The sequence below is a fragment of the Nocardia sp. CA-119907 genome, from assembly GCF_050955995.1.
Taxonomy (GTDB): domain Bacteria; phylum Actinomycetota; class Actinomycetes; order Mycobacteriales; family Mycobacteriaceae; genus Nocardia.
The window spans coordinates 6090289-6147959 of sequence record NZ_CP192091.1 but is presented as its reverse complement, the minus strand read 5'-3'; the positions used below and the strand labels follow the sequence as shown (position 1 = coordinate 6147959).

General features: G+C 63.9%; 49 protein-coding genes (1 of these 49 running past the window's edge). 10 read left to right on the top strand and 39 right to left on the bottom strand.

The window, feature by feature from the left end; genetic code table 11:
• Positions 1-115 precede the first annotated feature (115 nt).
• The 12 genes from ACQP2D_RS27130 to ACQP2D_RS27075 all read right to left on the bottom strand — a co-directional run bounded on the left by ACQP2D_RS27130 (position 116) and on the right by ACQP2D_RS27075 (position 12837).
• Positions 116-1363, bottom strand: coding sequence for a hypothetical protein (locus ACQP2D_RS27130; RefSeq protein WP_433678742.1), 1248 nt, complete (start codon positions 1361-1363; stop codon positions 116-118).
• A gap of 228 nt (positions 1364-1591) precedes the next feature.
• On the bottom strand, positions 1592-2236 hold the full coding sequence (locus tag ACQP2D_RS27125) for a hypothetical protein (protein WP_433678741.1): 645 nt from the start codon (positions 2234-2236) through the stop codon (positions 1592-1594).
• 664 nt (positions 2237-2900) lie between these two features.
• A complete protein-coding gene (locus ACQP2D_RS27120; RefSeq protein WP_433678740.1) occupies positions 2901-3521 on the bottom strand; it encodes a hypothetical protein in 621 nt (206 codons plus the stop codon).
• Positions 3522-4665: 1144 nt separating this feature from the next.
• Positions 4666-4875: a hypothetical protein gene (locus ACQP2D_RS27115; RefSeq protein WP_433678739.1), complete on the bottom strand. Its 210-nt coding sequence runs from the start codon at positions 4873-4875 to the stop codon at positions 4666-4668.
• Entirely contained in the window at positions 4859-5578 is a 720-nt protein-coding gene (locus tag ACQP2D_RS27110) for a hypothetical protein (RefSeq protein ID WP_433678738.1), read from the bottom strand. Before ACQP2D_RS27110 ends, ACQP2D_RS27115 begins: the two co-directional genes overlap by 17 nt.
• A gap of 631 nt (positions 5579-6209) precedes the next feature.
• Entirely contained in the window at positions 6210-7283 is a 1074-nt protein-coding gene (locus ACQP2D_RS27105) for a DUF6744 family protein (RefSeq protein WP_433678737.1), read from the bottom strand.
• Between the two features lie 41 nt (positions 7284-7324).
• Entirely contained in the window at positions 7325-8941 is a 1617-nt protein-coding gene (locus ACQP2D_RS27100) for a hypothetical protein (protein ID WP_433678736.1), read from the bottom strand.
• The gene (locus tag ACQP2D_RS27095; protein ID WP_433678735.1) at positions 8938-10164 is read right to left on the bottom strand and encodes an AAA family ATPase; all 1227 of its coding nucleotides are present in this window, start codon (positions 10162-10164) and stop codon (positions 8938-8940) included. Before ACQP2D_RS27095 ends, ACQP2D_RS27100 begins: the two co-directional genes overlap by 4 nt.
• Before the next feature lie 498 nt (positions 10165-10662).
• Positions 10663-11010 carry a hypothetical protein gene (locus ACQP2D_RS27090; protein WP_433678734.1) on the bottom strand — a complete coding sequence of 116 codons (348 nt, stop codon included), beginning with the start codon at positions 11008-11010 and terminating at the stop codon, positions 10663-10665.
• The gene (locus ACQP2D_RS27085; RefSeq protein WP_433678733.1) at positions 10985-11914 is read right to left on the bottom strand and encodes a hypothetical protein; all 930 of its coding nucleotides are present in this window, start codon (positions 11912-11914) and stop codon (positions 10985-10987) included. The genes ACQP2D_RS27090 and ACQP2D_RS27085 overlap by 26 nt, the downstream gene beginning before the upstream one ends.
• Before the next feature lie 23 nt (positions 11915-11937).
• Positions 11938-12543 (bottom strand): DUF7178 family protein, encoded by a 606-nt coding sequence (locus tag ACQP2D_RS27080; RefSeq protein ID WP_433685776.1) that lies wholly within the window; start codon positions 12541-12543, stop codon positions 11938-11940.
• Positions 12544-12630: 87 nt separating this feature from the next.
• On the bottom strand, positions 12631-12837 hold the full coding sequence (locus tag ACQP2D_RS27075; RefSeq protein ID WP_433678732.1) for a hypothetical protein: 207 nt from the start codon (positions 12835-12837) through the stop codon (positions 12631-12633).
• Here ACQP2D_RS27075 and ACQP2D_RS27070 point away from each other — a divergent pair.
• Positions 12836-12973, top strand: coding sequence for a hypothetical protein (locus ACQP2D_RS27070; protein ID WP_433678731.1), 138 nt, complete (start codon positions 12836-12838; stop codon positions 12971-12973). The two genes, ACQP2D_RS27075 and ACQP2D_RS27070, sit on opposite strands and share 2 nt — an antisense overlap.
• Positions 12974-13220: 247 nt before the next feature.
• Positions 13221-14663, top strand: coding sequence for a serine/threonine-protein kinase (locus tag ACQP2D_RS27065; protein ID WP_433678730.1), 1443 nt, complete (start codon positions 13221-13223; stop codon positions 14661-14663).
• Positions 14664-15022: 359 nt separating this feature from the next.
• On the opposite strand, the gene ACQP2D_RS27060 is transcribed toward ACQP2D_RS27065, so the two are convergent.
• From ACQP2D_RS27060 to ACQP2D_RS27020, 9 genes are all read right to left on the bottom strand, one after another.
• Entirely contained in the window at positions 15023-15262 is a 240-nt protein-coding gene (locus ACQP2D_RS27060) for a hypothetical protein (RefSeq protein WP_433678729.1), read from the bottom strand.
• Positions 15263-15266: 4 nt separating this feature from the next.
• Positions 15267-16178, bottom strand: coding sequence for a hypothetical protein (locus ACQP2D_RS27055; protein WP_433678728.1), 912 nt, complete (start codon positions 16176-16178; stop codon positions 15267-15269).
• A gap of 164 nt (positions 16179-16342) precedes the next feature.
• Entirely contained in the window at positions 16343-16969 is a 627-nt protein-coding gene (locus ACQP2D_RS27050; protein ID WP_433678727.1) for a hypothetical protein, read from the bottom strand.
• A gap of 20 nt (positions 16970-16989) precedes the next feature.
• Positions 16990-17616 carry a hypothetical protein gene (locus ACQP2D_RS27045; protein ID WP_433678726.1) on the bottom strand — a complete coding sequence of 209 codons (627 nt, stop codon included), beginning with the start codon at positions 17614-17616 and terminating at the stop codon, positions 16990-16992.
• Between the two features lie 185 nt (positions 17617-17801).
• Positions 17802-18356: a hypothetical protein gene (locus ACQP2D_RS27040; RefSeq protein WP_433678725.1), complete on the bottom strand. Its 555-nt coding sequence runs from the start codon at positions 18354-18356 to the stop codon at positions 17802-17804.
• A 115-nt stretch (positions 18357-18471) separates the two neighbouring features.
• Positions 18472-18891 (bottom strand): hypothetical protein, encoded by a 420-nt coding sequence (locus ACQP2D_RS27035; RefSeq protein WP_433678724.1) that lies wholly within the window; start codon positions 18889-18891, stop codon positions 18472-18474.
• Positions 18892-19423: 532 nt separating this feature from the next.
• Positions 19424-19954: a hypothetical protein gene (locus ACQP2D_RS27030; protein WP_433678723.1), complete on the bottom strand. Its 531-nt coding sequence runs from the start codon at positions 19952-19954 to the stop codon at positions 19424-19426.
• Positions 19955-20194: 240 nt separating this feature from the next.
• Positions 20195-21085 (bottom strand): hypothetical protein, encoded by an 891-nt coding sequence (locus ACQP2D_RS27025; RefSeq protein ID WP_433678722.1) that lies wholly within the window; start codon positions 21083-21085, stop codon positions 20195-20197.
• Between the two features lie 382 nt (positions 21086-21467).
• A complete protein-coding gene (locus ACQP2D_RS27020; RefSeq protein WP_433678721.1) occupies positions 21468-22976 on the bottom strand; it encodes a YifB family Mg chelatase-like AAA ATPase in 1509 nt (502 codons plus the stop codon).
• Between the two features lie 340 nt (positions 22977-23316).
• Between ACQP2D_RS27020 and ACQP2D_RS27015 the strand changes: the two genes are divergently transcribed.
• Positions 23317-23532, top strand: coding sequence for a hypothetical protein (locus ACQP2D_RS27015; protein WP_433678720.1), 216 nt, complete (start codon positions 23317-23319; stop codon positions 23530-23532).
• Positions 23533-24942: 1410 nt separating this feature from the next.
• On the opposite strand, the gene ACQP2D_RS27010 is transcribed toward ACQP2D_RS27015, so the two are convergent.
• The 5 genes from ACQP2D_RS27010 to ACQP2D_RS26990 form a co-directional block, all read right to left on the bottom strand.
• A complete protein-coding gene (locus tag ACQP2D_RS27010) occupies positions 24943-25131 on the bottom strand; it encodes a hypothetical protein (protein ID WP_433678719.1) in 189 nt (62 codons plus the stop codon).
• A 467-nt stretch (positions 25132-25598) separates the two neighbouring features.
• On the bottom strand, positions 25599-26183 hold the full coding sequence (locus tag ACQP2D_RS27005; protein ID WP_433678718.1) for a hypothetical protein: 585 nt from the start codon (positions 26181-26183) through the stop codon (positions 25599-25601).
• A gap of 1 nt (position 26184) precedes the next feature.
• The gene (locus ACQP2D_RS27000) at positions 26185-26355 is read right to left on the bottom strand and encodes a hypothetical protein (protein WP_433678717.1); all 171 of its coding nucleotides are present in this window, start codon (positions 26353-26355) and stop codon (positions 26185-26187) included.
• On the bottom strand, positions 26355-27212 hold the full coding sequence (gene dprA / locus ACQP2D_RS26995) for a DNA-processing protein DprA (RefSeq protein WP_433678716.1): 858 nt from the start codon (positions 27210-27212) through the stop codon (positions 26355-26357). The genes ACQP2D_RS27000 and dprA overlap by 1 nt, the downstream gene beginning before the upstream one ends.
• Positions 27213-27989: 777 nt before the next feature.
• A complete protein-coding gene (locus ACQP2D_RS26990; protein WP_433678715.1) occupies positions 27990-28718 on the bottom strand; it encodes a hypothetical protein in 729 nt (242 codons plus the stop codon).
• Between the two features lie 1243 nt (positions 28719-29961).
• On the opposite strand from ACQP2D_RS26990, the gene ACQP2D_RS26985 reads away from it, so the two are divergent.
• Positions 29962-30138 carry a hypothetical protein gene (locus tag ACQP2D_RS26985; RefSeq protein ID WP_433678714.1) on the top strand — a complete coding sequence of 59 codons (177 nt, stop codon included), beginning with the start codon at positions 29962-29964 and terminating at the stop codon, positions 30136-30138.
• Positions 30139-30793: 655 nt separating this feature from the next.
• Here ACQP2D_RS26985 and ACQP2D_RS26980 read toward each other — a convergent pair.
• Complete coding sequence (locus tag ACQP2D_RS26980) at positions 30794-32584, bottom strand: hypothetical protein (protein ID WP_433678713.1); 1791 nt, start codon at positions 32582-32584, stop codon at positions 30794-30796.
• A 32-nt stretch (positions 32585-32616) separates the two neighbouring features.
• Positions 32617-32850 carry a hypothetical protein gene (locus tag ACQP2D_RS26975; RefSeq protein ID WP_433678712.1) on the bottom strand — a complete coding sequence of 78 codons (234 nt, stop codon included), beginning with the start codon at positions 32848-32850 and terminating at the stop codon, positions 32617-32619.
• A gap of 1205 nt (positions 32851-34055) precedes the next feature.
• Between ACQP2D_RS26975 and ACQP2D_RS26970 the strand changes: the two genes are divergently transcribed.
• A complete protein-coding gene (locus ACQP2D_RS26970; RefSeq protein WP_433678711.1) occupies positions 34056-34379 on the top strand; it encodes a hypothetical protein in 324 nt (107 codons plus the stop codon).
• Between the two features lie 795 nt (positions 34380-35174).
• Here the strand turns inward: ACQP2D_RS26970 and ACQP2D_RS26965 are convergent.
• From ACQP2D_RS26965 to ACQP2D_RS26920, 10 genes are all read right to left on the bottom strand, one after another.
• Positions 35175-38444, bottom strand: coding sequence for a protein kinase domain-containing protein (locus ACQP2D_RS26965; protein WP_433678710.1), 3270 nt, complete (start codon positions 38442-38444; stop codon positions 35175-35177).
• Between the two features lie 586 nt (positions 38445-39030).
• Positions 39031-40158 carry a diguanylate cyclase domain-containing protein gene (locus tag ACQP2D_RS26960; RefSeq protein WP_433678709.1) on the bottom strand — a complete coding sequence of 376 codons (1128 nt, stop codon included), beginning with the start codon at positions 40156-40158 and terminating at the stop codon, positions 39031-39033.
• A 258-nt stretch (positions 40159-40416) separates the two neighbouring features.
• On the bottom strand, positions 40417-40749 hold the full coding sequence (locus ACQP2D_RS26955) for an alpha/beta hydrolase (protein WP_433678708.1): 333 nt from the start codon (positions 40747-40749) through the stop codon (positions 40417-40419).
• Positions 40715-41269 (bottom strand): alpha/beta hydrolase fold domain-containing protein, encoded by a 555-nt coding sequence (locus tag ACQP2D_RS26950; protein WP_433678707.1) that lies wholly within the window; start codon positions 41267-41269, stop codon positions 40715-40717. Before ACQP2D_RS26950 ends, ACQP2D_RS26955 begins: the two co-directional genes overlap by 35 nt.
• A gap of 541 nt (positions 41270-41810) precedes the next feature.
• The gene (locus ACQP2D_RS26945) at positions 41811-42656 is read right to left on the bottom strand and encodes a 3-hydroxybutyryl-CoA dehydrogenase (protein ID WP_433685775.1); all 846 of its coding nucleotides are present in this window, start codon (positions 42654-42656) and stop codon (positions 41811-41813) included.
• Between the two features lie 61 nt (positions 42657-42717).
• The gene (locus ACQP2D_RS26940) at positions 42718-42948 is read right to left on the bottom strand and encodes a hypothetical protein (RefSeq protein ID WP_433678706.1); all 231 of its coding nucleotides are present in this window, start codon (positions 42946-42948) and stop codon (positions 42718-42720) included.
• 122 nt (positions 42949-43070) lie between these two features.
• Complete coding sequence (locus ACQP2D_RS26935; protein ID WP_433678705.1) at positions 43071-43757, bottom strand: MspA family porin; 687 nt, start codon at positions 43755-43757, stop codon at positions 43071-43073.
• A 55-nt stretch (positions 43758-43812) separates the two neighbouring features.
• The gene (locus ACQP2D_RS26930; protein ID WP_433678704.1) at positions 43813-44478 is read right to left on the bottom strand and encodes an MspA family porin; all 666 of its coding nucleotides are present in this window, start codon (positions 44476-44478) and stop codon (positions 43813-43815) included.
• Between the two features lie 508 nt (positions 44479-44986).
• Complete coding sequence (locus tag ACQP2D_RS26925) at positions 44987-46525, bottom strand: serine hydrolase domain-containing protein (RefSeq protein ID WP_433678703.1); 1539 nt, start codon at positions 46523-46525, stop codon at positions 44987-44989.
• A 624-nt stretch (positions 46526-47149) separates the two neighbouring features.
• Entirely contained in the window at positions 47150-47875 is a 726-nt protein-coding gene (locus tag ACQP2D_RS26920; protein WP_433678702.1) for a GntR family transcriptional regulator, read from the bottom strand.
• 61 nt (positions 47876-47936) lie between these two features.
• Between ACQP2D_RS26920 and ACQP2D_RS26915 the strand changes: the two genes are divergently transcribed.
• Complete coding sequence (locus ACQP2D_RS26915) at positions 47937-50777, top strand: FAD-binding and (Fe-S)-binding domain-containing protein (protein ID WP_433678701.1); 2841 nt, start codon at positions 47937-47939, stop codon at positions 50775-50777.
• Between the two features lie 103 nt (positions 50778-50880).
• Here the strand turns inward: ACQP2D_RS26915 and ACQP2D_RS26910 are convergent, their stop codons facing one another.
• The gene (locus tag ACQP2D_RS26910; protein WP_433678700.1) at positions 50881-51813 is read right to left on the bottom strand and encodes a LysR family transcriptional regulator; all 933 of its coding nucleotides are present in this window, start codon (positions 51811-51813) and stop codon (positions 50881-50883) included.
• Positions 51814-51994: 181 nt separating this feature from the next.
• Here ACQP2D_RS26910 and hglS point away from each other — a divergent pair, with 181 nt between their 5' ends.
• The 4 genes in view from hglS to ACQP2D_RS26890 are tightly spaced (at most 39 nt apart) and all read left to right on the top strand, a layout consistent with a single transcriptional unit that may run on beyond the window.
• Positions 51995-53446 (top strand): 2-oxoadipate dioxygenase/decarboxylase, encoded by a 1452-nt coding sequence (hglS, locus tag ACQP2D_RS26905; RefSeq protein ID WP_433678699.1) that lies wholly within the window; start codon positions 51995-51997, stop codon positions 53444-53446.
• Positions 53443-55005, top strand: coding sequence for an L-piperidine-6-carboxylate dehydrogenase (gene amaB, locus ACQP2D_RS26900; RefSeq protein WP_433678698.1), 1563 nt, complete (start codon positions 53443-53445; stop codon positions 55003-55005). The genes hglS and amaB overlap by 4 nt, the downstream gene beginning before the upstream one ends.
• 39 nt (positions 55006-55044) lie before the next feature.
• Positions 55045-56187, top strand: a complete 1143-nt coding sequence (locus tag ACQP2D_RS26895) for a Glu/Leu/Phe/Val family dehydrogenase (RefSeq protein WP_433678697.1) — start codon at positions 55045-55047, stop codon at positions 56185-56187.
• A gap of 21 nt (positions 56188-56208) precedes the next feature.
• A protein-coding gene (locus tag ACQP2D_RS26890; protein WP_433678696.1) for an FUSC family protein crosses the window boundary here: on the top strand, positions 56209-57671 show its 5' portion. Its footprint extends 952 nt past the window's final position; the window shows 1463 of its 2415 coding nt (coding positions 1-1463); it begins with the start codon at positions 56209-56211; its stop codon lies beyond the right edge, outside the window.

The window sequence follows — 57671 nt, the reverse complement described above, 5'->3', positions numbered from 1 at the left end:
CTTGCGTCCTCGCGCGTCATGCTCGCGTGCTATTGAAACCAGGACTTCTATGCAGCACATGTTCACAATGAATGGCTGGCTGCTGCAACATCTCCGATGTTCTGCTGAGGCACGGTCAGCGTGGCCAAGTGGCGACATTGTTCCGCCGTGTGGGCGGGCACTGCGACCAAAGGTGGAAGTACCTACGGCTATTTCCACATCGGCAATATCCGAAGTTGTCGATATGCGGGTATTTTTTCGACTGCGGTGGTCGTCGGGCCAGCCATAGCCGGGTGTGGTGGCGGCGGTCAGTGATGGTCGGGAGTTCGAGGGCTGTGGAGAGGCGGTCGCGTATCTGCTGGGTGTATTCGGGGGTGCCTCGGAGTGCGACCTCGACAGATCGGTCGGCATTGGCGGGGGCGAAGTAGACTCGCCGCAGCCGATACAGGGCCCATGGGGTCTGAAGGATCTCGCGTTCGGCTAGGTCGAGGATCGTGTGCGCGCCCGCAGCGCGTAGTCGCTCGGTCAAGGTTTCGTCCGGACCGAAGAGTCCAGATTTTTCGTTCAGCGCGACGGTGCAGAATTCGTCGACCAGATGCGGGTAGGATTCTTCGGGGGCGGCGAGGAATCGTGAAAGCTGTTCGGGCCATTCGCTTTTCGATACGTACGGGCATTGGCGGCACAGCGATTTGGGCCACCACACACCGAAGAGATCGTAGAGATATTGACGGCACTGTTGCCGAGTCCAGCGTGCAGCGTGGATCGGGTAGATCATCTGCCGGTGCCCGCCCATTTTCAGCACGGGTTCTCGGGCTATCCGGTTTTCTTCCTCCGCGCTGTAGCCGATCGCGTGGAGATACGGGCGGGTTCCGAGTTCGAGGTCGCGCCACGTATCCATGGTCCAGCCCTTGAATTTCAACGTGCATTTCCTTTGTCCGCTGCGTTGCGGAAGGACACCGTTTGCGCGGTGCTCGTCGCTGAGAGCACGGAAACCGTGTTCCTTGGCGTCGAAATGCATGCGATAGGGCTCGCGGGTGTCTTGTAGGACGACGATTCCGTCCTCGTTGAACGAGCTGGCGCGAGCAACCTCGACCAGGCGAATATTGTGGGCGCGCAGCAGAGGAAGGATGTGGCGTTCGACCAGTACCGCGAGCGAGGAGAATTCATCGCCTGTCTGTGCCGTCACGAGAATGAGGTTCGAAAGATCCGGCAGCAAGCACGGGTGCCGAAATCCCGGCTCCAGTATCGTCCGTACGATCGCGGCGGTCGATTCAGCGCCCATGCCATAGGACCAGACCAGAGGCATCGGTCCGTCAAAGTCATCGAGGCGAATATTGGGTTGGGCCAGTGCCGCAAGATCGAACAGTCCGCCGGATTCAGTCATATTCGAGTCCCGGATGGGTGTGGGCAAAAACGGGGGGACCCGGCAAGGCAGCAGGCGATCATCGGGTGGACCAGACCTCGTCGGCGACAGGCCACGATTCGCTGACGACTCCGGTCCGGGAGCGTGGCCGGGACTATCGTTAGCGCACAACGGCATTGCTGGTTCGGGAGAGTGCTGTGGGTGGCCGCCCGCGGATCTGTGTCTTTCGGCGGGCGGTTCCGTGAGCGGTTATTCCGCTATTGCTACGACCATCTGTCCGGTGATCTGCTGAGCGAACAGGTCCGGGTCGACGTGGCCGTCGGCGCGGTGGCGTGCGCCGTGGTCGCCAAGTTCGATGTTGACGCCATGACGGTCGATGACGCTGTCGTCGTCGACGATGGACATCAGTGACCTGCCGATAAGGATTGATTCATGGCTTGGTGGTCGTTGCGTGCCGGGTGGGAAGTAGCGGAACAGTACGGTTTCGGAGATCGTGGCCGGCCTGGTGTCGGCGTCGATGTCGCGGCGGACGTGCATGACCACGACGTATTCGGTGTCGCGCCAGGGGCGTGAGAGCCGGTAGGCCCAGACGGGTCTCCGGTCAGTATCGGTTGCGGGAAACTGGAATCGCAGCGCACAGCCGTCGGGTGGGGGCGGTGGAAGTGGTGTCTGGGCGGCAGGTTCACGCAGTAGTTCGGCGATGTCGATCGTGATGATTCCGGCGCGCTCGAGGCGTGTCTGCAGGGGTTCGAGGGGGCCGTGGAAGCGCGATCCGGGGCAGACGATGGCGCTAGTGTCGGCAGAGTAGTCGTATGCGTCGAGGTTGCGGTCACAGTCTTCGCATCCGCAGTAGTTCAGCCGCATCATCAGCAGCGTCTTTCGGATCGGTAGCATGTGCCAGTCATCGTGGCAGTTCTGGCACGTCTCAGGGGCGGTGGTGACAGGGCCCGCTTTGACTTGCTGCTCGATCAGGGCGTCGATCTCATCGACGAGGACGCGGTCGGGGGTTGGATTATGTGGGACATTAGTGAATTCCGGGTTCTTCTCGTTCGTCCTCGAGCATGTCAGCTACTTCGTCGGGGTCAGCGTGAATACCAGCGAGTGGCGAGGGCATCCAGCCGGTAGACAGGGGCGGCGACCATCGCGCGGTTTGACCCCCGGGCGGGCAGGAACTCGATGTCGCGGGCATAGATCTGTATGAGTTCTTGCTCGTAGTCCGCGCGGATGGCAATACGCGGGCGTGGTCACGGAAGTATTCAGCCGGCGCGCACAATGCGTTGCGCGCGTCATCCCCCAGGATGCTCGCAGAATCGAGCAGCCGCCGCCCGTCAGCGAACAAGCGTGCGGTACGTGCGACATGGATGCCTGCGCCCCAGTTCGCCAGTGGTGTGCCCTGCTGGCGTATGCCGTTGCGAGGGTGCGGGATTCGCTGTCGAAGAATGCCGTCTGTGTGTCGAAAGACTCGGTCATCATGGGAGCCTTGCGAGTAAGTGATCGCAGGTTCGGACCGGCGGGCACCGCTACCACCGCGGAGGCGAACCGGGCGGGACTGGTGGGGTTAGTTCGGCATGGATGCCAGAACGTGCGGGCGGTAGCCGGCGAGGATCATCTGCTGGAGCAGATATGCGGCTTGCGCCGTGGTCGCGGGCTGTTGCTGCTTGACCCATCGCGGGGACACGAGGCGGGTATGTCCGTCGGCGCTGAGGGCACGGTAGCGACGCCACGGGCTGTGGCCGTGCTCGCGCAGGATCGCGACGGCCTCCTCGTGCTGGTGGTCCCACACGAAATAGACGGGCTGGCTCGGCGGGGCGGGTTGGTTGGGTGCGGTATAGGAGTACCGGAGCCCGGCTCGTGCGCTGTCCTCGGAGGCTGCGTCCCAGCCGCGTCGGTATTGCGCGGTGATCTCGGCGACGCGGTCGGGTTCGGACATGTTTGCGGAGATGGCCGCAGCGACAGTGGGATTGGCCAGCGGTGACGGGTGTTCCAGTCCGGCGTTGAATCCGTCGCGGCCGAGTTGGACCCAGTCGTGGTCCTCGCTGTGGGGCTGCGGCGCGGTGAGACCAGCTAGAACAGCGGCGACCTGGACGGCGTGGGCGGCGGGGACGTCGACGACGAACCGGAAGATGTCGCGACGGACGTCGACATGGATCGTGTCGATTCCTGCCGATCGCGGTCGCACCGAGATGTCTTGGTCGCCAGGGGTGTAGACGGTTGAGAGCGCCGATGCTACGGCTTGTTAGCCGACATTGAAAATGCCGACGTCGCGGGCAGCTTCGGGCGTTGACGGTGCTCACGAACAATCGGTCCGAATCGGACACATTGGCGGCGGCACCGTGCCGACTGCTGGGCCGCGGTCTTTCCGTGCGCGGTGGTGCAAGGGACTTGACTGCCGACCACCCGCGCTGGTGAAGCAGTCCAACCAGCTGGCGTGGTGCAGCGTGCGACGAACGCCGTGCCGTGAAGCGGGGCCGCTGGGTGCGACACTTTGCCGACAGCGGAGACACCGTGCCGACGAAAGCCGTTGGCTGGATGCCGATTCTGATCGGAATCGGCAACGCCTTTTGTTGGCATCTTCGGTGTCGCCCAACATACGGCTTCGGCGTGGCTGGTTGTACCCATGACAGGCCGGTGGCTGGAAGAGGGTGAGTTGGCGGCATTCATACGGCGCTCCTGACCGAGGTCGGTTCGGGGCGATCCCACGAAGACCAGCGGGATTCATGGCAGTGGGGACAGTGGAAAGCGGTGGCATGGTTGGTCGCTCGACAACCGGAGTCGGGTGGGACGCATCTGGGTCGCTCAGGCAACCGACATCGATGAGAAACCATCCACTTCGACGGATGCTGGGGACGTGGACGACTGTGCCGCTCGTTCGGCTCAGCACGGTGTTTGGCCCGCGTCGGGGCCCTGTTGCGGCGGTGGTGGACAGTCCTGGTCCGAAGGGACTTCCTCGATCGAAGAGTGTGGATCCGGACCTGGCCGTTGTCCATCGTCTTCACGGCCAGTGCGGGGAAGTCGTCTTCGGCCGGAAGAGCGCTGAGATGTAGTCCAGCCGTAGCGGCCCGTAGAACGAGCGCTTGGTCTGGTGTTGTGAGAACGGCCGTGTCCAGGGCGCACAGGCGTCGGTTTGCTGCTGGTCATGGCAGCGCTAACTCCTCGGCAGAAGGGAGACAAGGCAGCACATGCGAGTACCGGCGCACAGAACGCACCTTCGACGCAGCGGCATGTCGAGCGTGTTCGACAACGTTGAACACGTCTGCAAGCACTCCGGTTTCGGTGCTTCCGCACCTCGCGCGCGGTCGATGTCCGAGAATTGTCGGGTTGGTTTATCCCAGCTCGCAGCGGCCTCCGTCGTGTCCGGTGCGGTGGGAGTCGAGCCAGTCGGCGGCTGATTCAGGCATGTGCGCTTCGAGTGCGATATCGGCGAACAGTTGCGCGGTCTGGCAATCCATGTCGGCGGCCACCGTCCAGTTCGCTTGGCTGTCGGCGAGGAATGAGGTGAGCCCGTCCCAGCACTGCTCACTCAGTTCGGCCATCGTGTCCGGTCGCTTTCGTTTGGGATCCGGGGTGGATCGTGGTGGATGTGTAGGTTTCGAGTTGGGTCGCCGATCCGATGTGGGATCGGATGACCGCGAGGGCGTCGGCTTTGCCGATGGCCACCGAGTCGACTGGTTCGTTGTGGCAGATGGGTTCGCGTCGGCCGAAGATGCTGAGCCGGATGACGCTGTCGATGCCGACGTCGATGACCGCGGAGAAGTCGAACGGGCCTTCGTAGTGGTGGACCTCGGCAGCGTCGATGCCCGGGTCGGGCCCAAGTCGACGCCACAAGAGCGCACGCCCGTTGTGGGCGCCGATCTCAAGGGAGATCATGCCTTCCACCGCCAGCTTGGACTCGTCGAGGACCGGGGAGAGCAGATCATCGGTGAGCGGACCGGGCCCGCCGCCGGGACTGTGGATGGTGCCGCGGTGGTGGCCGTTGCTGTCGGTGGTGAGGACACCGTGGTAGTCCTCGGGGCCGGTGTAGACGCATCGGGTGGTGGCGTCGTCGCCGGATGTGACTGTGTGCCATCGAGTTTCATCCGGGGCGAGGCGATGGATGGTGGTGTTCGCGTCAGGGTTCGAGGGCTCGGCGATGACATCGACAGCAGTGGCCGGGTGGGTTTGTCGTGCGGTGCGGGGGACAGTGTCCTGCGCCCGCGAGGGCGGCGGGAGCGCTGCGGTGGTCGTGGGATCGAGCATGGTAGGGACCTTGGGATAGGTGGTGGGTGGGTGAAGTTGAACGATCACCGGCCCGATGGGGGGCTGTGACTATGAAGGTTGGTGGGCGACCAGCTTGCAGCCAGCCCGTGACCAGGTCCTGGAGTGGAGCGATTGTCACGACCGAAATCCCTTGCCTGATATGAGGTTTCGGTGTTGTGCTGGATCAAGGCGGGGCGTGCTCAGCAAGTGAAGCGGTCGGATCCGGGCTCGAAGTAGGGCAGTACCTCGGGATCGGTGTCGGCTGCAGGTGAAAAATGGATTAGCGTGCCGTTGACAGTCGGCGGCGCTGAATGCCGCCGCAGCTCGGCAAGCCCTTCATCGAAATGGTGACCCATCTACCGCCCCGATGAAGCCCATGATCTAATCCGGCGCGGATTCGGGTATGTGGCGATTGTGAGGCGGAGCCAGACTCCTGCCGCTGCCGGCGTAGGTGAAGGTGGTGCTCAGAGCGGCGTGAACGCCCTCTCCCAGCGTGTCAGACCGAGAACCTGGCGTACTGCTGGCCGAGTTGGGTGGGTGCTCCTACGTTCCATCGCGTACTGATCGGCTCGCCGCCACTGTCGGGCTTGGAGGTCGGCGGTTGGGCCCGAGCGGAGTAGCTGGTGGAGGTTCAGCGCGCAATTAGGTCGCTGAGTTGGCGCTGGGCCAGTTCGAGGTCCGCTTCGGTTGTGGTGAGGCTGGTTTCGAGGCGTTGTGAGTATCGGGCGGTGCGGGTTTGGACCGCGAGGTAGCGCTGGTGCAGAGCGGTGAGCTGGTTGGGATTGATGCCGTCGCGGCGGGCGTTGGCGATATCGATCGAGAGTTTGCGTAGTTCGTCGCTGGCGGAGGTGACGAACGATTGGATCGCCAGTTGCCGGTTCTGGGCTTGGTCGGGCAGCGGGACGTGGATGAGCATGCTGCCGCCGCCGACACGGTCCACGAATTCGCCCAGTCTGGTGAGAACGCTGGTGTGGTCGGCGGTGACGAAATACACTCCGCCGGTCGGGCGCACGGCGATGGCGTCGAGGGTGCGGATGTATTTGAGCAGCATGGCGCGGACCCGGTCGGAGCCGAGGTAGGTGCATTGCCAGCGGTAGCGTTCCCAGATCTTGTCGGCCATCGCGTGTACCCGCGCCTGCTCGGCATCGGGCAGATTCGCGATCGCGGCATCGTCGAGAGTGACCGTGAGCGTGCCGTCACCGTCGCGGCCGAAGGCGCGATGGAACTCGACCTCCCCGAGGTAGGGGTCGTAGGCCAGTTCAGCGGCGGTCTCGTCACAGAGCTCGCGCACGATGTGTCGGATGATCTTGGTGGTGGTGCGGCTGACGTGGCGGATCATGAGATTTGCCGACCGGACAGCTGCTGCTGGTGTCGGAGCCGGCGAGGTGGCGGGGAGCGGGTCGGGGGTGTCGAGGTCGGCGAGTTTGTAGGTGTCGTGGACGCCGTCGCTGCCGGTGACACGTTCGAACGCGTTGTCGGGCCGCAGTTTTCCCGGCAGCATCGCTTGGTCGAGGCGAAGTTCGCGGAACCAGGTGGTCGCGGTTTCATGGGTGACTTCTCCACCGAACACGCTGTACATGACGATGTATCCCAGAATCGGACCCTCGCTGATGGTGGCGTCGTAATCGGTGAGTAGTTTCCGCGCGCCGGTCGAGGAGGTCGGCGCTGCCAGGGTGGGTTGCGGGGATGTGGTGATGGAAGTCATCTCTGGTGGGTGCTTTCGGTTAGAGGACGCCGATGGGGGTATCAGATGGTGTGAAACAGGTCGGCGGCGGCGGTGGGTGTGAGTTCGTCGACAACGCGAAGGTTGTCGCACAGGGTTTTGAGGGTGTGGCTGGGTTGGGTCTTGATGCAGATCCCGAACACCCGGAATCCGAGGGCTGATTTGCGGGCACTCCAGTCCGAGAGCCACTGGTCGTCGACTCTGTCCTCGCCATCAGTGATGAGTACGATGTCGCCGCGTGGGGTGTGACGGGTGTTGTACTGCTCGGCGATGATGTCGGCGGCGGCGCTGAGTGGGGGCTTGAAGTCGGTGCCGTTGTCGTGGAAGCAGTCAGCCATGTCCAGGACCCGGTCGAGCGGGGCAGATTCTGCGCCAGGGAACCGGAACACATCCAGGTCACCGGCACTCGAGAACAGGACGGCGACGAAATCGCGGTCGTGGCGGCGGGCCTGGTCGAGTAGCGCCAGTGCGCACGCCTTGGCCCACGCCTCCCGTGACACCGGTTTCCCGCCCGGGCCGGGATGGGTCCAACTCATCGAGTGCGAGCAGTCGATGACCGCGATGATCGCACCGAGTCCTTGCGGTGCGTCACCGACGATCTCGTAGAGGTTCAGCGCGGCGTCGGCGTAGCGGGCGGCGAACTGTGCCCTCAACGCGGGCACCGCGAGCGCGGTCAGCTCGCCGGGAACGAGCCGGGACAGGTCGTCGCCGCGGGTGACACCAGCCAGCTCGTCGTGGCCGTGGTCCGAGCGCGACGCATCCTGGGCGTCGGCGACCATCCGGAAACGGCCGATCAACTCGGCGTAGTCGCCTATCCGCCCCGACCGTAGCCGCTGCGCGAGCTGTGTGCGTTCGTCGAAGGACATGCGTTGCAACCGATCCGGTGAAATCTGCCAGGCATCCATCAACGTTCGTTCTGCCTGGGCGCCGGTGGCGGCCTCGGCCGCAGCCGCGCGCAGCGGGGCACGCAGGGCGGCAGCCATCGCCGCGGCCGCCACCGTCGCGTCGGCGCGGGCTTCTTCGGCGGCGCGGTGCGCGGCCTCGGCGGCATCAACTGCACTCTCCACTGCGGTGGACAGATCGGCAGGCACCACGTCGTCGATGCTGGCGGCCGAAGCCTGGGCGAACGCGTCGGCTACGGCTGTCGCGGCCGCGGCAGCAGCCTGCTGTTGCTGGTCGGCGGTATCGGCGGCGGTGATCGCGTCGGCGCTGTGGTTGTCGAGCATCTCGCGGATGACCGGCGCCTGCGCGAGCACCGCCATCGCCGAGGCGTACCGGTCACCGACGGTGTAGCGGTGCAACTGGGCGAACTCCGGTGTCCGTGCGATCGCGTCGATGATCGCGTGGTGCGGCACCCGCGAGGCCTCGACGTCATCGCAATCACGCAGGGTCGCAGAGTGTTTGATCGCCAGCACGAACAAGTCGCGCAGCAGATCAGCGGCGTGGGGAAGCTGCGCTGTGAGTTCGGACTCGAGATCGGTGAGGGCGGTGGCCTCGGCGCGGGTCTTGGTCCAGGCGTCGTCGTCGAAACGGTCGCCCACCACGACATGGTCGTGCCGCGGTGGTGGGTCGGTGAGTCCGAGCCACTGCCCGGCCCTGCGGGTCAGTTCAGTGATTGTGCGGGACAGGCGAGTACTCACTGTGCTGCCCCCGTCCGGGGCGTCCTTATTTTCAAGACGTCGACCATGATCTGGCGGTTGAAAGCTGCGTGCTGGGCCATGACCTCGTCGATGGTGTCGGTGGCCCGACCGGCGCTCTGCGCGGCGGTTTTCAGCACTGTCAGGCGGTCCTCGATTTCACGCAGCTTCGGGAGCGCCTCGTTGATAGCCCAGTTGTTGAGATCGCTGGCGTCACCGCCCTGCTTGGTGTTGAACTGCGCTATCTGCTCGTTCAGGGCTTCCTGCTCATCCAGTGCCGCGGCCGCGTCAGGGTTGATCATCGTCACCACCGCGGCGTTGACGGTTTCACGCTGGGCCAGGGTTGACCACAGCACATGGGTCAGGATCGCCAGGTCGTTGTCGGTGACCTGATCACGGGCATCGAGCCAGGCCGAGGCCTGCAGCAGTCGCACACTCTGGCGCCATCGCCGGTCGGAGACCACAATCCCGGCCTCGGCCAGCTGCCTGCGCAACGCGCTGACGGTGTCGATGATTCCGACGGGAACGGTCACCGCGGGAACCTCTACCGTGACGGCATGCTGCAGCTCTGACAGCTCGATAGTGGTCGGCGCGACGGTCGCCGCCGGGGGCGCGACGGCAGAGCGCAGCAGGGTGTCGAAGCTGACAGGCTGGGTGAGATAGTCCACGACGAGGCGGACCGTGAGCCGGTCCCAGATGGCGGCGGCTTCCTCACCGGCAGGCAGCTCGTTGCTGGCGGTGACAGCGCTGATCAGCGGGCACACGACGGGGTCGCCACCGGATTCGGGGATGTAGAGGCGTTCGTTGAGGAACGACAACATCTCGTTGAGAGCGCCGAGGTTGCATTTGAAGATTTCGTCGATGAACGCGATGTGAGCGGTGGTGGCGCGGCCGTCGAGGATCTGCCGGTATTCACCTTGGGTGAGCGCGGCGACGTCGATGGGACCGAACATTTTGGTGGGTGAGGTGAACTTCGACATCTGGAACTCCCACCGACGGGCACCGGAGATCCGCGCGGTCAACGCCCGCGACAGCTCCGATTTCGCGGTGCCGGGTGGTCCCAGCAGAAATGAGTGCTGTCCGGCGAGCATCGCGATCACGATGGCGCGTACCACGGCGTCGCGTTCGAGAAACTCTGCCGACAACTCCGTGACGACGGTCTGCAATCGCGCAGCCATCGACAGTGCTGCGACCGGTGTGTGTGGCTGAAGATCTGTACTGGTCATAGTTCTGTTCTCCGAGAAAGAGGTGAGGGGCTTGAGGTGGAAGATGGGGGCCGCGAGGCGCTGTGATGCGGGAAGAGGGTGGCCGTGGGGAGGCAGACGAGACGGGCGATCCGCTGCGCCGCTTTGGTCTTGGTGGCAAGTGATCGCGAACGTGTGACCCGGTATGTACCGAAAGGAGTGTTCGGCGACTACGAGCGCCTTCCCTTTGTCCCGGCGCGGGCCGTGGTCACCGGCGGTGGTGTAGACGCGCTCGGGGGTCATCGCCGGACAGCGATATTTGCCGGGATCAGATAGTCGCGGTCGAGGTGTCCTCGAGATGAGTAGCGATATCGGTTGTCAGCGCGCCGAATTCGGCGGATTCGAATATCGCTTGCCCTTCTGTCTGGGCTGCGGACAGGCATGCGGCGGCCAACGTGATGGCCTGATTACTGTTGTCGTATACCGGAACTCCCGTTCGCGCTGAGCGAAAAGGTTTGGAGCATCACTGCGGTAGGCCGTCTACTGATCGACGTTTGGAGCGTCGTCGTCGACGGGTGTAGCGCCGAGGGCGAAGTGCACCACCAGAGGAGTTCGCTCGGTACTGCCGGTGTGGAAGTTGGAGTTGGGATCCTCCCTGGAATCCAGGAACTCGCCCAGTCGCTCGACCACGTCGTCCTCGACGATTTCGGCGACCGGCTTTCCGAGCGCGGCGGCCAGGTCGTGGAGGTCTTTGCCGGTGAGGTTGGCGCAGTACTCGTCGGTGCGGCGCCACTGAATGACGACGAGGTCGCAGGGGAGATGGGAATAGTCACTGATGGCAGCACGCCAGGCCGAGTTCTCATCAGGGAGCTCGGCGAGCAGTTCCACGCGAGCAACCTCTGGCTGCTCCCCGAAGGGGTAATCGCTGTAAAAGATGGCGAGTGCGTCCATCGGGCCGTCGGCCTCGCGGTTGACGTGGTTGCCGTCGACGGTCGTGATGCGGTACTGGCTCACTGCTGTCCTCTCGTTTGGTTCGCGGCGGCGGGTCGGGGCGTGGCCGCCATCCCTTCGCCTGCCACACCTGCTCGGAATCGTCACGATGCAGCACAAGCCAGGAGTTATCCGGGCGACCGCTGCGGACCTGGACGTATAGGCCAGGCCGACGCAGGATGAGCTCGGCGAGCTTGTCGCCGATCGGCACCGACGACGGCATGATCGGTTTGCAGGAGTCGCCGAAACCTGTGACCGGCTCCCACCGCTCATCGCCGCGGCTAACTATGCGCAGGACATCGTCCTCGATGAAGACTTCGGGGGCGTCGATCTCCGGTTCCACGCACACCTCGCTGGCGAGCCCTACACGGATCAAATGGTCGACACCCATGAACGCGTCCAGCTTGTGCGGGGTCATCGGGCGCATATCCTCACCGGACGGTGAGAGCTGCACTGGGCGAAACAGCAGCGGAAGATCGTGGCCATGCACCATCAACCGCTCCATCAGCTCGAACCCGCCGCCGTCGTAGAAGGCCTCGGCGGACTGCTCGTCCGGCGAGGATCTCGGTGCGAAAGCCCTTACCGCGCCACGAAATTCGATACTGGACACGTCGATGTGATCGGTGACCCGACCCGCATAGTCCGGCAGATCGATAGCTCCGAGCTCGGTGCGTAGCTTTCGGCGCGCGGCGTTGAGATCCTTGGCGCGCACCTTCACAGTGGCGAGGAAATAGATGTCGAGGGTGTATTCGGAATCTGCTGTGTCGATAGCGGATGCCGCACGTTGACCGTTGTCGGACATATCTGTCTTCAACCTGCTTAAAGTTATACGTATTCAACGACTTTCGTCTGCGGACGCTTGGTAGCGCGGACGATGATCCATGTCGTTGCCTGCATGACTGCGGGCGAGACGCCACGGTGGGCTGCTGCGCGTGTGTATGCGTGTGCCACTGCCTCGTACACTCCGGCGCGGGCCAGCTCGATCTCGGTGATTCCAGCTATGCGCGAGGCCCACATGTCTACGGTCACCGCGGACTCGTCGCCGAGGATGTTCTTCGTGAAGTTGAGGATCTTGCGGCTGTGCGGGGTGAAGATCGACCATGGATCGGCAGCGGTCATCGCCAGGTTCGCGCGGGCAACATTGGCGGGCAACGTCGCGGGCACGGGCTCGCCGTTGGCGATTGCGAGTGCTGCCACGACGTTTCGCTCCCACGTCGTGCGCGGGCTCAGCGCGGCAATGACGCAAGCGGCACGTTCGAGGCTGATATCGGCGATCTCGGACACCTTGGTTGCCAGGACGAATGCATCTCGATACCAGGTGTGTCCGGCCGAGATCTGTTCGCCTGTAGCGTGGCCCCAGACTTTGAGAATCGAATTGATAGCTTTGCGTTCGGTGGTGGCTGTCTTGTTGAACGCGGTAGGACGGGCTATCTCAGGCCTCCTCGTGAGTGAAACCGCCGAGGTGCAGTCATGCGTCGAAGAACGGTGCTGCTTCGGCTGGAAGTGGTGCCTGTAGCGCTACGGCTGAGCGTCGACGCGGTCGATATCGCCTCCGGCGCTGCGCCAGAATCCGCCATGGGTGGTGTGGTGACCGAACAGCGCGACAGCGAACTTTCGGAAGCTGTGCCGCCGCAACCACATACGAGTGGCAAACCGGGTGATGACCGGGATGGAGTGGATGCCAAGCAGCACAGCGGCGCGATACTTCGGCGGAACGTCGCCCATGGCCGAAGTCGGTCAGCAGTTTGGCGGTGAGCAGCTGCGTGCCCAGATATCGGGCCGTCGCCTCGATGAGGTTGATGGCCGAAGCGATGGCACCGCGCTCGATCCTGTCATCGCGCTTGTCAACGAGCTGGTATGAGCCGTCCAAACTCTCTCAGGCGCGACCATAATGGTGATGATCTGGAAACCGAGCTAGGGTCTGTGCCGAAGTGAGTTGAGGGCGGCACCGCTGCGCGGTGCCACCCTCAACTCGTTGGTGAAAGCTGTTGTCCGCGTTGCCTGTAGCTGTTCCCGGCCTCCTTGTCGGTGCCGTTGTGTACGGTGCAGGGCCGGATACCTCACCGAGGTACGGATGGCCTGCCCTGATTAGTGCGAAAGCGAGTCACGTGAAAACCGTCGAGGACACCAATGGTGTTGTCTGGCAATACGATGAACACTCTGTCGTGGGCAGGGGTGGCGCGGGGATTGTTTATCGTGGGCACGCGAGCGACGGTTTGTCTGTCGCGGTGAAGGTCGTTGAGATCGGATCTGGATCTCTGGCGGAACGAATCCACAGTCGCGAAATCGAAATCGGCAGGAAGCTCAGTGCTGCGACGAGCCGAGATCATTTGGTGCTCCACCACGGGTTCGCCGTGGCCGACGAGACGATCTGGATCGTTATGCCGCTGGCATCTGAGAGCCTCAGAGAGAGGATCAAGAACTCGGCCGGGTCTATGCCACTCGCTGAGAAAATCGATATTCTCTGCCAGATCGCTTCAGGACTACAGCAGTTAGCCGAGGTAGCAGTTGTTCATCGAGATCTGACGCCGGGCAATGTACTGCTGGTCGACGGCCGGTGGTGCCTGACCGACTTCGGCATCTCGCGTGATCTCTCCGAACGGACTTCGACTGCGACCCGGCGCGGCGAGGGCACGTTCGAGTATATGGCGCCGGAGTACATCGAACGCGGCATCGCGACTGCGAAGACGGATCTGTACTCGCTGGGGATCGTCGCCTACGAGCTGCTCACTGGTCGGAAGCCTTTCGAGGGTCCGGATACCGAGGACTTTCATCGCCAGCATCTGGAGGAGATGCCGCCACCGTTGCCCGAGGAGCTTCCAATCCTGCTGCACCGGCTGGTCGGGCGCCTGCTGAGCAAGGAGCCCTCTGGACGGCATGCCGACGCTCGCGCAGTGATCGAAGCTCTCCGCAAGGTATCGAAACCTCTGGCGTCTCCTGTTCAGGAGAGCATTGCTGTGACGGCGCGTCGGATCGATGAGGAAACGAACGCCAAACATGCGGAACAAGCGCGTCGCGACAGAAAGCGCCGCGAAGTCGAAGACCTCCGTAAGCAAGCCCTCTTCGACTTGGATGACGTCGTCGCGGAAGCAACCGAGCTTCTGCGGCCGGTGTTCGAGGATCAGTTCGTCTATGAGCGTTCGCCCTTCGACGAGGGTGCCAACTGGCGTGTGATTTGGAACGAGTACGTGATGGTGCTTGCCGTCGAATTCGGCCAAGACATGCCACCGACACCGACCTATCCGTTGCTGGCTGGCATGATCTCCACCGGACGCAAGCGGAGGGACTTGCCGAAGGGCTTGATCTCCACCGATACGCTCGTCGCGAATCTGGTGTACGTCGTCGAAAACGGTGGCGCAGGTAGGTGGTTGCGACGGCTGTGGGGCATCACGGGATCGGATGAGAAGGTTCTCTCGGTCGCCAGGCTGTGGCAGCTCGTGGACAAGCAACATGAGCCAGGTCCCAAGGTTCTCCCGTTCATTTCCGAGGACGAACCGCTGACAGCGGACCATATCGTCAGTGATTTCCATACCCTGCTAGGGTCGTCGTAGTTACGGCGGAAATGCAACATATACGCTGGTCAAGGTGTATTTCTGCTACTCAATCAACATCCTGCGCATCTCAGTGGGAGGAGCTGCACCCCGGGCTGCCAGGACGCCGTTCGCTGCGGGATCCCTCAAATCCGCCCGAAATTCGGCGAATTCTACAGGAACCCCGACTACGACGGGCTGAAGGCCAAGCACCCTGAGCTACTGGCGCACTGCGCCGATCTGGAGGGGCGACTTCAGCTCGCCGCTTCGGTGATCAACCTGCTGACGTTGAAGAAGAACGCCTCCGTCGGTAACGCGCCGGCCATTGACCTCAAGAGGGCGCACGGTAGAAACTGTGCGAACGACCGTCATGTGACCCGCTATTGAAGTGCGATGAATTGGACTTCTTTTCCGTGAAAGTACCTGGAGTGTGTTTTTTTGATGCTCTCAAGTGAATCAGAGGAAAGAGCTGCAATTTCGAATTCCACTTCGGCTAATTCGCCTTCCGATTCTAAAGCAAGACGCTGGTTCAGCGCCGCCCTGTGACCGTCCTCTCCGCCATACTCGACGATTTGATACTCACCCGATTGCCTTTTGTAGATAATGAGAAAACCTGACATGCTTTCACGCTCCCTTTCGTCGCCTTTTGGCGATGAATTCCTCCATCGACTTCATTTTTCGGATGAGTTGCTCATCATTACTGTCGTTGGCTGCGCCATCTATTTGCCGCTTGCGACTCTCTGCTTCTCGGTCAACGCGGCATTTCTCCAAATTCGCAGTGTGCGTACTCCGCTGAACGAAGTCGTTGTCGGGTAGCTGTTTCAAGACATTAATCAACGCGGCCTCGAGTTCATCGAAAGCGCGGTCCTGCACTGCGTGGGACTGTCTGAGTATCCGCTTGCGTTCTTCGATCTTCCGGAAAGACGCCGACAGGTTCAGCGCCTTTTCGACTTCGCTCCGATCCTTAGAGTTAGTCGGAAGTGTTCCGTAGCGTATTTCCCTACCGAGGTTGTCGGCGAGAGTTTCATAAAGGTTGGCCCAGGCGCTTTGAAGTGCGGTGCGGATCTGAATCTCGACTCTGCCGGCGGGAAACCTAGCACGAAGGTGTAGCGCCCTATAGCCGGAGTGGGGAGAAATTCGGGTGTCGCTGACAACTGCGTCGAAATCCTGAACTAATTCGCGGGCGATGGTTACTGCCAAATCGTCTTGGTCATCCAGATCCATCGCCGCCTCGACGCGAACTCCAGCCAAATCAACGATACTGGGAAGCTGCAAGTGCGGATTCGCGATAAGTTTCTGACGTAGTGTATGGATTGTTTTTGGACGCGAACTAACCTGGGGAATTTGGTCGCCGAGGACAGATGAGAGATCAATTTGCTTGATGAGTTCCTGAACGGAGGTAGCTAGATCCCCGTACCACATGACGACTTCGTTGTAGGACACATCGGAATCGGACTTTTCACGCTGGTCGCGAACCGCATTTCCGAATTTCTTCAACTTACCGGATGTCCACGGAGGTTGATCAGTGATCCCCACGTGGAAACTGTAGCCTGCCGACTGGTTCGCCAGCTCCTGAGGGTAGCCGCGCGAGTATCAGCCCCTTACTGAACGCACCTCGCAGAAATTGGACCACCGCGCCGGACCAGCGGGCACCACTCCCACTCCGGCCGAATCGAAGATGCCCGGCCGACCTCCCTCACTCACCCGTGTCGACTGTCGCCGACCAGGGTGGCTGGTGGGCCGGTGAACCGGATCAGGGTCGAGCCGGACGGGAAATCTTGATCGGCGGCGCCGTCGATGGGTTGTGCTTCCAGTTGGGCGATTCGGTTGTCGAGGAATCGGTTGTTGTCGCGGGCGCCTTGCAGTCGATCCTGAAGGCGCCGGTTGTCCTGGTTGAGCTGGTTGACCTGTTTTTTCAGGGTGGTGTTCTCGGTGATCAGTCGTTGGACGCCGTCTTCGGGTAGGGCGCCTTCGAGATCGCGGATTCGGCCAAGAAGTTCGCCGATCGCCGTACGCTGCTGGGCGATCTCCCGGTAGGCGGCGGTGAGGGCTTCTTCGGCGTTGAGCGCCCTCTCGTGCCAGCTGGCCTCGACCTGCGCTGAGTGGGTGGTGCGCTCGTGGGAGCGGTTCGTTTCGGCGGCTTCGGCGGCTTGTTCGACGAGGTTGCGGGCGTCGGGGTTCTGGTAGAGGAACGTTCGTGACACGTCGGCGCGACGTGCAACGGACGCGAACGAGTCTTTGGCCCGCTCGCGCTTGATCTGCCCGAGGACGTTGCGGACGCGTTCGAGCAGGGTGTCCGTCGCGGCGCGGCGGGCGTCGATCGCCACGGCGGTGTTGCTTGCGGCGTTCATTCCGACTCCAGTTCGGGTTCGATACTGTCCGCGGTGGTATCGAGCGCAGCCAGGTCTGCGGCCTTGAATCCGGTGGACCAGATCCGGTGGAAGTAGACCTGGGGGCGGCGCATGTCGAGTTGCAAGGCTTCTTCGAGCAGGCCGAGGCCGTCGAGCGCTTTTTCCAGGCCATCGATGGCGCGGGCGGTGGGTTCGAACACTTGGTGCAGGTATTCGGCGGTGGTGTCGTCGGGTGCTCGTTCGGCGATCGAGCGCCATTGCTCCTGCTTGCGGCGCCAGTAGAGCAGGTCTGCCCCGGAGAGCACGAACTTGTCGCAGTTCTCGCAGTTGAGTTTCCAGGGGCAGGCATCGCCTTTGACGACGGGTTGGAAGGTGCAAAATCCGCCTTCCGCGGGGGTGCTGCGCCGCGACAGGTCCAGCGATAACGCGAGGGCTTCATCGCGGGTGAGCGGCTTGGTCGGGTCGGAAAGCAACTCGCCGGGAGTCTGGGCGCCGGGCCCGGAAACCAGGTGCGCCGATCGTGGCGCGACGGAGGATAGCATCGGAATCGGTTGCCGGGCTTCGGGAGTAGTCAGGTTGTGTACAGTCACTTCGTCGTTAACCACACGTGCGGTAGCGGCCATTACCCAACGGCGCCCCGGACCATCCCCTTCGGTCCGGGGCACCATCACCAGTCGGGTTCGTCTCCATCGTCCTCATCGAGTTTCAACAACCCGCGAAAGCCATCGGTGAAATCTCGTTCGATGTCTTTTGGTCTTCCTCGCGCACTGCCCATGGTTGCGGGTCGAGCGGCCGCGCCAAATCGTCACTATCCATCTCGCTTGTTCTGTTCTTGCTGGTCGGTGCCGATTTCGACCCGCACCCACTCCTGTTGGCCCCTGTCGATGGCCAGAACTGTGCCGCATACCTGTGACCACAAGGTGACCACGACGTTTTCGCTGCGGCGGTGAGGACGCATCACAGCGAGAGCCGTACACGCGTCGGGGAGACCTTGATACGCGTCGATGAGCGCCTTATATGGATTACCTCCTTCCAAGTACGCGGAGAACAGTCCCTGCGCCCGCGAATGTCTGAAGGCGTTGTGGCTGACCCTGTGCAACTGGCGGTCCAGGTCGCCACCCAGCGGCGAGCGTGTCAGCGCCGCTTTAGCATCCGGGGTGATGACAACGCGCATCGCGTCCGTGCGGCGGATGACGATGAGTTCTGCCTCTGCAACCGCACGATCCACGGATTCGTCGTCAGGCCACGGGCATATCACCGCATCGGCGCGGACTCGCAGGGCGTGGAACGCTTCCCGGACCTGCTCCGGGTCGACATCCCTGTTGTGCGGAAGGCCCGCGATCGACTCGCCCTTATCCATCATGGTTTCTCCTGCTCTTCGCGACTTCGGCTTGGGGAGCGGTCGTAGGATGATGCTGGCTTTGCGTTTCGGGTCGTACTTGCGGTACCCGTCGCCTTCGCCGGTGAGAGACGGATTTTCAGCCGCGAGTGTTGATATCGGCGGCCGCGACCAGTTTGTCGCTGGTGGGGTACCGCTGGTACCAAGCGTTGATCTCGGCGGCTCCTTGGGCTTCGGTGGAGTGGTTGAGTGACTGGGTGCGGATGGCGGCGCGCACGGCCTCGACGAATCGGGCCGTCCAGGTGGTGCCGCGTATGGCGGCGATGATCCCGGTGTTGGCGTCGACCAGGAAGACGGTCACCCTCAGGCGACCGTCTGCTCCGATGAGCGGCAGACCGGCGGTCGCGTTGGTCTGGCGCACCACCTGCCAGGGAGCGTCGGACCAGGGCATCGGGTCGAACCGGTGCGCGAGGATGAGAGCGTGCTGGCCCGCGAGCAGCGCGAAACGGGTGGCACCCTTCTTCACCGCGATGACTTCGGTGTCGGTGGGTGCTGCCATGAATATCACCATCGAGGCGCCCTGCTCGGACAGCTCCCACTGAAATGCTCCGTCGGGCCAGTGGGTGCGGTTCGGGTGGTAGAGCTCGCCGACGGCGTACCGGTGCAACGGGGTGGCGGAGGTGGTGTCGGTGGCCGACGTGGCGTCGTCGTATTCGTCGTCGTCGGGATCGGTGATCAGCCCGCGGTTGCCCCGTGCGGGCCGAAAGTCGGTGCCGGAGCTGGACTATGAGTCGTGTCGGATTTGCGGAGGCGGCGCGTGGCCGCGTTCGCTGGGTCGACGTCGGCGAGGGCCAGAGTTCAGCGAGGAAGTCGGCGAGGTCTCGATCAGTGAAAGTGGCGCGGCACTCGTCGGCTACGCGCCACACCAGACTGATCGCGGGGACCGGTCTGATCGGTCATGGGCGCGCTGCGGCCATCGGAGCCTCGAACGCCCGCAGTTCTGCGTACCTGTTGACACGGCGTTGATCCATGTGATGCAGCCGGTGGCGCGCGAGCATCGGCACGCTCGAGCTGGCGCCGCGGTTTCGCGGCTACTGCGATGGTCTGCTGAGGGGATGGATCGGGGCCAGACCGTCGTCGGCACCGGATGCAGTCTGCGGCGGCAGGTGGATGAGTTGGGCGCTGGCCCAGCGTTGGGGGGTGTGCCAGTCGGTGAGGATCAGTTCATAGACACCGTGCAGTGCCGCGGCAGCCGTTGCGGGCAGTGAGGCAGGGACGGGCGACCACGGGTCGGTGACGAGGTCGCGCGGTATCTCGTCGGGCAGATCGGTGCCGTTGCGGGGCGGGCGGCGCCCGGGAGTCAGCCACAGGTGGGACGAGCCGCTGTAGACGGTGGTGCCGTCGATGGACAGCAGCGCGGTATGGGCGGTGTCTGCGGAGTTGGTGTCGGGGATGTTCGGCGCGAACTGCACGCGCAGGAACCATGCCCTTGTGGGTTGATCCAGGCAGCCGTAGCGCAGGCTGATCGCGCCGGTGACGGGTCCGGCGGCGTGCAGGACGGGATCGCCACCGATGTCGAACAAGGTTGTGGTGGTTAGTGTTTGGGGGTCGGAGGGGGTCATGGTGGTGGGTCGTCCGTGGCATCGTGGCGGCTTGGCGGTGGTTGCGTACGACGCTACTGGAGGTGGTGCTGGGGCGCTCGGGGTCGAGCAGGTTGGTCAGCCGGTGGTGCCGTCGATGGCATAGTCGGCGGTGAAGTAGAACGGGCGTCGCTAGTGGCGGAGGAAGGCGGGCCTGGTGAGGAAGTCCAGGCTCTCGGGAACAGGTGCTCGTAGTCGTCGGCTGGGTGTGATCGGTGGCCATCACGCACCCGCCTGCACTGTCGGACCAGGCAGGATGTAGTCATGCGGGTCCGTCTCGACGAACTCGTTCGGCTGGTCGTAGCTCGGGTCGCCGAGCCATTCTCGGGATGATCCTGGCGATTTCGTCCGTCCGCTGAGCCAGGGCTCCAGATTTCCCTGCACTTCGTAAAAGCGCACACCGTTCGGGTCTTCGAAGCGCAACTGCGCGGGACCGTAAAAACTGACACGGACGATCCGTATTCCGCAGAAATTCGACAGGGCTGAGAGAACAGACCCGATAGTGGGGGTGGGGACTGCGTCGAGTGAGGGCCAGTTGCGGAAGGCTCCGGCCAGTTCGCTGGGCGGAGCCGACGGCGGCACGGACTTCGCGAGTTCGGCTCGGCGGCTGTCGAGCATCTGGAAGATGTTCTCGCGGAATGCGTCACGAATACTCGATTGCGGGATCTGTTCGCGCAGCTGGTCGAGTTCGCTCGGCGTCAGCGTATTTGGGATCATCCTGCTCAGACCGACGACCGACAGCACTGTCTGGGAGGAGAGTTCGCCGAGCGTCGAGTCGATGACGTCGGGCAATTCGGTGAACGGCATCATCGACTGGGTGGCGGTGTCACCGATGACTGTCTTGACGATCCGTTCGAGCACCTCGACCGCCTTGTCGAAGCGTTTTGCATTCCGCGCCGTGACATGCAGATTAGCGCTGATCTCTCGCAGCTGATGGTGGGTCAACGCCACCGAGCCGACCTGCTCGGCCTGATCCAGCAGGCCCTGCACCCATTCGATGGCATGTTCGTAATCCACGGGAGGCGGGTCATCGGGCACCGCAACGCTGTTGCCAACCGGTTTCGGAGGCTGCTGGATGTCGGCGATTTCGGCGTTCTCATCAGGGTTGCTCATGTTATTCCTTGTCTACTAGGGGGTTTCGCTGATGTGGTGGCGGTCCTGTCAGTGCGAACCCCAGCTCTGTGCGCTGAGCACCTGGCCGTCGGTCTCGGGCTGGACCGACGTCACGCCGGGGATGTGCCGACGTAAATGCGGATTTGCGTTGCTGAGGCCGGTGGGTGAGCCGAGCAAGCGGCGGCTGCGTGGGCCCGATCGACCGCGACGCAGCATGTGCAGGCCACGGTACGAGTGCGCGATTTTCGCTGTGCGAGTTCGCCTTCGGTAGACGGGGGTATCGGCTCGGTGAGGCCGTATGGGATTGCTCACGCGATTGGCAGATGCCGCTACCGCCAGGGCCGGTGGGCCGCGAACTGATTGCCGGCGTTGCCTGGGCCGGCTAGCGCGTGGCGATATGACGGAAATTTAAGGCCTGTGTGAGGTCCTCGACGGTTGGGCGTTCTCCGCCGCGCAGATCGCAGATGGTCCAGGCCACGCGAATGGTCCGCTCCGCGCCGCGCGGGGAGATCTGGCCCAAGCGCAGCGCCGACTTGATCGGTTCGATGGCTTTTTGTGAGAGCGGAAACTGGCGCAGTGCACGTGTAGGGACTTGCGAATTGGTGGTCGCGCTCTCGTCGTGCCAGCGGCTGGCCGCGGCGACGCGGGCTGCGGCCACGCGCTCGCGCACGACCGCGCTGCTCTCGGCCGCTACATCAGAGAATGAGCTTCTGTCCTGGGGAAACATCCGGACGGACAGGTCGATGCGGTCAGCGACGGGGCCGCGGAGTCTCGCGCGGTGGCGGCGCAGTGTCAGCGGCGAACAGGTGCAGTCGGTGTCGCGGGCTGCGTCACACGGGCAAACACTGCCGGTGAGCACCAGCAGAATCTGCGCGGGGTATCGTATGACGCCGTCACGGCGGGCGATGCGAACCTCGCCGTCCTCCAATGGATTTCGCAATGCTTCCAGGACCGTAGCATTGAATTCTTCGTAGAAATCGAGGTGAAGCACGCCCAAGTGGGCTCGGCTGATCGCGCCGGGGCGCGCGGAGACCCCGCCGCCGATAAGCGCGGCAACCGAGGTGGAGTGGTGCGCTGTGACGTAGAGGGGCTCGGTGATTTGGGCTTTGGTGTCAGGCAGGGTTCCGGCCATCGAGTGGATCGCAGTCACTTGAAGCGACTCCGATTCCGTCAGCGGCGGCAGCAGTCCCGAAAGACGTTGCGCCAACATAACTTTACCCACTCCCTCCGGGCCGCTCAGGCGCAGAGCGTGGCCACCAGCGGCCGCGACTTCCATCGCCCAGCGCGCTTCGTCGTGGCCGGGAACCTCGCTCAGATCGCCGTAGTTGCCGACCGTGTCCGGCGCCGTCTCGGTGGCCGGTTCGAGCAGTACGCCCTCACCGCGTAGCCAGTCGAGAACCGCACGCAGATCACACGCGCCGAAGACATCGACACCGGTCGCGAGACCGGCCTCGGCCAGCGTGGCTTGCGGCACGACGACAGTGGAAAATCCCGCGTCGCGGGCGGCTTGGACCGCGGGCAGGATTCCACGCACCGGCCTGAGTCGGCCGTCGAGAGCGAGTTCACCGAGCAGCACGGTGCTGGCGAGTCGTCGCGAGGGCACCGCGCTTGCTGCGGCGAGGATCGCGGCGGCCAGAGCGAGATCGTGGACGCCGCCGACTTTCGGCGGGGTCGGTGGAGACAGCGCGAGGACGATGCGGCCGTCCGGCCATGCGGCTCCGGCCGTATTGGCGATGGCGGCGCGGACGCGGCCACGGGCTTCGTGTAAGGCGGCATAGGGCCCGGCGGTCGTGTTCACCGAGGACAGACCCTGCCCGATATCGGCTTCGATCTCGACGAGGTGCCCGTCGATCCCGGTCACCGCGATCGAGTATGTGCGGGCCGAAGCCATTACAGCACCCCCACGTGATGATCGGTCGAATGCGTCAGGGCAGTGCTGGTGCGGCCGCAACTTGTTGCCGATAACGGTATTTGACTATCGGCGATGGTGTGGATGTCGCACGCTGGTGCTGTCATGGATAGGTTCCTTGTCTGTGTCGGGAGGGTCCAGGCCGTCTCGGTCGCGTTGAGGACGGGGGCTGGGCGGGCTTATGGCGCTTCGATTCGATAAGAGCCTGGGCCCGTGCCGGTTACGCGAGTTCGATCTCGATGACGGTCGATCCGGCTGATTTGGTGCCGGTTGTCTCGCCATCGAGCAGGTAGCGCTCTTCCGCGTCGCCTCGGGAGTGCGCGTGGAGCTCGAAACGGATGCGCTCGGGGCGCTCGACCACGACGAAGTATCGGTGCTCGGTGTCCAGGTCGGCGTTGTGTCGCAGCGCGGTGCAGTCGGCCAAACCGCACGGGCAGCCTCGGTCTCGGGTTCGGTGTCGGTGGTGGTGTCGTGCGCGGTACACGGCATCGACGCCAAGGGTCGCCTGCTTCGGCGACTATCGGCGGCGCGTGGTTGACCGATCGGTAGATGGCCGCGAATCGGCTTCTGTGCGGCGGCGCAACTCCGATAGTGGCAGGGGGACTTAATCCCGTTCCGCTGCTCAACGAGGATCGAATAGTTGCCGAGCTTTTCACGTAGTTCGGCTTCTCGGCGTTCGGCGGTGGCGAAGCGCTCGGGGAACAACTCCAATGTGCGTAGCCACTGTTTCTTTCCAGCACGCACGCAGACACCGCCGCAGTTGTTGTGGGAGTAGCCGAGTTCGTAGAGCAGTGGCGGTTCGATGCCGTGGACGACGCGGCACTCGTCGAGCATGTCCTGCTTGGTCAGGCACGGTTCCTCGGTCATCGGGAACTCCACTCGCCAGGGCGCCCACCCCTTGACGACGCCGGGTTCACGGCGCCACTCGACCGCGTCGAACCCGACGTATAGGACGGTGTCGGCGGGGTCGCAGTGTTGTTCGAGCCAGCGTCGGCACGGGATCTGTTTGAGCCACTTCGAACACGGTGCCAGCCGAGAATTGCCGATGTAGCGGACGTCGTCGAACACTTGGAACGGATCGCGGCCGTCACAGACCCGTGTCAACGGCACACCGAGGTATTGGACCGCCTCACCCAAGAATCTGTGCAAATCAGGGTCTTCGGCAAGAGTGTCGGCGAAAAGCAACACCATCTCCTGTGGGCCGTAGCGCTGCACGATTCGCACAGCCGAGGCGAAAGATCCGATACCACCGGACATTTGAACAACCCGCTCCACAGGCCACCCACCCCAGGGGGGTGGCCCGCCTGCCCTGGACAGTCCGGGGCTGCGAGATCGTCACGGCCGGTGGGACTGTTCGCTCGTGCTACCGCCTCCTGCCAGATCCGGACGGCTCGATCCTTCAGCTCGATCACGTCCTGGGAGGTCACGTCCATCGACGCGGTTACACAGTCCGTGATCTCTTCGGTGAACGCCCCGGCCGCCTCCAGTTCGGCGACGAGGCGGGCGAATTGGACAAGATTGTTCGTCCACATAGGGACTTCCTCCTGGAATAGGGGTCCAAGGGTCTGCACCAGGTCCCTGTCGGTCGGACGGCGGGCTGCGGCGAACGGGGTTGACTCGCAACGAGGGAGTGACCGGTCGAGGCACGCAGACGGTGACGGCATTGAGAGCGAGACGAGCGTGGTCGGCTCGTCGGTTTCCAGGGGGCAACGGGTGCAGGCCGGTCGCGCGTCGTAGAACTCAGGGCGACTACAAACGCGGCATGTGGCACCGTCTCGCGAGCCGCGTCTGGTGTCGGCGAGCGCGGCAAAGGTGCGTGGGCGCAGCGTGCACTGTGCGGCCGGCGCTCCGTTATGCGTTCTGGGAGACCCGGTTCCAGCCTCAACCGTCGGGATCACGCGGGTCGGGGCGAGGAACAGGTAGGTAGATGGACAGGCCGGACCGCCCTTCAGCCCTCGTGAATGGTTTGAGCGCTGCGCACGAGAGGCCCGTATGCGTCGAGGGCTTCGGCGGTGAACTGGTCGGTGGGCACACCGAACATCGGCTGTCGTGTCTCCCCGATGCGACCGTCGCGGAACAGGAAGTAGGGTCCGCCCGATTCCTGGCTGTAGTAGTCGCCGACGAAAGTGCCGACCATGGCCACCCATCCGCGTGGGCGCCCGGTTGCGACATCACTTCGCTCTGAGAGCATTTCGACCGTCTCACCAGGTGTGAGGGTGCCCTTGAGGATGCGTACTTGGGTGTGGATCTGGGGGATGGGGATTCCTTCCTCGGTGGTCGCGGTTATGACGCCTCGCTGTGGGTGCGAGGAACAGGAGGTGAATGCTCGCGGTGGGTCGGGCCCGGGATCTGGTTTCGATGACAGCCGAGGCTCAGGGTTCGAGGGTCAAAGCCGCGCAGCGTTGCAATGCGGCCCGCTCGGATCGGCGGCCGTCAGTGCCTTCGGTGGAGTCGAATAGCCCGCTCACAAAGGACGAGCCATCGATGCAGCAACACCGCCCTGCATGATCACGCCGTCGCCGTCGCATCGCGCAATTAGGCGTAGTGGTTAGCCGTGTCTGTGCTGCGGGTGCTCTGCCAAGCACGCACAGCACCCGCCGCGTCTCACATCAGCCCGACGAACCCCGCGCCGACGATGCTCGCCTCTTGGATCGCTTCCTTTTCGGCGGTTTCGAGCGCGGCCCGCCAGTCCTCCTCGGCCGGCTCGATCGTGTAGTAGCCGAAGCAGGACTCGACGCGTTCGCCGTTCGGGCTGAGCAGCACCCACCCGAAAACCTCGCCACCGAGCCACGTCCGGCACACCGCCAGGTCGCCTTCGGCGTCGGCGGCCGACTCCGCGAGCATGAGGTAGTGGAACCAATCCGATTGATGCGCAGTGGCGTAGTCGCTGCCGGTGAACAGCTGGAAGCTACTGCCCGTGATCGCACGCCATATGTTGAATCGGCGCTCGATCTGGTCGAGCCGCGACCAGCCCACTTCGTCGAGGAAGTGCAGCAGCGCGTGAGCCTCCAGCGTTGACCTGTCGTCGGCCTTGTCGGCCTCATCCTGGGAAACATCGCCACCGCGGTTCACAACGAGGATTGTGTTGTTGCAGATGCGCGGGCTATCGGCGTCGAGGTCGTACGGGAATTCGACGGTATATGAGCGTCCACCTCCGACATCGACATGTTCGGGTTCGAATCTATGCACGCTATTCACTCCCGCTTGTGGCGTGAGCGATCTCGGCGATCGGCGCGAGGTCTTCGGCCCGCGAATATGGCACCGGCATCGTGAACTGGACAACCCGGTTGAGCACGCGGTGGTTGCCACCTGGGATGTGGCTGGCGAAATTTCCATCGAGGATGTTGATCAGCGACGCCATCAGGGCATCCTTATGTGCGTGTTGCTCGTTACGGCTGCGCTCGCCAGACGTAGCGGGGTGAGTTCGGTGTGGACATCGTCGGTGCATGTGGCGAGCGTTGCTCGGCCGTCGCGGATCATTCGATGGCAGCCCGCGGAGGTCGCGGAGGTGACTGGACCGGGGATTGCGAGAGCTGGACGGCCCAGGCGCCGTGCCCATTGCACCGTGTTGCGGGTGCCGCTTCGTAGACCGGCTTCTGCCACGACGACTCCGTCAGCCAAGGCAGCGAGGATACGGTGTCGGGTAGTGAAGCGCTCCTTTCTCGCCGTGGTGCCGGGTGGGTATTCGCTGACGATGAGCCCTTCCTCGGCTATATGGGCCAGAAGCCGTTCGTGCTGGGAGGGGTAGGGCCGGTCGATGCCGCATGCGAGAACCGCGATGGTCGTGCCTCCGGCAGCGAGGGCGGCGCGGGTAGCGGCGGCGGCGATGCCATACCCAGCATCGGAGAGAATCGTCCAGCCCTGTGTGGCCATCTCGGCGGCGACTTCTCCGGTGACGTTCTCGCCATAGGCGGTGCTGGCGCGCGCGCCGACGATGGCAACCGCTCGTTCGGTCAGCGCAGACAGCGATTGCGAGCCACGCACCCATAACACGAGAGGCCCTGCTGCAGTAGGGTCCTCGTCTGCGTCAAGCTGACTCAGCGCGAGCATCCTCCACGTCGGGAACTCCGGATCCTCAGGTGTGACCACGCGGCCACCGAGACGCTCGATCCGCTCCAGATCCCGTTCGGCGGCGTCGGCGGTGTGTCGATCCGGCGATCGCCTGCGAAGTGGGCGCGGCAGATCGTTGTCGCGGACCGCGCGGGCGGCTTCGAGCACTCCGACCAAGGCGATCAGCTCCGACAGCTCAGCGCATGGCCCCAGGCACAACTGCGACAAATACACCCACGCAAGGCGCCGATCGTCGGCGAGTGGATCCGTTGTCGCTGGATTAGGGGTCGTAGTGTGCAGTTGTGGGGTGTCTGTGGTATTCGGGTTCGGTTGTGGGGCTGCGTGATTGGTGTAGTTCATACGGGTCCGGCCTCGTAGTCGATGGCGAAAGGTGTGGCGGGGCATGCAAAGAAGCCTTGCGGGACGTGGGTGCCCCAGTCGTCGAGGGCCGCGGCCGTTTGTCCCCACAGTGTTGGCCCCGTCGTCATCGAGGCGGCGCCGATGATGATGGGCACTTGCTGGTGGCCACCGAGTTCGGTGGTGGTGATGGTTCGGTAGTAGTAGTCGGTGCGGATCTGGCTGGACGCGACAGCTCGGGGTCGGTCGCGGAGTTTCTGGGGGTGTGCTCATCGGTGATCCTTGTCGGTCGGTCGGTGGGCGGTTGCGGGGTGTGTTGGCCGGGCGTGAGCTCGAGGAGCGACGTGGGCGAGGCATCGTGTGGCGTCGAAGCGAGTGCGGTGGCGGCCTTCGCGGTTGCGCGGAGTGTTAGCCGACACTGAAAGTTCTTTCGTCGCCGGTGGTGTCGGGCATTCAGGATGCAGACGCGGTGCGTTGAGCGTGCTGGCCTCTCGTGCCGCTGCGGGGGAACAGGATCACAGGAAGATCAGGGCGATGACGATCGCCGAACCGATGATCACTATGGCCAGCATGATCGACAAGAACATGTCAAACAACGCCGGGGAGCCCCACACCAGCCTCGCCGGGATATTGCCCTGTCAGTAGGTCGACGATCAACGCGGTGGCGCCACGTTTGGCCTCGGCGATGTTCGGATAGGGGACGGCGTGGATGAGTGCTTTTCCGCTGTAGTCCCCATCGTCGAGCAAAGTCTCGTGGTCGCCGCCGCGGAACACCAACACGGCCACGACATCACGCTCGGCTGTGGTGCGAACGACTGCAGCACTCCAATCCAGCGACTGCAACGTCCACATGGTGATGGTGCCGATCGCCTCGCCCATGTAGCCGTCGGAGTTGTCGGCCCAGCCATGTGAAGATGTGCCGAACAGGATGTGTTCGCAGCCGCGATGCTCTGCACGAGCCTGCGCGCGCTCGCTGCCGTGTATTAACTGCGGGTCGGGCTGATCGCTGAAACGCGACCAGGTGCAGCAACCCGCCTCGAACCCTTCTGCCGTGTCGAAGACGACGACGTCGCCGGAGTACCCGTTTGGGATTTGCCGCCGGATCTGTTGTGTTTCGAGGCCGGAGTCGCCGAGAGCGGCGACGGAGCATGTGCAGATCGCCCATGTCGCGTCGTCGCATTCAGTGGCGGTGGTGCGCACCGCGACACGGATCGTCTGCGGAACTGTTGTGGGTGCTTCGGGTTCGGTGAACACTCGAGAGGCGGGGGCGAAGTACTCGCGGACACGGCGGTCGTGGATGAACCGCTCGCGCAGCACCGTCAGCGCCCGCTGATAGCTTCGTTCGAGTTGGACGCGCCGAAAGCGTGCGCCAGGGCGCTGGTACACCAGAATCGTCGGGGCGCCCACGGTGTAGTTGGTGGTGCCGTCACTGCTGGTGTGGATTGCGGCCAATGTCGCTGTGTAGCAGTTGCTTTCAGCGGTGTGGGTTTCGTAGGTCAGGCGGAGCTCGGCGTGGGGTTGTCGGCCTCCGGGGTCGAGGGGGCCGATCGGCCAGCGGGCGATGAGGGTCCCGGGCTCGGCGGGGACACGGATTGGGTCGGCGGCGGGGCCGGGCAACCTGGGGTCGAGAGCGGATGCTGTGTGAATCATGGAAACGAAATGCTTTCGGCTACTCAATATTTCGGAGAAGAGCCCAAATCTGGGCAGACCGGATGTCGGGATTGACCATAGGGACGTCGGGCCCGGGACGGCGTGGGCGAACCGAGTACAGGTGCGGGCTGTCGCGCGCTTTGCGTCTCGGCCTCGGCGGCTTCGATGCCAGCCCGGCCCCAGTGCCGAATGCCGCGCGCGCCGTGATGCGGCAGCAACCTGACAGCAGTGGCGGTTGGATAGGTCGTGGTGCGCCAGCCGATAGCGGCCGGTTTATCGCTGGCGGTCTTGTTGCCGGTGTTGGTGTGCAACGGGGACGCCCGCGAGCGGTGGGTCAGCGAACACCTGGGGGTGTCGGGCGGCGGGTCGTCGCGGGAACAGTTCTGGACGAGTTCGTCGCGATTGAGATCGTCGACGGCGCATCCGATCCAGTGGGCGGTGAGTCCGGGGGAGGCGACATCGCCGTGGAGCCAGGCGTCGAGGAGACCCTGTCCGTCGTCGAAGCGTGTTCAAACGCTCGGTTTGTCGTGTAGCGGCTGGATGTTCGCGGCGTCGTATTCATTGCCGTGCTGGTCCGGGCACGATGTGAAGTCGATCGGGTAGATGTCGGCGGTCGGTGCCTGCGGCCGGAACCAAGCTCGTACAGATACGCGTCGGGAATCCGATCCAATGGCGCAGATCGGGATCCGTTGCGGACCTATGTGACGCTGACGGTTGGCGAGTCGTGCATGCTTGCGCGGCGCTCATGCGACCGTGGATCTTGTTGTAGGGCAGTGTCTGAGGTGCTCGTGCGAGGCGGCCCAGGAGGTGTTGGCGGCCGCGGTGTGGATCGGACCGAGGTCGTAGGGCCGATCACCGAGAGTGTCGCGTCGTTGACGCGCACGATCTCGTGCCAGGAGTCTCGGCTGATTTGGACGAAGTCCCCGATGTCGAAATCGTCGGGGCCCCAGACCTTCGCGCCCGATTCCTCGATGATCCAGTGCCAGTAGTCGATCTCCTCGACACGTTCGAATATGTCGGCGGCATAGACCAAGAGGGCGTGTTCGGAGCAGTGTTGGCTGCTGAGCAATCGGTTGATATCGCGTAGCTGTTTTCCAGGCCCTGGATGCGGCGCAGCGTGGTGCCGGTGGATTCCTTGGCTGCCCGGAATCGGGACGCGGCCTCGGATCGGGCGAATCGGTATTTGGCTTCGTCATAGAGGGCCACGCCTTGCCTTCGCGCGTCCATAGCCGTTCGAGTAGGCGTCGATGCCGGGTGGCCGAATAGTGATCGATCGCGCAGCAGGTCGGGAGCCGGATAGTTCGGCATGTCTGTGACAAACTCGCCGAAGTCGGCGGTCCGATCTGTGTCGCCCGCGAAGTTCCAGCCGGGCGCCACAGCCGGTGTATGGAGAATCCGGCCACCCTCGGTGAGTTCTACCGGCTCAAGATGAGCGTGCCGTACTCCGCCGTAGCTGGTGAACAACACGACCACCGGCGGTGCGTCCTCCAGTACGGGCGCCACGTCCCAACCCATAACGGGCACGACGGTGTTGCGAACCACATCAGGATCAACCTCGTTCAGGATGCCGACACAGTGACCCGCGGGTTCGTTCGAGATGAGGTGGCGGGGGCCGAAGACGGCCTTGGCCTCCGAAGGCGAAAGACTGTGGGGGCCAGCCCCTTAAGATCATTGGTGGCGCTCGATTCTCCGCCTCCCTCCGGTTCGAATACGCTACCCTCCCCAGTCGGTGTTGCGGGGAATCAAAGGTCTTGCCCTCGTTCGGGTCCGGGAGTCGCTGGGCCGTCGGTTTGCGGTGATCGTGTGCTGTCGGTGGTCCATGGGCGGTCGAAGGCCGAGGGCAGGACCGCCTCGATTGTTGTCGCGAAGTCGTTCGATGTGCCGAAGGCGTAGTACGTGTCGATGAAGCGTCGTCGGGGATGGTCGCCCTCTGCGGACGTGGTGGGGTCGGTGTGCGGGAGCAAACCGTCCTGGACGATGGCGGCGATCCGGGCGGCTGCCCCACTGGGTGCTGGTTGGGCATGGAAATGGATCGCCTCGATCGGTGCGGACCTGAGAAGTCGATCTTCTCCATTCACGATTTGAAAGACTTCCAACGCGCCGCGGGGCACATGTCGTTTCCAGGCGTCGTTTCCTTCCTCGAACAACGCTCGCAGCTCGCCGTCGAGGTCGATCGAGGAGTCGGCTGAGTAGATAATGCGGTGCAGGATCTGCGAATAGTGTTGGTGTTGGCTTGTTGTGGGCTCGACGTCGGCTCCTCCGTCGGGAAGCATGGCGTCGTACTCGCCTACCTTGAAGAGTTCGTTGAACACGGTCGGGTCCAGTTCGGGCCGCCCGATTGGTATCACGGTGACTCGATGGTGAAGATCAGCACCGATGAGTGCCGCGTTCCACATCGCGATTACCTCATGAGCGGTCATCGGGTTGAGTTGTGGGGCCGATGCGCGGTTGCGTTCGCGGTAGAAATGTGCATGTTCTGGCGGCGGCTGCACGGACTGATCTGGCTGGTGGGCGGGGTCCAGCACGCCGATGACCACACGCGGGTGATGCTGGAGCATGTGCACGACAGCGTCTAGGTGCCATGTGGTGACCAGCTGGTAGCGACCCCAGGTCACCGCTGGTAAGGCCGAGCGCTGATCACGGGCTGGAGCGAATATTCGCGGCTCAGCTAGTTCGCGCGTGTGGTTCAGCACTGGGAGCAGCGCAGTGTCGAGCCGAAACTTCAGGCTCGCGGCGAGGGTGAGCCAGTCCTGGGTCTGGACCATGTTCCAGTTCAGATCGCGCGTTTTCGCTATCACCTCAGCCACTGACATCATCTGCGCGCCCCGGATCTGGGGTGGGCCTGGCAGCTGATCGTGGATCCAGTCGCCGGTTTGGCCGCGGTGGCGGCGAACGACTAGATCGTGGTCGAATCCGGTGTAGACCGTGACGATTCCGACGCCCGATTCGGTTTCGGCGAAGCGGGCGATGTCGAGGATGTGGGTCTGCAGGGGGGCGGTAGGTTCGTCACTGCGGTAGCTGCTGTGCCCGAGCTGTTCGTAGGTGCGTTGGTGGCTTTCGAGCCTGAGCAGATCGATCTCGGCATCCGAGGTCGCGGGGAAGGCGAATTCGACCTCATACGGTGCGGTTTCGGGCGGGGCGGTGGCGAGCCGATCCACGATATCGGCGGCCGTTTGTCGGCTGGAGACGCCGTGGATGATCATGCTCGCACCAATGCCGTGCAGGTATTCCACGGCCATGTTCTGCCAGCGGTGAGCCTCGAAGTCGACCTGGTTCCGGTTGGCTTCTTCCCAGCCAGGCCCGTATAGCAGAGCCAGGTAATCGGGATAGAAGCCGCGAAAGTCCTCGACACTGATCACGACTGGGCGAGCATCCACGGCGGCATCGGCCAGCGATCGCGCGAAGGTTGTGACATCGGCGCCGGGGTGGCCGATGAGGACAGTGGCGCGGGGACTGTGCTCAGGGAACGCCCCGGACAGCAGACAGCGGATGATGTGCTCGGTGAAAATCTGCTCGGCCACCTCCAAAGGCATCGGAGATGACGGTGCAGGCGCCGAGCTGGACATCAGCGCAAGCCTGTGAGTTCCCTGTAGACCGCACTGTCGTGCGTCAGCACCACGTCGATCGCTTCACGGTCAGTCGGTTTCAGGTCGGCCAATCGTTGTGTGTAGTCCTCGAGGCGAGAACTCCACTCGGGATCGTTGGCTGCTTTACCGCTTGCGTGGGCGGTGAGGTGGGTCAAGATCTTCTTGGCGAGTGCATAGTCAGCCTTGTCGCCCAGTGGGATGGCGTAACCCATCTCCCCTCCTGAAATCCGCGCCCGCACATGCTCTGTCGGACATATAGACGAGGTTACGCGGCTGCGGGAACCAGGGTCCCGCGTGCCGCGTCCAACACTGTATGAGTCAACATCCGCAAGATCCAGAATTCGAGCTGGCGTCGTTCTGTCTCGATGGATATACCGCCGAGGGGCGCTTAAGCGCCGCGGGGAAGTGGCGCGAATGGCGGGAAGGTGTGTACTTCGCCAATTGTCCACGGCCTGAACGCTTGACCGACTCAGAGAGAGACCGGCTGAATGGTGCTGAGTGACCCCGCATGGAGTCCGTGGTATCGGGAGTTCGTTGCGGGTGCCCGTGCTGGGTGGATGGTGATCGGTGGGATGCGGCGATAGTGCTCGGGTGCGTCCGGCCGGTACCACCGGCTGTTGTCTTTGTTGCCGTCGTCGATTGCGGCAACAAACACAGTTAGCCGTCGAGCGCAGCAGCTGCTGAGGGAGACAAAGTCTGGGACGCGCTGCCGACTGGCTTCGGCCGTTGCGTTCCGTGAAACTGCCTGCAACGCAACGGCACTCGTGATGTGGAGGCGGCTCTACATGATTTGACTTCGCAAAGCTCACGTGCGCTCAAGCGGTGGGCTACCCTTACCGCCGCCGATTCGACCGCGCCCTCGATACCGCTGATCCGAACGCCACCAATGACGGCACTCCGAACATGACGAAGAGCATCGTCACACCCACTATCGTGCCACGGTTACTGGATCGCTGATGAGCCATTTCGGCCAACGGGAGCGCAGCGATCAGCAACGAGGACAGCAAAAGCACCAGGAAGGTCAGGCCCCAAGCCAGAGGTGCCACCGTTGACTGGCGAGCAGGAACAGGCACCGGGGCGAGCATCTCGCTCATCACGTATGCAGACTGGGGACTTCGACTCGGACTGGGCGAAACGGGTGAAGTCAACTTGTAATTCCTATCTGAAAGAAGGGATCTCATGCTTACGCCGACGAGGTCGGAATTCGGCTATACCCACAATACGATGCGGAGGGGCACCGACAAGGTCTCCAGCACAACGGCCAAACAGTGTCGGCGGCTGAGTTCGCTCCAGTGAAAGCGAGAGCGCAGGTTCGGTCCACGCCGTTTGAGCGATCCGTTCACCAGTCAGTCTCGCGCAGTCCGGGTTTCGTTGACGGTTACGGTGATTAGGTTGCGCGGCAATCAGTTTGCCGTGGATGGCTGAGCCGCAGCATCGCAGCGGCGATATGTACGCCGCGGCGTTTCGTCATGCCGAGGTATTGACGTTCGGTCTCGAGGCGTTGTCGGAGCGAGATCAGGTCAGGTTGCGCGGTACGTATTTCTTCCTGCGGGGTCGGGTGATCGAGCACGACCCGCGTCGCCCGGAGCTACCGCGTCTTCGTGTTCCGGCGGGCTGGCGATATCTTCCCCAGGGCGCCGAGGATGGGCAAATACTGATACGAGTCAATCCAAACATCCGGTTGACCACGGTAGCGGGACCGCTGTGGGTTCTGCCGATTGATTCAAGCCGCCGCTACTGAACAACGCCGCCGCTGGGGCACCGGCTTGTTCTCGATGGCCGCTCTGCTCGGCGCGCATACTTCCGATCGCTGTCGCCGTTCGGCGAAGAACTATCGGCGGCCGTTGTGATCGAATGCCGTCCGCGCCGGGATTTCTGGGCCAGCGGTGCTCTGGCACGGCCTGTGGGTGTTTGGTGCAGCTGGTTAGCTAATCGATAGCTCCGTCTCGGTTCGCCGCGGTCAGGCTTGATTGTCTTGCGTCAACCTCTTGGCAGGATCTGGCTGGGCACGTGGTTGTTGCCACGGTTGGCGAGGTCATCCGAAGCGCGCGGTAATGGCCGATTATCGATTAGGTACGACGGGCGTCTGGGCTCCGCCTGAGGAATGTGCGCGCGGGTTCTGTTGTGACACGCCGTGTTCGACACGTCACACCTAGAGTGAGTGTGTCGATAGGTTCATGTCCTGGTCGTACAGATGTAAGGGGGTTCGGGGTGGCGCAGGTAGTGCTGGTGCACGGTATCGGAGCACAGGTATCCGGTCCCGAGGTGATGCTGAATGAATGGCTACGAGCGCTGAACAGTGGCTTAGCTCTAGCAGGCGCGACATCGTTGACCAACGGCGACGTTGCGGCGGGGTTTTACGGCGACTTGTACCGGCCGCCGGGCCAGTACTTGTCCGGAGCCGAGCCGTGGTACCAGCCTGGTGACGTCCAACCGGGGTGGGAGCAGGAGTTGCTGGTGCAGTGGTGGCAGGCGATCGCGGTCGGCGGGGGGTCCTACCCCAGGTGGCGACGCTACCCTTGAAGAACACACAGCATCAGGTGAGCTTGTCGGGGGAATGTTCTACGCCCCATACCGCGATCTGTGCCCGCCGGGTGAATCCCAATTTAGTGAGGATGTGCTCCACATGTCCCTGCGCCGTGCGCTGCGAAACTACCAGCCGGGCAGCGATTTCCTTGTTGGTCAATCCCTCTACGATCAGGTCGACGACTTCGCGCTCACGCTTGGTCAAAATCGCAGGTCCACGATCGGCTGATGCCACGGATTGATCCTGCTCACCCAGAGCGAAGCCGACTGCCGCTTGGAAACTCATCCCGCTACCCTCACGGTAGGCCGACTCGTAACCTCCCTTGCCGAGTACGTCGCGGATGCGGCGCTCACATTCCTCATGGTAGACAAGCAGGTGTGGAAAGATGATGCTGGAACCCACCGCATGACCGACCTCGTGCGCGGCGCCCAGCAGCACGGCCGCGCGACGGGCGTCGCGGTTCTCGGCCGCGCTCCAGGCCAGAATTTCCAAACTGACCGCAGCGAGCGGATCAACCACCCGGCGCGACAACCGGATAGCCTCCTCCACCAGCTGCGCCGCCCGCTCGCGCTCACCTTGCCGCCACGCGGCAAATGCCATGGGCCGCAGTGCCATCGACCGGAACACGATCTCATCATGAGAATTCCCAGTAGCCAGTACTTCCTCGAGGCAGCCGATGGCGCCTGGCATATCGCCCTGTAGCGCGTAGAGCCAGCCGAGTGCGACCAGTACCCTCAAGCGAAGTAAGATTCGACTCTCGGGGGCTGCTTCGAGGGCATCGTTCAACCGGGTTTCCGCGCGAGCCGTTTCACCATTGCTGAGAGCGGCGTACCCGTCAGCGTAGGCGAGCAGGGCATCAATGGTGTGGTCGGCCGTCTGCTCGGCAAGGGTGCGAAGCTCGGTTATGCGGCTGGTTGCGGCCTGAAGGTCACCCAGATGCGCGGCGAACACACTGCTGGTGTTGAGGGCTTTGGCTCGGTCCGCCGCAGGCGCATCGGGCGTACAAGCCAGCGTGCGGTCGCACCAGTGGCGCGCCTCGCTGAACCGCCCGCTCGAGGCCCAGAAACTATGCAGAGCGGCGGCAGTCCGTAGCCCGGCTCGGTCCGGCTCGGAGATACTGAACTCCAGTGCCTTGCGCAGGTTCGGGAGCTCGCGGGTGATCCGGGCAATCCATTCCAGCTGGCGGGGGCTGACCCAGTCCGCTTCCGCGTTCAGGGCCAGCCGCTCGTACCAGTCGCGGTGGTGGCGGCGCAGTCGCGCGTCCTGGCCCGCCTCGGTGAGCTTGTATAGACCATATTCCTGCACGGTCTCGAGCATCCGGAACCGGACCGCGTGTTCGGCTTCCTCGCGGATCAGGATGGACTTGTCGACCAGCGCGGTGAGCGTATCCAGGAACGAGCCGGGCAGGTCAGTGCCGCAGATGTCCTCGGCGGCGTCGAGTTCGAAACTACCGGCGAATACCGACAACCGTTCCCACAGCCGCTGCTCGGCTGGTGCGCACAGGTCATAGCTCCAGCCGATACACCACGCCAGTGTTTGCTGCCGAGTCGGGGCGCCCCGGCAGCCGCGGGTCAACAAGGTGAACCGGTCGGTCAGCCGTGCCTGGATCTGCTCGGTGGACATCGTGCGCAGTCGCGCGGCCGCGAGTTCGATCGCCAGCGGCAACCCGTCCAACCGTGCACAGATCCCGGCCACACTGTCGCGGTTAGCCTCATCCAACTGGAAGCCCGGTACCGCCTCGGCGGCGCGCTCGGCGAACAGCGTCACCGCGTCGTAGCCAGCCGCACCCCGTAACGAGATCCGCGATCGCACATCCGGGAACCGAAGCGGTGGCACCGACAGCACCGATTCTCCGCCGACACCCAACGCCTCGCGGCTGGTCGCCAGAATCCGCAGCCGTGGGCACGCCCGCCGCAGCGACTCGACCAACTCCGCGACCGCATCGATCACCTGCTCGCAATTATCGAGCACCACCAGAACCTCACGTGTGGACAGGTACTCCACCAGCACCTCGAGCAGCGGGCGATCCATCTGCGCGCGCACACCGAAGGTCGCGGCCACCACATCGGTTACCAGCGACGGATCACGCAACTCGACCAACTCGACCAGCCAAACGCCGCCCACAAAACCCCGCCGCACCTTGTGGGCAACCCGCAACGCCAGCCGTGATTTGCCGACCCCGCCGATTCCGGTCAGCGTCACCAGCGGAGACCCCGACAGCAGGTTCTTCACCTCTGCCACCTGGGTCCGCCGGTCTACAAAACTGGTCAGCTCAAGCGGCAGGTTCCCTGTAACCTCGCGCAGCCCCACGCTGCCCCCGCCTGGCAAGCTGGTCGAGTATGGGGGCACCGGGCTCCCTAGCGCAGCCGGCTCGCCGCCCGGTTCGGTCCGCAACGCCATCTGGTCGACGACGAAACCGTGAGCGCTCTGAACCCGCTGTAACTGCTGACCGAACGCCGCGGCCGTGGGGCGGTCCTGCGCCTTGCGATGCATCGCGGCCTCGATGACCGCGCACACATCGTTGGGGATTCCACGTTCGCGCAAGTCGGGCACCGCCTCGGTCGTGATCCGCAGAAACTGTGCCACCACCTGCTCACCACTGCGACGCTCAAACGCCGCATGACCGGTGACCGCACAAAACAACGTGGCACCCAGTCCATACACATCCGACGCACGACTCGGAGCGTCCCCGCCGAGGACCTCCAAAGCGGTGAACGCCGGCGAACCGGTGACCGTCCCGGTCACTGTCCGAAATCCCCCGGCTAGACGAGCGATACCAAAATCGGTCAAGGCCGGCTCGCCATAGTCGGTAAGCAGAATGTTTCCCGGCTTGACATCCCGATGCAGAATCTCCGCGCGATGGGCCGTCTCCAGCGCACCGGCCATTTTCACCCCCAGCCGGAGCACTTCCTCCACCGACAACGCGCCATCGCGGCGGATCCGCGCGTCCAACGAACCCCGCGGATAGTACGGCATCATCAAATATGGCCGACCGGATTCGGTTTCGCCGACCTCAAGCACCCCGACAATATTCGGGTGACCGGTCAGCCGACCCATCGCCCGCTGCTCGCGAAAGAAACGCTCCCGATTCTCATCGAGCTCGCAGGTCAGGACCTTCACCGCCACCGTGCGATCCAGAGCAGACTGAGTACAGCGGTACACGGCACCGAAACCGCCCCGCCCGATCTCCTCGGCGTCCTCCAACCCGAAAGCACGCAACTCCGCGACCACATCAGTGCCGAGATCACGTTGCGTCTTGAAGGAATCAGAATCCACCATCGGGCACTCTCAATACGCCGCTCTATCGCATCGATAGAATACCTCCCTTGCTAGTGACTGTGAGTGCGGCAACGGATCGCTCATCACAATGCGAGCGGGGACTGCAACTGTTCTCACACCCTCGAATATTGGGCTCCCCGGCCCGGATTCCGCTGAGAAAGGATCTTCGCCGATTCTCGCGGCCAAGAAGCGTTTCGCCGCCCGTGCGTGCGGACACCGCCGTTAAGGAATTCCTGACCTGGGTGGGAGTGAGGTCGATCGAAGGCCGCGCAGCGTGGACCTGTGGCGGTGCCGAGCCGCGCTAGTCGCCGAACAGCTGCGTGCGGGCCTCGCCTACGAAGGACCCCGCGGATATATCATCACTTCGTCGCGAGGCGTGCGACAAACCATCTACGTGGCGCAGAGTCAATCTGGAAGATTATAAGTCCCGTAATAGAGTTCGTCTGACAACAGCAGCGCCGATCCTGAATGACCGTCCTGGAGAGGGCTTCCGGCTGGCTTTCTCCGTGTGGCGGTTGGTCCCTGAACACTGTGACTGGCGAGTACGAACTGCCCATGTCGGGCAGATGCTTCGTTTCAGTGCGGTTCACGCATCGTGCTCGCTGGTGTGTGGGTTATCGGGTGTGTGCAGTACCCATTGGTCTTTGCGGCTGGTTTTGGCGTGGTAGGGGGCGCGGTCGGCGGCGTCGAGCAGGTCGGTGGCCGGGGTGTCGGCGCTGGTGGTCACCGCTCCGATGCTGGCCGAGATCCGCGGTTGGTGTTCACCGGCGGTGATCGGGGTGGCCAGCGCCGAGATCAGCCGGTCAGCAACGGCGGTGATGCGTGGCTCGTCGGCCGGCGGCCAGACGAGGACGATGAATTCATCGCCGCCGACCCGGGCGATGATGGCGTCGTCGGCGGGCAGGCTCTCGCGCAGGCGGGTAGCGACGGCGAGCAGGACCTGGTCGCCGATGCGGTGACCGTGGCGGTCGTTGATCTGTTTGAATCCGTCGAGATCGACGAAACACAATCCGACCCGGTCGTGATCGGCGGCCGTGGCGGTCAGCGCGTGGTTCCGTTCGAGCAGGTGGCGCCGGTTGGGCAGGCCGGTGAGCCCATCGTGGCGCGCCTGCCAGCGCAGTTCGGCCTGCAGCCGGCGCCGCTCGGTCACGTCCTCACCAACCGCGAGAAGATAATCGGCGCGCCCCGCGGCTCCTTTGACGTAGGTGATGGCGAGCGAGGCCCATCCGGTGCTGGCGTCGGCACGAACGAACCGACGCTCCAGTTTCACCGTGCCTCCGCGTGCTGCAACCAGGGTACCGGCGATCAGCGTGTGGATCTCGGCCCGGTCCTCGGGGTGTGCCAGCCGCAACACCGAGGTACCACGCAAGGCCTCGACCGGGGCGCCGACCATCCCGGCCAAGCCCGGGTTGGTGTCCAGCAGTATGCCCGCGGTGTCGGCGATGGCGATCGCGATCGCGGCGTTGTCGAAGACGATTCGGAACCGTTCCTCGCCCGCGTGGCACGCCTGCCGCTGCGCGTGGTCGACTGCTTGCCGCCCCTGACCGCGCGTCGCGGTGGAGTTGCGTTTGCCGGCTGCTGCCGGTAGCAGCGAGCAACCAGGCCACCCGTCGGTCAGCGACAGCGGGCGAGCAATGCACGGCCACCGGGCACGGCAGGTGTTCCCGGGCGGCCGGCGCAACCGGATGGGCCAGACCGGCGATCGTCCATGCATCCACTACCCGTGCACCCATCGCTACGTCGAACAGATCTGTATACGGTTCGGTGGCCAGTTCATCGACCATGCGCACGAGTAGTTCCTGTGCCTGTGGCGCCGGTGTCACCAGCCGGCAGTTGGTGACCAGTAGCTGCCACCACTGTGCTATCAGTGTCAACCGCTCGGCTTCGGGTATCGACATTCGCCGGCTGTTGGGGTCCGAGCAGGAAGGCACTCGTTCGGGTGAGGGGTATCGTCGCATGTCATCCGCCATGGTCAGCCGGCGTGGCGAAATGCGGTCGACGGAACTCGGCCCGTTACCACCTGCTGGTGGAATTGCGCGAGGTCGCTGATCGCTGCGCGGGCATCGGCGAGCAGATCGGAGCTGGCGTGGTGGACGTGCGGGGCGCGGTCCCAGATCTGCAGCAGCGTCGGAACCCGGGCTTCGGCGCAGCGGCGGGCCAGCATCTCCGCGTCCGGGAGCAGGCATTCGGTGGAGCCGACCTGGATCAGGACCGGTGGCAGGCCGGTGAAATCAGCGTTGACCGGCGACCAAGCCGGGTCCAGGTCGCCGTCAGCGGCAAAGCCGCAGCGGGCGATGACCTCCAAAGCGCGGGCCGGAATGTAGGAATCGCGAGCCGGTTCGGGTGAGCGTCACGTGCTGCCGGGCCCAGATCGGCCCATGGGCGAGAGCGGAGATGCCGCCGGGCATCGGCAGTCCCCGCTCGCGCACCGCCAAAGCGAGCCGGAAGGCGAGCGCACCGCCTGCCGAGTCACCGGACACGACCATGCGATCGGCCGGAAAGTCCTGCTCGAGCAGGTACCGATACGACTCGACCGCGTCCTCGACCGTGTCGGTCAGATGCGCCTGAGGTAATTGCCGGTAATCGACGCTCAGCGCCGGCATCGCGCTGGCCTGCGCGATCTTGGCCACCATGCGCCGGTGGGTGTTCAGGCCGCCACCGACGAATCCGCCGCCATGGAAATACAACAGCGCCGAGTCCCGCCGCCGCGGATCGCGATCCTCGTGCCACAACCCATTCGGCCCGGAATTTGTCGAACCGCACCATCCGGCGCCTGGTGCCTCGCAGCGGCGCGAGCGCCGCAGCCGGACGATCGAGCAAACCACCGAGCCACAGCATGCCCTCGAACCGACCGTGGTCGGCGATCCGCGCCCACATCGCCAACCCGAGCCCGACCGTGCCACGCAGCAGCGGATGGACGATCCTGGTGTCGATACTCGCCCGGTTCGGCCGCTGGACCATCAGCGCCGACACTACCGGCCGCCGGCCCGTCTCAACGCACGACAACACGCATCCAGCTCGGACACCGACCCGAACATCGGCCAGGCATTCACTGTCGATGGCGGCCCGGTGGACGCGGACGGCTACATCCGGCTCGGTGGGCTGACACTGCGTCAGTGCCATGTTGTTGGTGAGGGGCGAGGCAGGTTTCATGAGGGTCTCGGTTTGCGGTGGGGCGGTGTTGTTTTCGTCGAGCTGAATGCTCGGTTCGGGGGATCGTCGCCGGGCTGTTGCAGGCAACCCGGCGACGATGTGCGGGCCCGGTGCGAAGGGTTTGACCGAGCCCGCGTCCCGCCGGTTCCAGAGCACCAATTGCTCGACTCTGGAACCGAAACCTGTTGGGCAAAGGCAGCTTCGAGCGTGCGGTCAGTAGCTGTAGAAGCCGCGCCCGGTCTTGCGGCCGAGGTAGCCGGCGTCGACCATGCGCCGCAACAGGACTGGCGGGGCGTAGTGGGGTTCGCGGAATTCGGTGTGCAGCGATTCGGCGATGGCGAGGGTGACATCGAGACCGATGGTGTCGGTCAGGCGTAGCGGGCCCATGGGGTGCGCGCAGCCGGCGACCATGCCCTCGTCGATGTCGGCGATGCTGGCGAACCCGGACTCGGCCATCCGGATCGCGGCGCACAGGTATGGGATGAGCAGCGCGTTGACGACGAATCCGGCCTGGTCCTTGGATTCGATGGTGCGTTTGCCCAACACGTCTCGGGTGTAGGCGGTGACCTTGTCGGCGACCGCGCGGTCGGTGTGCAGCGTTACGACGATCTCGACCAGCGGCAGCACCGGGACCGGGTTGAAGAAGTGGACCCCGACCACCCGGCCGGGGTTGGCGGTGGCGCCCGCCAGACGGATGACCGGGATGGAGGAGGTGTTGGTCGCCAGGATCGCCTCGGGGGCGACGATGGTGTCGAGCTTGGTGAAGAACCCGATCTTGAGTTCCTCGATTTCCGGTGCGGCCTCGATGACCAGATCGCGGTCGGCGAAGTCGTCCAGGCTGGTGGTGAGGGTGATCCGGCCCGCAGCTTGGTCGGCGAGGTCGCGGTCGAGTTTGCCGGTCTCGACCGCGCGGGTCAGGGATCGGGCGATGCGGGCGCGGGCGAGGTAGGCGGTGTCGGTGTCGCGTTCGAGGACCAGGACGTCACTGCCGGCGCGGGCGGCGATTTCGGCGATGCCGGCGCCCATGGTGCCGCCACCGATCACACCGATACGGTGCATGGGCACTGTGTCTCCTTGCTCGGTGGAAGACCGTTGATACTGGGTCGGATCCGGATATGGGTCAGAGGATGGCGCGGGTGTTTTTGCTCCGGCCATCGCCGGGGCGCACCATGGTGCCGAGGGGCGCGCGGCGTTGTTGCGACCGGTGTGGTGGTGCGAGGATCGCTCGCCATCGGCGGAGGGAGCGGTAGGCACGGTCGGTGAGTCGGGTTTCGTGGGCACCGCTGGTCAACCATGCGGCGCCGAGGTAGAGCGCCATGAGCAGCGCAGTGAGAAGGACAAGAGCGTTCAAGAGTGCTGCCCGGATTTCTGGTTGTGCACCGACCGGCGCCGTAGGGTTCTGCTGCGGATGGCGTTGCCGCGCAGAAGGTTTTGGGCGGCAACGCGTCCCGTGTCGGTAGGTCGCGCGTGGTGTCAGCCGATGCTGAAGGGTTGGCCCCAGATGGTGACCCAGCTGGTGATGTTGTCGGTGTCGATCTCGTAGGAGACGAACGCACGGGCCTGGGCGTATCCGGCGCAGCCGCTCAGGCCGATGGTTTCATCGGCCCAGGCGACCGAGCCGCTGGTGCCGTTGACCCAGTTGTGCGTTTTGTGGGTGTCGGCGCCGAACCCGTCGGCCTTTTCCAGGTCGAGGATGTAGAAGGATTGGGCCTGGCCGGGTCCGAGGCTGAGGTTGGCGCCGGCGTTGCCCGACAGGGAGGGTGTGACGCTGCCGTTGGAGCCGACGGTGACTCCGGCGGTGGGGCCGCCGTTGACGCCGCCGCCGTTGATGGCGACCTGGCAGCCGACGACGTACCCGGGTTTGATGAGCGCGCCCGCGGTGGTGGTGTTGCCGGGGGTGAGTGCGAAGTGGGCGGTGCCGGTTGTCCAGGCGTTGCGATGCAGCGGGGTGGCGCCCATGGAGGGGTTGATGTTGGCGGACTCGTTGTCGAGCCAGACGTGTACGACGGTGCCGTCGGAGAGGGTCTTGGTCAGATCCGCGCCCGGCAACGGCACCACGGTGTCGGCAACGGCGGCGGGTGGGGTGGTCAGCAGTACGAGCGCGGCAGCGGCGACCGCGCTGATGCCCGCGGCGTGGACGGTCTTGTGGGAGATGTTCATGAGAGGTCCTGGCGAATCACGTGCGGCGGAAAGGATTTGGGGAACAACGCGACCATCAGCCGATGGAGAAGGGCTGGCCGTAGAGGGTGGTCTTGGAGTAGTTGTCGCCCACGATTTCGACGACGGTGTAGGCGCGGGCCTGGGCGTAGCCGGCGCAGTTCTGGATCTGCATCTGCACGTCCTGGTACTCCACCGAATAGTGACCGGGCTTGGTGATGTCCTTGGAATCGATCTCCACGAACGCCACCTGACCAGGACCGAGCTTGAGCCCGATCGACCCGCCCACGTTTCCGCCGGTCAGGCTCAGATTGCCGGAGACTCCGGCGGAGATGGCGTCGGAGGCGATGTTGACCTGGCAGCCCACGATGTACCCGGTATCGATGATCGAACTCCCGTGCGTGGACGAATTGTTCGACCCCGGCGCGTTGTTCGGCCCGTTCCACGGACCCGGCTTGGTCTCGGGAGTATCGGGGACATCGGCGATCGCGTTGCCCGACACCCACACGGTGCGTCCGGCGCCGTTGTCGGCCAGCGACGGAGAAATGGTGGCGTGCTCACCGGTACGGGTGACCACCACACCGTTGGGGCCCTGCTTCGTGCCATCGGGCAGAGGAACAAACGTATTAGCGTGAGCGGGTCCGGCGGCGGTCAGCGTAGGGATGATCAGCGCGCTGATGCTCAGCATCGCCGCGGCGGCACCGCGACGTGTTGTGGTTTTCATCGAAGAGCTCCTGGACGAAAGGTCTGTCATATGTACTGGTCGGTCGTGTAATTACGGGTTCGGTCGTTACCGCCGGCTCGGGTAGACGTGGCGGGCTGGCCCCGCTACATCGCGCTTTCAATTCGTGCGGTGTAGCGGGATCAACCCCGGCGTGAGGTTTGTGATGAGTCAGTGACGGCGGATGTGTTGGTGCACGGGCTATGTCCGATGTGCAGCCTGCCGCCCGGCCACTTCGGCTGGTTCAGGAACCGGTGACGCAGTTGAAACTGCTGGTCTGGTTCACGCCGCCGCCGTTGTATTTCGCCCAACTCGAGTAGGCGCACAAGGACCGCATGCGATTACCCGAATTGCGCGTCAGTGACGACCGCGGCCAGCGATGGCGCCGAGAACGCAGCCGACCGCGCCACCTGCGACCCCCCGACCGGGGGTGCCGATCATGGCATCCGCACTGATCGTCGACGTCAGCCGAGGATCAGATTTGGATCGTGCGGAACAGGGTTTGACGGCGCTATAGGCACTTTGGAGAGAACGGCCCTTCTCCCCGGATAGTGATACATTTCGCCCAGCTACCGGTAAGTCGCCATTGCCCATCTTTGGCTTCCAGGGGGATCTCAATCGGTCCCGTGTGCTCGTTGTTTGTGGCGGTGCCTGTCGCCATGATCGCGCCGTGCCGGAGTTGGTTCACCTTCTCGATGTTTATGTGCATGCCGAGTTCAGCGCTCCCACGGGCGAGTTGGTCAATGGCGTCCGGATCTTGCGCGTCTGTCGTTGTTCGCAGCGTCTTCTGCGCCGCTGGAATATTCGGATCGAGCGCCTGCTGCAGTTGGCTATTCAAATCTGCCGCCGTCGGGAGCGCCGGATCGGGAACATTCGACGGAAAGGATTTGAGCGGGCCGGTGCCCGGATAGAGCTCCTCAACCAAATCGTTCCATATCAAACCGGCATCCATAGGCATCCACTGCGCCACGAAAGGATCGTAGACCTTCGTAAGATTTGCTGCGACCACGATGGTCGCATGCTTTTCGGGCAAATAGCCCATGGCAGTGGTGTAGCCAATCATCAAGCCCCCGTGGCCGATCCATTTGCCCAAGGAGCGGACTCCGAATCCATATTTCGAAACACCGTCGACCATGGTTGTATATTGGGTCTGCGCCTGGAAGGTTTCGGGTTTCAGTAGAGCACCTGAGCCAAGTTGGGACATCCACTTGGCCAGATCGGGTACGGTGGAAATGATTGCGGAGGAATAGGGGTACTGCAACGTCGACCGCGATGTGTAATCAGCCAGCTTTTTGCTGTCGTATACATATCCGCGGCTTTCCGGTGATGGCATGGATGCATCGGCCGGATAGGTGGTGTCGTGCAGACCTACCTGGGCGATGAGGTCATTGAACACATCTCGCCCGGGCTTACCGGTGATCTTCTCCATGACCAGCCCCAACAAGAAGTAGTTGGCGTCGGAGTAGTCGGTCTGAGTGTTCGGCGGCACGTCTTTGTTTCCAGGGTTGGCTCGGATTGCCTGCAGCAAGTCCCCATCGTTCACCGCCGGTGGCTGTTTCAGGTATCCCTGTGCTGCCCACTCGGGGTAGCCCACGTAGTCGTACAAGCCGCCTCGCATGCCCAGCAGGTCGCGAATGCGAATAGTCGACCCGTTGGGTATGCCGGGGACGTACTTGTCGATTACATCGTCGAGGGAGAGTTTGCCCTGGTCGACGAGCTGAAGGACGGCCGTCGCGTTGAAGGACTTGGTGGTGCTGCCGATCCGAAAGTGGTCGTTGACGCTCGCTGCGCGGTGGGTTGCGACATCCGCGGTGCCGTAAGCGTGCACATAGCTCCCGTGCTCGGGATCGTTGACCGCGACCACCACTTCCGGGAACAGCCCGGCGTCCTGGTGCGCTTGTACGAGTCTGTCGATCCGCGCGCTCAGGTCCGAGGAGACGGCCGAGCTGCTCGACTGCCCCCCGCACCCAGCTGTCACAGCTGCCGCCACAATAGAAATGGTTGCCAGGATGCAAAGCCGCCCTCGTAGCCCTACTTTGTTGCGGCCCATCATTCGCTCCGTTCTGCACATACGCATTCGAGACAGCAGGGGAGTTTCCCATCCGGCATGCCCTGCATTATTCGTTCTCTTGGCATGACCCTTCCTTTCTCTCGTGCTTCCCCGCGGGAAACAGAGGTCCTTTTCGGGGACGAGAGACGTACGCACGCGCTTTCTGTTGGCATCGGCCAACGGCGGCGGTGTGTACCGCATCGACCGCTCTTGGATATGAATAACTGTTCGGCGAATCAGTGCCAGTTCGCTGTAGCGCAAATTGAATCAACAGCGGTGGTGTTGATGGAGTTGGCCGAGGAAGTCTGGACGTTGTGTCTGATTCTTGTTACCGCGACGATCGACGCCGATTGTGCATCGCCGATATCGTCTGGGCTTGTGACCGAAATGCATTTCGGCCGTTCCCGCGAAGGTTGCCATCGTGTGATCTACCTCGTGTGGGTTACGTCACATTAAGCTTGCGGTCGCCTCATTGTCCAAGACCGTGTTGGCAAGCGACGATTCCGGATTGGAATCGTGCTCGCGGTGGTTCATCCAGGAGCCTGCTCGTTGGAACCGTGGTTTTCTTTTCGGCAACCCGGCCCCAGTCCACTGGAGCAGTCGGGGGATGACAACGGGTATGCCTTAACTGACGGCGTTCGCCCAGATATCATCCGCGTACAGCTGTTTGCCGTCGCGGATCGCTTGTCGCACAAGAAGTTTGCCGGTGTTGACGAGGTGGATACGCATGGCCTCTTCGGCGCGGTCCGGATCGCCATCGATGATGGCGGCGAGGATCGGATCATGCTCGTGCTCGATGTCGCGGAGACTGCGGGTGGCGTGAGCGGTGGAGGCGCCGAGCAGGCGCGTGGTCTCGCGCAGGGAAGCCACTATGGTACGCGAGCGGTTGTTACCGGCGGCGGCGAGGATCAGATCGTGTAGTTCGAGGTCGTGGCGCGAGAATGACGCCTCGTCGGCTGCCACGACGGCGGTGTGCATCAGTTGACGCTGGTCGGTGAGCACGCGCGCGAGGGCCGCATCTACCAGCGTCGCAGCCTTTCGTACCGCCGGTAGTTCCAGCGCGAGTCGGACAGCGAATATTTCCGCGATCTCGCGGGGCTGTGGGAGGACGATCCGGAAACCCTGGCGCGCCTCGAACTTGATGAGACCGACCTCCTCCAGGCGCAGGAGGGCCTCGCGGACCGGGGTGCGTGAAACGCCGAGGATGTCGGCGAGTTGATACACCGAGTACTTCACGCCCGGTTGCATGTGGCCGTCGTCGATGGCGGAGCGAACAGCCGTCACCACCTGTTCCATGCGCCGGCCGGTCGAGGGCGGTAGCGGGGTGAGGTTGAGAACGTCATCAGCCACGAGGCCACTCTAACAATTGCCGGTAGCCGTAGCATGCTACGAATGTGTAGCATGCTACGACATGATTGCTGTCGAGTCCCTAGCCCGTGAGCTGCGCCGCTCCGGCGTGAGTGATGTGTTGGCCGATGACACCACCCGCGCCGCATACTCCTCCGATGCCTCCCTGTATCGGGTTCGGCCGATGGTTGTGGTGCGTCCACGTCATGGTGAGGAGGTCGCTGCGGCGATCGAGATTTGTCGTCGCGAAGGGGTTCCGCTCACCGCGCGAGGCGGTGGAACATCGGTAGCGGGCAACGCTGTCGGCGCCGGAGTGGTGCTCGATTTCAGCCGGCACATGAGCAGGGTGCTCTCGATCGACGAGCAGGCTCGGACGGCTACGGTGGAACCGGGGACCGTGCAGGTCGTGCTGCAACAGGCCGCTGCCGAACACGGGTTGCGGTTCGGGCCGGATCCGTCGACCTTCACCCGCTGCACCGTCGGTGGGATGATCGGCAACAACGCATGCGGGTCCCGAACGCTCGGATACGGCCGCACCTCCGACAACGTGAGCAGCCTCGAGGTCGTCACCGGCGGTAGCGAACTACTCCACCTGCCTTCCGCCGGAAGCCCGGCCGGATCGTCGACGTTGTCGGCACTGCGGGACCTCACACACGGAGGGCTGGCGACGATCCGCACGGAGCTGGGCCGGTTCGGCCGTCAGATGTCCGGGTACGCGCTGGAACATCTGTTGCCCGAGAACAGATTCGACGTCTCGCGCATGCTGGTCGGCAGTGAGGGCACGCTGGCGGTGACGACGCAAGCTACCGTGCGTTTGGTCTCCGAGCCAGCGCATCGAGTGCTGGTCGTGCTGGGATATCCCGATATCGCGGCGGCCGGTGATGCGGCACCGGCGGTGTTGGCGTTCGGACCGACCGCCTGTGAGGCCATCGATTCCCGGATCGTCGATGTGGTTCGTGCCCGACGTGGATCCGCAGCGGTCCCCCCATTGCCGGGCGGGGCAGCGTGGCTGTTCGTCGAGGTCGTCAGCGATGGCCTCGGCGAGGCGCTCGCGACGGCGCGCCGTGTGGGAGCCACATGTGGAGCGGTTGACAGTTTGGTCGTGGCCGATACCGCGAAGGCGGCGCAGTTGTGGCGGATCCGCGCTGACGGAGCGGGCTTAGCGGGCCGCAGTCCGGCCGGTTTACCTGCACACGCTGGGTGGGAAGACGCGGCCGTCCCGCCGGCCCAGCTCGGTGCATACCTACGTGACTTCGAAGCCTTGATGGCCGAGTTCGGTGTGACCGGCCTGCCCTACGGCCATTTCGGTGACGGATGTCTGCACATTCGCCTCGACCTCCCGCTGGACAAACCTGAGGGCAAGACAGTCTTTCGCGAGTTCCTCACTGCAGCAAGCAAACTCGTCGCCGGATATGGAGGGTCGCTTTCGGGTGAGCACGGCGACGGCCGGGCCCGCAGTGAACTGCTCGCGCTGATGTACTCGCCGGAGGCGTTGGGGCTGTTCGCGGCGGTCAAGCATGTCTTCGACCCGGACAACATCCTCAATCCCGGGATCGTGGTCGACCCGCAGCCGATCGATGCGGACCTGCGGATACCCGCGGCGTCGGCAGTTCGTCGCGGGCTGGCGTTCGCCTACGGCCACGATGGTGGCGATTTCTCGCAGGCCGTACATCGGTGTACCGGGGTCGGCAAATGCCGCGCGGACAACACCGGAATCGGCGGGGTGATGTGCCCGTCCTATCAGGCCACCCGCGAGGAGAAGGACTCGACGCGCGGTCGGGCACGGGTACTGCAGGAGATGATCAACGGCTCGGCTGTGCGCGATGGCTGGCGATCGGAGCAGGTGCACCAGGCACTGGATCTGTGCTTGTCCTGCAAGGGATGCGCCTCGGATTGTCCGACCGGAGTCGATATGGCCACCTTCAAATCCGAAGTGCTTCATCAGAGTTATCGTGGCCGGATCCGGCCACGAACACATTACTCCCTAGGTTGGCTACCGCGATGGGCGCGCCTTGCCCGCCGGGCCCCTGCTCTGGCCAACGGAATGATGCGCATTCCTGGCATGGGCAGAACGGCGTTGGTGCTGGCCGGTGTCGATCCGCGGCGGCAGATACCACCATTCGCGCCGCAAACGTTTCGAGCGTGGTTCGCCCACACTGCCGGGGACCGCCCGAGCTCCGGCGATCCGGTCCTGTTGTTTGTCGACTCGTTCACCAACTACTTCACACCCGAAGTAGGCCAGGCGACCGTCCGAGTGCTCAAGGCAGCGGGATACCGGCCGATCCTGTCCGCACGGCAGCAGTGCTGCGCACTGACCTGGATCTCCACCGGACAACTGACCGCGGCGAAACGGATCCTCGGGCGCACCGTTGAGACCCTCGCGGCCGACGTCCGTGCGGGCATCCCGATCGTCGGCATCGAGCCCTCGTGCACCGGAGTCCTACGCTCGGATGCCAGCGAACTGCTGGGCACATCAGCGGCCGAACAGGTGGCGCAGGCTACTCGAACCCTGGCGGAACTGCTCGCCGACCGCGACTGGGAGCCGCCTGCTCTGACAGGGACATCCGTTGTGGCGCAACCGCATTGCCATCACCACGCGGTCATGGGTTGGGACGCCGACGCGGCGCTGCTCGCTCGAGCGGGGGCGCGAGTGCAGAGACTGGGAGGGTGTTGCGGTCTGGCCGGGAACTTCGGTGTAGAGAAGGGCCACTACGAGGTGTCGACTGCCGTCGCTGCACAGCAGCTGCTGCCCGCGGTGGATGGCGCCGACGCTGATGCGATCATCCTGGCCGACGGCTACTCCTGCCGCACCCAGCTGGCTGATCTGACCTCTCGCCACGGGATACACCTTGCGCAACTACTTTCCACCGTGCTAGAGAACGGGGAACCCTCCGATCCCCAATGACCGGTACGATCAATCCAAGCTTCCCGTCGGGGTGTCCATTCGGTATCGCAGACCGCGGTCGTGGTTCTCGTCTGTGGCGCTCGGCGTAGACGCCGCTCCCGGATCAATCGGCAGACAACGGGCGGGCGGGTGAGGAGTCGAGGACTGAGCGTGTGACGGTCGTGATCGCGTTGACCGTGGGACGCTGATCCGCCCCCGCCAAGCGGATCAGCACGATCTTCCGTGTGAGGTCCTGCTCGAGGCCAACACGCACGATCGGGACCGAGGGGTTGAGCTCAGCCATCATGTCGGTGACGAAGGTGGCACCCAGCCCGCGGCCGGCGAGTGCGAGGGCTACGGCGGTGTCGGCGACTTCGTGCCGGACCAGGGGCTCGAAGCCTCCGTGCCGACAGGCGGTGCGCAGGGCGTGTCCGAACGGAGTGGTGGGCGGCGGCATGATCCACACCCAGTCCTGGGTATCTCGCAGATCGATGCGGGTGTCGGTGCGCATTCCGTACGCACCGACGGCGACGGCCAAACCCAGGCGTTCGGTGCGCAGGGTGATCATTTCGACATCGGGATCGCGCGGCATCGGCGTATTGGGGTAGTCCAGGCCAAATGCCACGTCGACATCGCGGCGGCGCACCGCGGCGACGACCTCGTCGACGTCGAGTTCGCGGCTGGTCAGGTCGAGTTCGGGATAGCGGTTGTGCGTCGCGGTGACAACGGGCGGCAACAGTGCGGCCGCGGTACTACCGAAGGTGCCGAGCACCAACGGCCCGGCCACCTCGGCGCCCACTGCCCGGACCGCGTCGAGCGCGTGCTGCTCGGCGCGCAAGATTCGCTCCGCGTGCTCAGCCAGTACCGATCCGGCGTCGGTCAGTACCACATGTCGACCAATGCGCATCGTTAGTTCCGCACCGACACTTTTCTCCAGCGCAGCGATCTGCTGGGAGACCGCGCCCGGGGTGTAGCCCAGCTTCTGGGCGACAGAGGCCATCGTTCCCGACAGCGAGAGTTCACGGAGCGCGGCCAGCTGCGCCAAATTCAAGCTCATATAGAAACTCTAAACAATAATGGGCAAAAACTCTCGCTGGCGCTATCCGATTGGAGGCGGAAGTATTCGATGTGCGACCCCAGCGGGACGCCACCGCACTGCGATCGTGCCCGGCCCGGGACGGTGGACGCTCCACTGGGGTCGCACATCCGAATTCAGTTCCGACCTTGGAGTTGACCGAATGCCGATCATCCAGCAATGGGAGCTGCGCGCCGAGTTCGCTCGTCGGCTCTCGGGCCTGTACGGCCGGGAAGTGCCTGCCTACACGACCTTGGTCGACGTCTCCCAGGCCGTTAACGACACCGCACTGTCACATTTGGGTGCCGAGGCCCAGCGGCTGGGATCCATCGCCCGTGTCACCGCCGAACGGCACGGAGCCATCCGCGTCGGCACACCGCAGGAAATGGCGCAGGTCGCGCGCATCTTCGCGGCGATGGGCATGTTCCCGGTCGGGTTCTACGACTTGCGGGAAGCTGCTTCCAGTTCGGTGCCGGTGGTATCGACCGCTTTCCGGCCGATTGCCCCAGAAGAATTGGCACGCAACCCGTTTCGGGTATTCACATCTCTGCTGGTGTCCTCCGACCGCCGATTCTTCAACGCTGATCTCCAACGGAGGCTGGACGCGTTCCTGGCCCGCCGCACGCTGTTCCCGCCCGAGCTGCTGGCCCTGGCCGACCGGGCCGAGCGCTACCACGGGCTCGACACCATTGACGCCGAGCGATTCCTCGATCTGGCCACTGCCGCCTTCGCATTGTCGGCCGAACCGGTCGACCGCGCCTGGTACGCAGAACTCGAACAGGTATCGTCCGTGGCCGCCGACATCGGCGGGGTTACCACAACCCACATCAATCACCTCACCCCGCGGGTCTTGGACATCGACGACTTGTACGGGCGCATGGCTTCGCGCGGAATCGAGATGATCGACGCCATCCAAGGCCCGCCACGTTGGCACGGCCCGGACCTCCTGCTACGCCAAACCTCATTTCGCGCCCTGGCCGAAGCACGCAGGTTCCGCGATCCAGATGGCAGCATCAGCGCCGGCACGCTGCGCGTGCGATTCGGAGAAGTCGAAGCGCGTGGTATCGCCGTCACCGCGCGTGGCCGACAGGTCTACGAACAGCTCACCGCTGAGACCGAGCACGCCATCGCTACCGCGGCGGCGACCGCGCCGGTCGATGCCGCGCAGCGCAATGCACTCGCGGCGGCGGTGTGGAACCAACGGGTGCCGGCCAGCGAACAGGGCCTGGCCCTGCACGATCTGGCGTACTTCACCTTCCGTACCGATCCGCACAGACGACTCGACGGCCGGGGGCCGGGCCGTTCGCTGACCGAGTTGATCGACCACGGCTGGGTCGTCCAGCAACCGATCGTCTACGAGGACTTCCTGCCCAAATCCGCGGCCGGCATCTTCCAGTCCAACCTGACCGGCGATGGTCACAAGGACCCCACTCAGACCAGCGCCGAGATCGACGCGGCATGGATGGAAGCAATCGTCGAACGCACCCTGCACGACCCGTACGCACTCTACGACGGCGTCCGCCGCGCCTCGCTGACCCAGGTCGCGCGTGACCTGGGCATCAACGGCCCTATCGATCTCGATCTTCCCACCACCCAACAAGGAGTCATCCGATGAGCACCACAGTCGCCAACACCATCGCCACGCCGGCCACTGAACAGCTGCGGAATCTGGCTCGCGAGAGCCTGCAGCGTTGCGGCGTCGATCTCACAGCCATGCAGACCGAGGCGAATACCGCGAAGACCACCATCACGACGCGTTCTCCGATCACTGGAGAGAATCTGTTCGACTTCCCGGCCGCCGATGCCGTCGCGGTAGAGGCGGCAATCGATGCGGCCTACGAGGCGTTTCTGCAGTGGCGCAACGTGCCGGCGCCGGTGCGTGGTGCGTTGATCAAACGGCTCGGTCAGCTGCTCACCGAACACAAGCACGATCTCGCCAACCTGATCAGCATCGAGGTCGGCAAGATCCGCTCCGAGGCCCTGGGTGAAGTCCAAGAGATGATCGACATCTGCGACTTCGCCGTAGGTTTGTCTCGCCAGCTCGACGGACGGACCATGCCGTCGGAGCGGCCCGGGCACCGTCTGATGGAAACGTGGCACCCGCTCGGTGTCGTCGGTGTCGTCTCGGCGTTCAACTTCCCGGCCGCGGTGTGGTCATGGAACCTCGCGCTGGCCATCGTCTGCGGCGACACCGTGGTATGGAAGCCGGCACAACTGACCACACTCACCGCGGCCGCGTGTTCCGCCCTGTTCGATCGGGCCGCTACGGACTGCGGTGCCCCGGCCAATCTCAACGTCACCATTTCCGCCAGCGCCGCGGATACACAATCGCTCATCGACAGCCCCAAGGTGCCGCTGATCAGCGCGACCGGGTCCGAGCGGATGGGCGAGCAGATCGCCCCACGAATCGCCGCCCGATTCGGCCGCACCATTCTTGAGCTCGGCGGCAACAACGCCGCGATTGTCACCCCGTCCGCCGACCTGGACCTGGCCGCCCGCGGCATTGTCTTCGCCGCCGCCGGTACCGCTGGCCAGCGCTGCACCAGCATGCGACGGCTCATCGTGCACGAAACCGTCGCCGAAGAACTGCTCCGCCGAATCGTGGAGGCCTATTCGCGTCTGCCGATTGGCGACCCCTTCGCCGACACCACATTGGTCGGGCCGCTAATCGACGGGAAGTCCTATGTGGCGATGACTGATGCGTTGGCCGCGGCTGCGGCCCAAGGGGGCCAGGTGATGGTCGGCGGCAATCGCCGTACAAGCACGTCGGACTCCTATTATGTCGAGCCTGCAGTCGTGCGTATGCCGACCCAAACCGCCATCGTCGAGCGCGAAACCTTCGCACCCATCCTCTACGTCCTCACCTACCAGACCCTTGACGAAGCGATCGCCCTGCACAACGCGGTGCCGCAAGGCCTGTCATCCTCAATCTTCACCACTGACCAGCGTGAAGCCGAACGATTCGTCGCCGCCGACGGCTCGGACTGCGGCATCGTCAACGTCAACATCGGCACCTCGGGCGCCGAAATCGGTGGGGCCTTCGGCGGGGAAAAAACCACCGGCGGCGGCCGCGAGTCCGGCTCCGATGCCTGGCGCGCCTACATGCGCCGAGCCACCAACACCATCAACTACTCCACCGAACTGCCCCTGGCCCAGGGCGTCACCTTCGCCTAACCCGGCCCTCCCCGCTCACCTCGCGTAAGGAACCACATCATGTTCGAACTGATCGACGAATGGGGCCCGGAGAAGGTCGTCTGCGTCTCCGACTCTCGCACCGGCATGCGCGGCGTGCTGGTCATCGACAACACAGCCCGCGGCCTCGGCAAGGGTGGCACCCGCATGACGCCGACTGTGACCGTCGGGGAGGTCGCACGGCTGGCCCGCAACATGACTTGGAAATGGGCGGCTGTCGATCTGTTCTATGGCGGCGCCAAAGCTGGAATCCAGGCCGACCCCGCGGCAGGGTCGAAAGAAGCCGTGCTACGATCCTTCGTTCGCGCCCTGCGCAACGAAGTCCCCGAGGAATACGTGTTCGGGCTCGACGTCGGTCTCACCGAAAACGACGCCGCCATCATGCTCGATGAGGTCGGCGGACGAGGCGGTGCTGTCGGCACCCCTAACGCTCTCGGTGGACTCCCCTACGACCAGCTCGGGGTCACCGGATACGGTGTCGCCGAAGCCGCCGACGCCGCAGCCCAAACACTCGGTTTGACCACCGCCTCGCTCAGCGTGTCGATCCAGGGCTTCGGCGCAGTCGGCGCTGCCACTGCCCAGCGGCTCGCCGAACTCGGCGCCACAATCGTGGCCATCTCCACTTCCCGCGGCGGGCTGCACAATCCCAACGGCCTCGATGTCGCAGCACTGCTCGCGCTGCGCGAACTGTACGGTGACCAGCTCGTCGAGCACTACACCGATGCCAAGCCGCTCGCACTGGGCGAGGAATTCGCTGTCGCTGCTGACATCCTTGTCCCCGCCGCCTTGCAAGATGTGATCGGCGTCGAACTGGCTCGCACTTTGCCCGCCACAATCGTTGTAGAGGGCGCGAACCTGCCGAGCAGCCCCGACGCACAACAGGTCCTCTTCGACCGAGGAATCACCGTCGTCCCGGACTTCATCGCAAATGCCGGCGGCGTCGTCGCCGCAGCCGTTGCCATGGACGCTCGGCACTCCGGCCTCCGGCCAGACCCGGTAGCAGTGTTCGAGGCGATTTCGAGCAAGTTGCGCAACGGCACTACGCAAACACTCACCGCCTCACAGCACCAAGCCGAAACCACGCATCAGGTCGCGCGAACGGCCGCGCGTGCACGTGTCCGCGAGGCAATGCAACTCCGAGGGCGTCTCCCGGCCACGGTCTGACGAGGCGATATATCGGCCACCGTGCATCAGGACGAAGGTGACAAGCTCACAGTGATCCGAGTTTTCGGCGCTTTCGGCGCACGGGCGGCAGCCAGAGCCGTTCAGCGTGTGCTCAACGGCCTCTGGGATCGTTTCTGCTCTTTCGATCCCGGCCTCATCCGGCTGGCCAGCGCCTGCACAACTGTCGGTGGCATGCTAGTTACCCTCGTTGTGCTTGCGCTGCCCGGCGCGTCGGTGCCGGGGTTGGTGGTCGGTGCATTGACCGCCATGACAGCCGGATACGCAGTCTGCGACACGCGACCACACGACCAGGCGATCACCCTGGCCGCCGCAGCGCCCATCGGCGTTGTGTCTTTAACGCTGGGCACTGTGTTCGCAGCTCACCACGCTGTCGCCGCTGCCTTCATGCTGCTGCTGGTATTCATCGCAGTGTATCTGCGACGATTCGGGCCGCGAGCGAGCGGCTTGGGCGATCTGTCATATCAGACCTTCTTCGTCGCCCTGTTTGTCCGGGCCACGCCCCAGCAATTACCCCAGTTCTGTGTCGTGGTTGTGGTGGCGCTCGCCGCAGCGGGGTTCGTCCGATTCGGAGTTGTGCGCGCCACGCCAGCACGCACTCTGCGCCGCTTGTGCCGCACCTTCCATAACCAGCTGGAAGAGGTAGTCGACATGATGGTGGGCCTGGCCAGCATAGAACCGAACGATAGGGTCGTGGCTCGACGGGCAGCCGCACTCGATCGACACGTCGACCGGATGCATCGATGTGCCTCGATTATCCAGTCCCACCTTTCAATTGGCATCAACAGCCAAGCCGTGAGCGTACTGGCCCGGCGTCGTGTTGCCGAAACACAGGTCGCAACAGAACGAGTCGCCGCTCTCCTCACGCAGGCACGACCTCCGCGAGATCGGATCACTCGGAAACGGCCCACGATCCATCGGGCGAGCAGTCACTGCACCGTCGAGAAACGGCTAGTCGCTCCGGAAGATTCTTCGCTGAGGCGATTGGCTGTCCAGCTGAACGGCTTGCGTCTACTCGTGTCGGACCCCACGTACATCGTGAAGCCGACACTCGCTGAAAGCGACAATCAGCTTGCTGAACAACGCAACGACAAAGCGTCGCAAATACACGGCGGCCGGCGCCTCGACGACGCTTGTCGCGCTGTCGATGAACTGACGCGCGCGGTCACCGATCTCTACCTGACAGGGGGCATCCAAGATCGTTGCCACAGCAGAGTGGGTTCACAAGAACTGAAGTTGGCGAAGTACGGAGTGGAGCCACAGCTAGCGCAACAACCACCGCCAACCTTCCCAACTGCCCGCACCGAACCGAGCGGTCTGAAACAACCCAGTATGCGTGCCGCATTCCAGGTGACGGCCGGTTCGGCTCTGGCGCTCTACTGTGGGCAACTGCTGTCGCCCGATCACTGGTATTGGGCGATGCTGACGTGCTGGGTGATCTACATCAACACCTCGTCGGTAGGCGA

Bases quoted from the DNA above. Each gene is read 5' to 3' on its own strand.
- ACQP2D_RS27130 (WP_433678742.1), bottom strand. From the start codon at position 1,363: ATGACTGAATCCGGCGGACTGTTCGATCTTGCGGCACTGGCCCAACCC.
- ACQP2D_RS27125 (WP_433678741.1), bottom strand. From the start codon at position 2,236: ATGCTACCGATCCGAAAGACGCTGCTGATGATGCGGCTGAACTACTGC.
- ACQP2D_RS27115 (WP_433678739.1), bottom strand. From the start codon at position 4,875: ATGGCCGAACTGAGTGAGCAGTGCTGGGACGGGCTCACCTCATTCCTC.
- ACQP2D_RS27110 (WP_433678738.1), bottom strand. From the start codon at position 5,578: ATGCTCGATCCCACGACCACCGCAGCGCTCCCGCCGCCCTCGCGGGCG.
- ACQP2D_RS27105 (WP_433678737.1), bottom strand. From the start codon at position 7,283: ATGACTTCCATCACCACATCCCCGCAACCCACCCTGGCAGCGCCGACC.
- ACQP2D_RS27095 (WP_433678735.1), bottom strand. From the start codon at position 10,164: ATGACCAGTACAGATCTTCAGCCACACACACCGGTCGCAGCACTGTCG.
- ACQP2D_RS27085 (WP_433678733.1), bottom strand. From the start codon at position 11,914: ATGTCCGACAACGGTCAACGTGCGGCATCCGCTATCGACACAGCAGAT.
- ACQP2D_RS27070 (WP_433678731.1), top strand. From the start codon at position 12,836: ATGGCCGAAGTCGGTCAGCAGTTTGGCGGTGAGCAGCTGCGTGCCCAG.
- ACQP2D_RS27075 (WP_433678732.1), bottom strand. From the start codon at position 12,837: ATGGGCGACGTTCCGCCGAAGTATCGCGCCGCTGTGCTGCTTGGCATC.
- ACQP2D_RS27060 (WP_433678729.1), bottom strand. From the start codon at position 15,262: ATGTCAGGTTTTCTCATTATCTACAAAAGGCAATCGGGTGAGTATCAA.
- ACQP2D_RS27045 (WP_433678726.1), bottom strand. From the start codon at position 17,616: ATGGCCGCTACCGCACGTGTGGTTAACGACGAAGTGACTGTACACAAC.
- ACQP2D_RS27040 (WP_433678725.1), bottom strand. From the start codon at position 18,356: ATGATGGATAAGGGCGAGTCGATCGCGGGCCTTCCGCACAACAGGGAT.
- ACQP2D_RS27035 (WP_433678724.1), bottom strand. From the start codon at position 18,891: ATGGCAGCACCCACCGACACCGAAGTCATCGCGGTGAAGAAGGGTGCC.
- ACQP2D_RS27030 (WP_433678723.1), bottom strand. From the start codon at position 19,954: ATGACCCCCTCCGACCCCCAAACACTAACCACCACAACCTTGTTCGAC.
- ACQP2D_RS27025 (WP_433678722.1), bottom strand. From the start codon at position 21,085: ATGAGCAACCCTGATGAGAACGCCGAAATCGCCGACATCCAGCAGCCT.
- ACQP2D_RS27020 (WP_433678721.1), bottom strand. From the start codon at position 22,976: ATGGCTTCGGCCCGCACATACTCGATCGCGGTGACCGGGATCGACGGG.
- ACQP2D_RS27010 (WP_433678719.1), bottom strand. From the start codon at position 25,131: ATGGTCGGCACTTTCGTCGGCGACTACTACAGCCAGGAATCGGGCGGA.
- ACQP2D_RS27000 (WP_433678717.1), bottom strand. From the start codon at position 26,355: ATGGCGTCGCTGATCAACATCCTCGATGGAAATTTCGCCAGCCACATC.
- ACQP2D_RS26980 (WP_433678713.1), bottom strand. From the start codon at position 32,584: ATGCCTTTGGAGGTGGCCGAGCAGATTTTCACCGAGCACATCATCCGC.
- ACQP2D_RS26975 (WP_433678712.1), bottom strand. From the start codon at position 32,850: ATGGGTTACGCCATCCCACTGGGCGACAAGGCTGACTATGCACTCGCC.
- ACQP2D_RS26970 (WP_433678711.1), top strand. From the start codon at position 34,056: ATGGCTGAGCCGCAGCATCGCAGCGGCGATATGTACGCCGCGGCGTTT.
- ACQP2D_RS26965 (WP_433678710.1), bottom strand. From the start codon at position 38,444: ATGGTGGATTCTGATTCCTTCAAGACGCAACGTGATCTCGGCACTGAT.
- ACQP2D_RS26960 (WP_433678709.1), bottom strand. From the start codon at position 40,158: ATGCATGGACGATCGCCGGTCTGGCCCATCCGGTTGCGCCGGCCGCCC.
- ACQP2D_RS26945 (WP_433685775.1), bottom strand. From the start codon at position 42,656: ATGCACCGTATCGGTGTGATCGGTGGCGGCACCATGGGCGCCGGCATC.
- ACQP2D_RS26935 (WP_433678705.1), bottom strand. From the start codon at position 43,757: ATGAACATCTCCCACAAGACCGTCCACGCCGCGGGCATCAGCGCGGTC.
- ACQP2D_RS26930 (WP_433678704.1), bottom strand. From the start codon at position 44,478: ATGAAAACCACAACACGTCGCGGTGCCGCCGCGGCGATGCTGAGCATC.
- ACQP2D_RS26925 (WP_433678703.1), bottom strand. From the start codon at position 46,525: ATGGGCCGCAACAAAGTAGGGCTACGAGGGCGGCTTTGCATCCTGGCA.
- ACQP2D_RS26915 (WP_433678701.1), top strand. From the start codon at position 47,937: ATGATTGCTGTCGAGTCCCTAGCCCGTGAGCTGCGCCGCTCCGGCGTG.
- ACQP2D_RS26910 (WP_433678700.1), bottom strand. From the start codon at position 51,813: ATGAGCTTGAATTTGGCGCAGCTGGCCGCGCTCCGTGAACTCTCGCTG.
- hglS (WP_433678699.1), top strand. From the start codon at position 51,995: ATGCCGATCATCCAGCAATGGGAGCTGCGCGCCGAGTTCGCTCGTCGG.
- amaB (WP_433678698.1), top strand. From the start codon at position 53,443: ATGAGCACCACAGTCGCCAACACCATCGCCACGCCGGCCACTGAACAG.
- ACQP2D_RS26895 (WP_433678697.1), top strand. From the start codon at position 55,045: ATGTTCGAACTGATCGACGAATGGGGCCCGGAGAAGGTCGTCTGCGTC.